Raw genomic sequence first — 57671 nt, forward strand, 5'->3', positions numbered from 1 at the left:
CCCTCAAAGATTGCCCCGGCACAGCTCAAGTACCGTCATCGCCAGCCCAGCGCCCCGCTTGCCCAGCGCCCCGCTGTAGCGGTTGATGACCTCCATCTCGCGCGACAGATGCACCCGCCGCCCGCCGGAGGCGATCCGCGCGCGCTGGATCTCCCCGGACACCGCGATCCGCTCGGCCAGCAGGCCGAGGATGCGCTGGTCCAGCTCGTCGATCCGCTCCCGCGCGCCGCTGATCAGCCCCGCCGCGTCCGTGCTGCCCGCACCGGTGTCCGCCGTGCTCGTGCTCATATCCGTATGCCTCTCGGGTCACTGCCCCGACGGTCCCGGAACGGTACGGAAACGACTGGCGCCCCGGACCGAGACCGGTCCGGGGCGCCAGTTGATGTCTGGTTCGTTCAGACAGCACGACCATGGCAGCCGGACCAGCCGGTGCCATAGGTAAAGACGACGTGCGCGCTGAACATGGCGGCCATTATGCACGAGCCCCCGCCCGCCGCGCGCCCGGACGCCCAACCCACAGCGGGAGGCGTTTCTCGTAGCAACGGTAGAATCGGGAATCGATCCCTTGTAGCAACCGCCGGAAGGCCGCCCGTGGCATCAGCTACCCCAGCTCCCACCGACACCGTCCTGGTCGTCGACTTCGGGGCGCAGTACGCCCAGCTCATCGCCCGACGGGTCCGCGAGGCCCGGGTCTACAGCGAGATCGTGCCGAGCACCATGCCGGTCAGCGAGATGCTCGCCAAGAACCCGAAGGCGATCATCCTCTCCGGTGGGCCGTCGTCGGTGTACGAGGAGGGCGCGCCGTCCATCGACCGGGCCCTGTTCGAGGCGGGCGTCCCGGTCTTCGGCATGTGCTACGGCTTCCAGCTGATGGCCACCACGCTCGGCGGCACGGTCGACAACAACGGCCGCCGCGAGTACGGCCGCACCCCGCTGCACGTCAACCGGCACGGAGCCACCTCCACCCTGTTCGAGGGCACGCCCGCCGAGCAGTCGGTGTGGATGTCGCACGGTGACGCCTGCTCCGCCGCGCCGGAGGGCTTCACCGTCACCGCCTCCACCGACGGCGTTCCGGTCGCCGCCTTCGAGGACGACGAGCGCAGGCTGTACGGCGTCCAGTACCACCCCGAGGTCATGCACTCCACGCACGGCCAGCAGGTGCTGGAGCACTTCCTCTACCGCGGCGCGGGCCTGGAGCCCACCTGGACGACGCACAACGTCGTGGAGGAGCAGATCGTCGCGATCCGCGAGCAGGTCGGCGACAAGCGGGTGATCTGCGGCCTGTCCGGCGGTGTGGACTCCGCGGTCGCCGCCGCCCTGGTGCAGAAGGCCGTGGGCTCCCAGCTGACCTGCGTCTTCGTCGACCACGGCCTGCTGCGCAAGGGCGAGGCCGAGCAGGTCGAGAAGGACTTCGTGGCCGCCACCGGCGTCGAACTCAAGGTCGTCGACGCCCAGGAGCGGTTCCTCGCCGCGCTCGCCGGGAAGACCGACCCGGAGGAGAAGCGGAAGATCATCGGCCGGGAGTTCATCCGGGTCTTCGAGCAGGCCGCCTCCGAGATCGTCGCCGACGCGGGCGCGCACGGCGAGGCCGTGGAGTTCCTGGTCCAGGGCACGCTCTACCCGGACGTGGTGGAGTCCGGTGGCGGCACCGGCACCGCGAATATCAAGTCGCACCACAACGTCGGCGGTCTGCCGGAGGACCTGCAGTTCCGGCTGGTCGAGCCGCTGCGCAAGCTGTTCAAGGACGAGGTCCGCAAGGTCGGCGAGGAGCTCGGCCTGCCCTCCGAGATCGTCTGGCGCCAGCCGTTCCCTGGCCCCGGCCTGGGCATCCGGATCATCGGCGAGGTCACCCGCGACCGTCTGGACCTGCTGCGCGAGGCCGACGCGATCGCCCGTGAGGAGCTGACCGCCGCCGGTCTCGACCGCGAGATCTGGCAGTGCCCGGTCGTCCTGCTGGCCGACGTACGCTCGGTCGGCGTCCAGGGCGACGGCCGCACCTACGGCCACCCGGTGGTCCTGCGCCCGGTGTCGTCGGAGGACGCGATGACCGCCGACTGGTCCCGGCTGCCCTACGACGTGCTGGCGCGGATCTCCACCCGCATCACCAACGAGGTCCGCGACATCAACCGCGTCGTCCTCGATGTGACCAGCAAGCCCCCGGGCACCATCGAGTGGGAGTGACCTCACCCCCACTCGAACAAGTCAACGACCGCGCCGCCGCTCACGCTTTGGAGTGGCGGCGCGGTCGTTCCTGCTCGGTAGGCTGGCGGTAACGACGAGACTCCATCCCATGGGAGCACTGATGACCGTCGATCCGGATTTCGAGTGGCCGCGCCCACCCGAGGGCGGCTATACCTCGGACGATCTCGATCGGCTTCCGAACCTGCCCCCGCACACGGAGCTGATCGACGGGAGTCTCGTTTTCGTGAGTGCGCAGTCCAATTTCCACACACTGATGCTGCGCCTGCTGGAGTTCGAACTGTTGCGTCAGCTGCCCGACGGGTTGGACGTTCGTCGTGAGATGAGCGTCGTGCTGGGGCGGCGGAACCGCCCAGAGCCTGATCTCATTGTCATCCGCGCTGACGCGGCCGGAGGCCTCAACAAGACCGCCTACCTCCCGGACGACGTTGTCGTTGCCGTCGAGGTGGTATCACCGGATTCCGAAGAGCGCGACCGCGAGTCAAAGCCGCGCAAGTATGCGGCAGCGGGAATCCGCCACTTCTGGCGGGTGGAGAACGATGGCGGTCGGCCGATCGTCTACGTCTACGAGCTCGACCCGTCCACCGGCTCCTACATCCCCGCTGGCATCTACCACGACAAACTGCGGTTGCAGAGCCCGTTCGCCCTTGACATCGATCTCACGTCCCTTGGCCGTCGGCCCGGTCTTGGGTGAGCCATCCGGTTTCCGCCGCCCCATCGACATCGACCTCACCGAGATCGATCCCCTGTAGGCCCCTGGCCTTACCCTGTACCTCGCGGTAACTTCCGCCCCATGAGCGAAAAGACGCCGCCGCAGCCCATACCCACCGACCAGCTCCAGTTCGCGCTTCCGCCGACGTTCGACAACGTCGAGGACGAGCGCACGTATCGCAAAGAGCGGCTCGCCGCGGCCCTGCGCCTGTTCGGGCGGTTCGGGTTCGAAGAGGGCGTCGCGGGCCACATCACCGCTCGGGACCCGGAGTTCACCGACCACTTCTGGGTCAACCCGTTCGGGATGTCCTTCAAGCACATCACGGTCAGCGACCTGATCCTGGTCAACCACTCCGGCCAGGTGGTGGAGGGCCGCCACCACGTCAACCAGGCCGCGTTCGCGATCCATTCACAGGTGCACAAGGCGCGCCCGGATGTCATCGCCGCCGCGCACAGCCACTCCACCTACGGGCGGGCGCTGTCCGCGCTCGGTGAGCTGCTGGAGCCGATCACCCAGGACGTCTGCGCGTTCTTCGAGGACCACACCCTGTTCGACGACTACACCGGCGTGGTCGTAGACGAGGAGGAGGGCCGCCGGATCGCGACGGCGCTCGGCCCGCACAAGGCGGTGATCCTGCGCAACCACGGGCTGTTGACCGTGGGCGACTCGGTGGACGCCGCCGCGTGGTGGTTCATCACGATGGAACGTTCCTGCCAGGTGCAGCTCACCGCGAAGGCCGCGGGCAAGCCGGTGCCGATCTCCTACGAGAACGCGGTGCGCACCCGCGAACAACTCGGCAACGACCTGGTGGCGTGGATCAACTACCAGCCGCTGTACCAGCAGATCACCCGCAGCGAACCCGAACTGCTCGGCTGAGGCCGCGGGCCAGGCGTACCAGGCCCCACCGCACGCCCGTTCAGAAGGTCCGCAGAGCAAACCCGCGCAGTATTGAGCGCGAGCCGTCCAGCTCCCGTACTCATGGGGGAAACCGGCGGAGAGGCGGAGACACGATGCCTGGTGCGCATGCGACGGTGCTGGAGTCCGACGGGAGGTGGCGGGCCGGTTGGGCCCGCCACGCGCTGCTGCCGCTGCGCGTCTTCCTGGGCGTGACGTTCGTCTACGCGGGGCTGAACAAGCTCTCCGACCCCGCGTTCTTCTCCGCCAACGCCAGCGCCCCGGGCTCGCTGGTCGCCACGTTGCACGCGGTGCGCGACAACTCGGCGGTGCCGAGGCTGGTGGACCTGGCGCTGAAGAACCCGGACACGATCGGCCATGTCATAGCCTTCGGCGAACTCGCCGTGGGCCTGGGCACGTTGGTCGGCCTGCTGAGCCGACTCGCCGCCCTGGGCGGGGCGTTGATATCGCTGAGCCTGTGGCTGACGGTGAGCTGGGCGAGCACGCCGTACTACTACAGCAACGACCTGCCGTATCTGATGGCGTGGTTGCCGCTGGTGCTGGCCGGGGCGCCGTACCTGTCGCTGGACGCGCTCATCGCCCGGCGCCGGAAGCGCGCGACCGCTGCCTGACCGACCGCGTCACCGCCCGGACCAGCCCGGTCAGCACCAGGCCGACGCCCAGCACCGGCAGCGCCAGCACGGGCCGGGGGTGCCAGGCCCCGGCCGCCGCGAGCCCGAACCCGGCCGCGATCGCCAGGAACAACAGGCCCGCCAACAGCGTCGCCGGTTCGAAGCGCCGCTCACGATCCGCTGCCACGCAGCACCACCACCTCTCCCACGCCGACCTTCAGGTCGAGCGTGATCGTCCCACCGGACCTGGTGCCCGCGGGCGGGTCCAGCGTCACCGAACGGTCCATTCCCGGGTGCATGTCCAGCCGGTGCGAACCGGGCCCGTCGGGCAGCCGTAGGTCGCCGAGTCCGACCTTGGCGTGCACGTTGACCGTCGCGTTCCCGGGCACCCGCACCTCAAGCTGCCCGGCGCCGACGTCCACCGTCGTACCGGCCGTGCCTCCCTTGAGGTTGAGGCCGGTGAGGTCCAACACCTCCTGGCCCGCCCCGAGTTGGTACGCGGGCCGTAGCTGCGCGGTGGTCGTCGGGCGCCAGTCCTCCCGGTGCCAGTCGGTGCCCACGGACTTCGGCAGCGAGGCCGCGGCCACCAGCAGCACGCTGCTCAGCGCCGCCCACACGATCGTGCCGCGCCCCCGGTGCCCCCAGAAGGCGCCGAGCACCAGGCACAGCCCGAACACCCCGAGCGCGCTGACCAGGCCCACCTGCATGACCGTGCCCAGCGGGTGGTGCCGCCAGGACAGCGCCACGCCCGCACTCGCCGCGAGCACGGCCAGGCAGAACGTCCCCAGCCCGAACCCCGAGCGCTCGCGCCGCCGGTGATCGGCGGCATCCCGGGGGTGGCGGGCCTCCCAGAAGTCCCGGAGCGTGGCGGCCGGCGACGACCACTTCTCGTACGGCGGCCCCTCGTACGAGTCGTCCGGACCCCACAGATACCCGGTGGAGGCGGCTGTGTTGGCCCGCTGCTCCCGCCACCACGACGGGGTGTCGGCGGGCGGCGGCTGCGCGGCCGGGGGCGCGTCGGACACCTGGCCCGAGGCGCTCGCACCGCCCTCACCGTCCGCCCCCGCCCGGGCCAGCGCCGCCCGCCGCTGCTGGGACCAGTAGACCGCTCCGACCAGCGCGACCACCAGGCAGATGGAGAACGCCTGGTTGTTGCCGTTGTCCATGGTGGACAGGAACAGCCCCGAGCCGACCAGCGTGAACAGCAGCGCGGTCAGCGCGCTGCCCTCGATCCGGCCGGAGAGCAGCCGGTGCAGCTCGGTCTCGTCCTCGCCGCACATCGGGATCAGCAGCCAGCCGATGCCGTACGCGATCAGACCGACGCCGCCGGTCAGGGCGAGTACGGCGAGCACCACCCGGAAGATCACCGGGTCCATGCGGAAGAACTGGCCGAGGCCGCCGCACACCCCGCCGATCACCTTCTGGCGGCGGCTGCGGGTCAGCCCCTTGCGCAGCTGTTTCCCCAGCGTGACGCGTTCGTCACCCCGCGGGTCGTCGTCTGTCATGCCTCCTATGGTGCGGGTTGCCCGCGGCTCGCCGGAATCCGTGACTCCCCTGGTCCTACCCTGATTCCCGGCTCAGGGACGCCCAGGTCAGGGACGACCTCGGGGGCAACCCTGATGCCGGACACCGCCGTGACATGTGACCATCGGAGGCATGCCAGCCGTGTCCGCGCCCGCCGGGTCCGCCCGTGCCGACTTCGACGACGATCCGCCGCCCAAGCTGTACCGCAGCTCGGAGGGCCGGATCATCGGCGGTGTGGCCCGCGGACTCGCCGGTCACCTGGGGCTGCCGACATCCTGGGTGCGCATCGCCTTCGCCGTGCTGGTGACCATCGGCGGCCTGGGCATTCCGTTGTACGCGGCTTTCTGGTTCGTCGTACCGCTCGGCGTGGGCGGGGTCGACCAAGCGGCGAGGCAGCCGCTGAGCCCGCGCGCCTGGCTGGCCTCCGGCCGCAAGCCCGACCGGGGGCAGGTCCTCGCGATGATCGCGGTGATCGCGGGCTTCGGGGTGCTGGTGAAGAACCTCAACCCGGGCGCCGCCAACCACTACATCTGGCCGGTCGTGCTGATCGGCGCGGGTGTGGCGCTGGTGTGGCGGCAGGCCGACAACGCCCGGCGGGCCCGCTGGGTGGAGATGAGCCGGGGCAAGCGGTTCTGGCCGGTGGCCCGGGGCGCGGCCGGGGTGATCCTGGTCGCCGCGGGAGTCACCGGGTTCCTGGTGGTGCGCAGTTCCGCGCGTGACCTCGGCGCGGCGCTCCAGGCGTCGCTCGCCGTGCTGGTCGGCATCGCGCTGCTCGCCGGGCCGTACGTGGTGCGGATGACCCAGGACCTGTCGGCGGAGCGGATGATGCGCATCCGCGCACAGGAGCGCGCCGAGGTGGCCGCACATGTTCATGACTCCGTACTGCACACCCTGACCCTCATCCAGCGGCACGCCGACGACTCCCGCGAGGTGGCCCGGCTGGCCCGGGCCCAGGAGCGCGAACTGCGCGCCTGGCTGTACCGGCCGGAGGGAACCGGCAAGGAGGACGAACCGACCACGCTGGCCGACGCGGTGCGGCGCACCGCGGCCGAGGTCGAGGACCACCACGGCGTACCGGTCGAGGTGGTGTGCGTCGGTGACTGCCCGTTGGACGGCAACCTCGGCGCCCTGATGCAGGCCGCGCGTGAGGCGATGGTCAACGCGGCCAAGTACGGTGGCGACGAAGCGGTTCAGGTGTACGCGGAGGTCGAGGAGGCCCGGGTCTTCGTCTCCGTGCGGGACCGCGGCCCCGGCTTCGACATCGACCAGGTGCCGGACGACCGGATGGGCGTGCGGGAGTCGATCATCGGCCGTATGAAGCGCAACGGCGGCGAGGCACGGCTGCGTGCCGCACCGGGTGGGGGGACCGAAGTGGAACTGGAGATGGAGAGGTCGGCGGGATGAGCGAACAGACGTCTGCGACGCGTCAGGTACGGGTGGTGCTCGTCGACGACCACAGGATGTTCCGCACCGGGGTGCAGGCCGAGATCGGCGATACCGGGCGCACGGGTGTCGACGTGGTCGGCGAGGCCGCCGACGTCGACCAGGCGGTGACGGTGGTGACCGCCACCCGGCCCGATGTCGTACTGCTGGACGTCCATCTGCCGGGCGGCGGCGGGGTGGAGGTGCTGCGCCGCTGCGCGTCGTTGATGGCCGACGCCGCGCAGCCGGTGCGGTTCCTGGCGCTGTCCGTCTCCGACGCGGCCGAGGACGTCATCGGCGTCATCCGCGGCGGTGCGCGCGGCTATGTGACCAAGACGATCACCGGTCCCGACCTGGTCGACTCCATCTTCCGGGTGGCCGACGGGGATGCCGTCTTCTCCCCGCGGCTCGCCGGTTTCGTGCTGGACGCCTTCGCCTCCTCCGACGCCCCACCGGTCGACGAGGACCTGGACCGCCTCACCCAACGCGAGCGCGAGGTCCTGCGGTTGATCGCCCGTGGCTACGCGTACAAGGAGATCGCCAAGCAACTGTTCATCTCCGTCAAGACGGTTGAGTCCCATGTCTCGGCGGTACTGCGCAAGCTGCAACTGTCCAACCGCCACGAGCTGACGCGTTGGGCCACGGCCCGCAGGCTGGTCTGACCGTGGCCGCCGGGCGCCCTGGCCGGGGTCAGCGGCTTGTGAGGACGACGAGTTGCCGGGTCGCCCGGGTCATCGCCACATAGCGGTCCACCGCCCCTTCGACGCCCTCGCCGAACGCCTGTGGGTCGACGAGCACGACCAGGTCGAACTCAAGCCCCTTCGACAGCTCAGGGGGCAACGACCGGACGCGGGAGGTCGCCTGGAACGAGGGGTCACCGATGACGCAGGCGATACCGTCGGCGTGCGTGGCGAGCCAGGTGCCGAGGACGGAGTCCAGGTCGGAGATGGATCCGTGGACGACGGGGACGCCGCTGCGGCGGATGGAGGTTGGCACGTTGGCGTTCGGGAGCACGGCCCGGATGACCGGCTCGGCCTCCGCCATGACCTCTTCCGGCGTGCGGTAGTTGGTGCTCAGGGAGGCCACGTTGATCTGGTCGAACCCGATCCGCTCAAGCCGCTCCCGCCACGACTCGGTGAACCCGTGCCTGGCCTGGGCGCGGTCCCCGACGATGGTGAAGCTCCGGGACGGGCAGCGCAGCAGCAGCATCTGCCACTGCGCGTCGGTCAGTTCCTGCGCCTCGTCCACGACGATGTGCGCGAACGGCCCGGCGAGCCGGTCCTGATCGGCGCCGGGCAGGGCCGTCTCGTCGATCAGACTGTCCTGCAGGTCCTGTCCGCGCAGCATCGTCACCGCGCCCTCACCGTCGTCATCGGCCTGGAGCAGGTTGTCTATGACGCCTGCCATGCGCTCGCGTTCGGCGGTGACGGCGGCGGCGTGCCGACGCTTGCGTCGTGCCGCCCGCGGGTCGCCGAGCCGCTGCCGTGCCGCGTCCAGCAGCGGCAGATCGGACACCGTCCAGACCTGGGGCTCATCACGCCGCAGCTTGCGAAGCTCGTCGCGGCTGAGCCAGGGAGCGCACATCCGCAAGTAGGCGGGTACCGACCACAGGTCTGAGACCAGGTCCGCCGCTTCGAGCAGCGGCCATGCCCGGTTGAGTGCCGTGACCAGCTCCTCGTCCTGCAGCAGCGACCTCCTGAACAAGTCGGGCGAGACGTCGCCATGGTCGTGCTTGTCCATCAGGATCGCGACCAGCTCATCCCAGATCTGCTCACGCGCCTCGTTGTGCGGAGTACCTGGTTCCGGTGCTTCGAACGCCGCTGCCCAATCGTCGGCGCTCAGCCAGATGTCGGACCAGTGGGTCGATACCGTCATCCCCTCGGAGGGCGGCTCCTCATAGAACCTGACGGCCGTCTCGATCGCCTTCACCATGTCCGCGGACGACTTCAGCCGGGCCACCTCCGGATCGGTCTCGACCGCCGCCGTGGCTCCCTCGGCCACCAGGTCCCGCAGGGTGCAGGTCTGTACCCCCTCCTCTCCGAGGCTGGGCAGGACATCGGCGACGTACGCCAGATACGGCTGGTGCGGACCGACGAACAGCACACCGCCGCGACGGTGACCAAGACGCGGGTCGGAGTAGAGCAGGTACGCGGCGCGGTGCAGAGCCACGACGGTCTTCCCCGTACCCGGGCCGCCGTCAACGACGAGAGCACCACGCGAACCCGCGCGGATGATGGCGTCCTGGTCGGCCTGGATGGTGCCCAGTACGTCCCGCATCCGGGCCGACCGGTTGCCGCCCAGGCTGGCGATGAAAGCCGACTGGTCGTCAAGCGCCGCGTGCCCTTCGAACCCGTCCTCGGTGAACACCTCGTCCCAGTAGTCGCTGATCCGGCCGCGGGTCCAGCGGTACCTGCGGCGGCTGGCCAAACCCATCGGGTTGGCGTGCGTCGCGGCGAAGAACGGCTCGGCCGCGGGGGAGCGCCAGTCGAGCAGCAGCCGACGACCCGCACTGTCGGTGAGGCCAAGTCGCCCGACGTACACGGGCTCGGGACGGTCCGCGCGGACGATGCGTCCGAGGCACAGGTCCAAACCGAAGCGGCGCAGGGCGCGCAGTCGAGCGGTCAGCCGGTGAACCTCCGCGTCCCGGTCCATCGCCGCCCGGCCCAGGCCCCCGGGTGCCCTGAGTTCGGCGTCGAGGCGGTCGGACAACTCGGCGATCGCCTGCTCCAGGCTCTCCGCGATGGCCGCGAAGTGCCGCTCGTCATCGGCGATCAGCGCCGGGTCGGCCTTGGGCGAGAGGTGATCGGGAAGGTCAAACGCGCTGGTGGTCAAGGGGTTCACGAAGCTCCCAATTCCGCAGGTTCCGGCCGAGGCCAGCGATTGTGCGGCATGACCGGGGCCTTGCCGCAAGGCCCCCAGTGCGCTATAGGTTGATAGTGGCGAGGAGTAGGTAATCCCGCTTACAGGTGCTTCAGGTGCTTCACAGGAAGCTCGTTCACAGGAAGCTCGAACCACACCGTCTTGCCGATCCCGTACGGGCGAGGCTGTACGTCCCAGGCCCTGGCCAGCAGGGCCACCAGTGCCAGGCCCCGGCCGCACTCGTCCTCCGCCGTGGCGCGCTTCAGTTTCGGCCACTCACTGCTGGCGTCCGACACCTCCACGCGCAGCGCACCCTGCCGTAGCGCGCACCGCGCGCCGATCTGCCGCCCCGGCGAAACCCGGCCGTGGCGGCAGGCGTTGGTCATCAACTCGCTCAGTAGCAGTACGGCGGTCTCCATGGTCTCGTCCGGAACCCGCCACGAACTGGCCTGCTCCCGCAGCCATGTTCGGGCCCGTCCCACGCTCCGGGGATGGCGCGGAAAACGCCGCTCAATGTCGTTCACGGGTCATACCGTGCTCCGCGGGGAATAGCGTTTGGAGTGACGGTGCGGGTACGGAGCGCTGCTGTACCCGTCGCGTGACAGGGGAGGCGGGACGGTGACCAACGGGACGGCGGCTCAGCCACCGATGGCATGGCGCTACTGCGGCAACCAGGTCAAGCTGTGGCGCATGCGGGCGGGGGTGAGCCGGGAGGTCCTGGGGGACAAGGCGGGGTACGAGTACGAGACGGTCAAGTCGATGGAACAGGGTCGCCGGAGGCCGAGCCTCCGGCTCCTGGAGGTGGCCGACGAACTCTGCGGGGCGCGGGGGTTGTTGCTCGCGGCGCAGGAGTATTTGAAGCCGGAAAAGTACCCATGGTTCTCCATGGATTTCATGCGATACGAGAGCGAGGCGATCGCGCACAGTTCCTATGAGCCGCTGCTGATCCCGGGTTTGCTCCAGAACGAGGAGACAGCCAGGGCGCTCCTTGAATCCCACTGGCCGCCGCTGGACGACGAGACGGTTGAGGAGCGGGTGGCTGCTCGGCTGGAACGCCAGTCCCTGCTGGAGAAGCAGACCAAGGCGTTCACGTTCGTGATCGGCGAGGCGGCTGTGCGCTACCCCGTTGACAGCGGCGAGGCGCACAAGCGTCAGCTACTGCATTTGCTGGCCGCCGCGAAGCGGCGCAACGTGACGATCCAGGTCATGCCATTCGATCGAGGTGCCCACCCTGGACTGAACGGGCCATATGTCCTCTTGGAGACACCGGAGCACGAGCAACTCGCCTACGAGGAAGGCCAGACCAGGGGTGTGCTGTACGCGACCCCTGAACAGGTGAGCCTCGTCTCCCAACGCCATGCCATGATCCTCCAGAAGGCGCTCAGTCCCGAGGAATCGGTGCGCTACATCGGAAAGTTGGCAGAGGAGCTATGAGCGACGAACGGGCGTGGTTCAAGTCCAGCTACAGCGGCACTGAAGGTGGCAACTGCGTCGAAGTCGCCGTCTCCTGGCGCAAATCCAGCTACAGCGATTCGGAGGGCGGCGCCTGCGTCGAGGTCGCCGCCTGCCCCCAAGGCGCCGACACCGTCCACGTCCGGGACTCCAAGGACAAGTTCGGCCCCCAACTGGCCTTCACGGCCGCCGCGTGGGCGGAGTTCATAGCCTTCGCGGCCCGGCAGGGCGACTGACCCCTCAGCCGGGGCGAGTAGCCCCGGCGAACGGCATCTCGGAGATCGGGGAGATCCGGACCGGGGCGCCGGGATGCGGAGCGTGAATCATCTGGCCGCCGCCGATGTAGATGCCGACATGGCTGACGCTGGAGTAGAAGAACACCAAGTCACCCGGCTGGAGTTGGCCCTGTGGCACGTGCGTACCGGCGTTGATCTGGCTGTACGTGGTCCGGGGCAGGGAGACCCCGGCGGCGGACCAGGCGGCCTGGGTCAGGCCCGAGCAGTCGTAGGAGTTGGGGCCGGTCGCGCCCCACACGTACGGCTTGCCCAGTTGCGCGCGCGCGAAGGAAACCGCCTGCGCGGCCCGGGAGTTGGGTGGGGACACCTCGGGCGCGGTGGCGTAGTGCGTGGGGGAGTGGGGCTGGGCCGTGGCGGGTGGAGCCGTCGCGGATTGGCTCGTCGCGGGCTGGCCCGGGGCAAGTTGGCCGAGCAGGTCGCGGGCGTGGTCGAGTTCCGAGGCCACCGTCTGCTTGCTGGCGGCGAGTTGATGCTCGGTCGCCTGGAGCGTGCTGAGTTTGCGGGCCGCCTGGTCGCGCAGTGCCTGCGCCTGCCGCTCCTGGGTGGTCAGGCCGCCGAGGGTGGCCGCCTGGCTACGGCCAATCCGTTGCAGCATGCCCGCCTGCTCCAGGTATTGGTCGGGCCGGGAGGAGAGGAGCAGCCGCATCGCCGGGTCGGGGTCGCCGGAGCGGTACTGGGCGGCGGCGACCGTACCGAGGCGGTCCCGGGTCCGGTTGATCTGCTGGGTGCGGCGGGCCAACTCGTCCTGGAGTGAGCTGAGTTCGCCGCGCTCGGCGTCGGCCAGCGCCTTGGCGGCGTCGTACTTCTGGGTGGCCTGTTCGGCCTGCTGGAAGAGCGCGTCCACCTGTGAACTGACGTGCTCCGGTGCGGGCTTGGGGGCCGCGTGCCCGGTGTCGGTCAGGGCGCTGGCGGCGCCCGCTCCCGCGATCACGAATGTGGCGGCGGTACGGGCGGTGGCTCCGGTGAGGGCGCGCCGCCTGGGTTTTCGGTGCGAGGCCACGGGGGTACTTCTCCGTCTCCGCGAGGTCGCTTCGGTCTGCTGAGGGACGCTAGACCCGGGGGTTACGCGGATGCGGGGCATGGATCGGGACTGACGTCAAACGATCAAGCGGTGATCGAACGTGACCGGCACGTTATGTGGGCGACGTGCTTTCGTCGGTGGCGGCGACCGATGCGGGGGATGCGGCGCACCCGGGTGAGTGCGGGTGCTATGGCCGAGATTAGGCTCACGCCCATGAACGTGCTGATTCACCTCTTCGTCGGCCTGCACATCATCGGCATCGCCGCGCTGCTCGGCGGCTTCCTCACCCAGATGAAGGCGATGCGCAGCGGCGAGGTCCGGATGGTCCCTGCGATGCTGCACGGCGCACTGACAATGCTCGCCACCGGCATCGTGCTGGTGGGCCTCAGCCAGGCCCAGCACGAGCAGATCAACACCATCAAGATCGGCATCAAGCTGGCGCTTCTGGTGGTGATCCTGGGCCTGGTCTACGTCAAGCGCGACGAGGAGCGGGTCGAAAAGGCCGCCCTCGCCACGGTGGGCGCGCTAACGGCCACCAACATCTTCATCGCGGTCCTGTGGACGTAAGGGGATTTTGGGAGGCGCAGCCCCAAGGGGCCCCCGGGGGCGGAGCCCCCGAGGGGTTGCCGTCTCACTACGCGGGGCGCGTCGCCCCGTAGATCGGCATTTCGGTCACCGGCTGGATATCGACCACCGCCCCCGTATGCGGAGCCTGGATCATCTGCCCGTTGCCGATGTACATCGCGACATGGCTGATGTCGCTGTAGTAGAACACCAGGTCCCCCGGCTGGAGGTCCGAAATCGCCACGCGGTGGCCGACGTTGACCTGGTCCCACGTGGTGCGCGGCAGCGTCACCCCCGCGGCGGCCCAGGCGGCCTGGGTGAGCCCGGAGCAGTCGTAGGAGTTGGGGCCGGTCGCCCCCCACACGTACGGCTTGCCCAGCTGCGCCTTGGCGAACGCGATCGCCTTGGCGGCCTTGGCCGCGTACGAAGACGATGACGAGGAACCGGAGTTGGAGCCGCCGGCCCCCTGCGAGGACCCCTGCTGCTCCTTCTGCCGCTGCTCGGCGGCCAGCTTCGCCGCCTCCTGCTGCGCCTGCTCCTCCTTCTGCTTCTGCAACGCCGCCAACCGCGCCTTCTGCTGCGCGGTAAGGCTGTTGAGCAGGTTCTGCGCCTGGGTGAGCTTCTTCTGGACCGTCGCCTTGTCGGCCGCCAGCTGCTGCTGCGCCTCGGTGAGCGACTGGAGGCTCTTGGCCGCGGTACTGCGCTGACTGGCGGCCTTCGCCTGCTGGGTCTCGTATTCCGCCAGCAGTTGCTGCTCCTTGCCGGAGGCCCGGTTCAACAGGTGCGACTGGTCGAAGTACTGCTGCGGATCGGTGGCCAGGAAGAACTGCGCGGTCTTGCCCAGCCCGCCGGTGCGGTACTGCGCGGCGGCGTACTGCCCCAGCGTGCGCCGGGTGGTGTTGAGCTGCTGGGCCCCGCTGGCGAGCTGGTCCATCAGCGCGTCCGCCTTCTTGCGCGCCGCTTCGGTGTTCTGCTGCGCCTGGTCGTACTTCATGGTGGCGACCTCGGCGTCGTGGTTGAGCTGGTCGACCTGCGCCTGGACGTCCGCGATCGACGGCTGCGCTGAGGGCTGCGCGGGTGCGGCCGACGCGGTCTCGCTCAGCAGGGTGACGGTGGCGAGCGCGGCCGAGGTCAGACCTATGACCGAGCGGGTGCCCGGTGCCGCCAGGGCGAGGCTCAGCGGTTTACGGGCTTTGCGATGCGACGCCAACGCGGGCGCTCCTTCCGTGGACCGCTTACCGGGTTAGCTGTCGGGTTCGGGCGGTCGGAAGGTTGCCCTACGGCCCGCGCGGTGGCCGCGCGTGCCGATTCACCCCCAGGTGGTGCGGATGGGTCCCCGGTTCCGGACGGGCCGGATTCAGCGGAGGCGTACGCCTCGGCGCGGTCGCCGAGTTGGGGGAACGGACGCCTGGTCGAGCACGCTAGCGAACTCGTGTGGCTGGTGTGAAGTCCGTGCGTGATTTGTCCGCAACCATTCCGTGATCCTGTGTGCGACCCGTCGCCGAGCGTGTTCCCGGGCGCGTTCACCGGTCCCGGCCCGGGCTGTCGGTGCGGCGGCCTAGACTCGGTGGACGATGAGCAGCCTCTTCGATGACAGTTTCCTGGCCGACATGGCCGCCATGGAGCCGGGCGAGGAACACCCTCCGCCGCCGGACGAGCACCCGGCGGAAGCGCTCCCGGACGACCTGTTCGGGGGCCGGTACGACACGCCGCCGCACGCGTTGGGCACGCTGCGCGACACGTACTACCGGGACGGCGCGCCGCGCCCCGTGGTGGACCCGTCGGCCCTGCTGGAGGGGCTGAACGAGAACCAGCGCGCCGCCGTGGTGCACTCCGGTTCCCCCCTGCTCATCGTCGCCGGCGCGGGCTCCGGCAAGACCCGGGTGCTGACCCACCGGATCGCCCATCTGCTCGCGGCGCGCCATGTGCACCCCGGCCAGATCCTCGCGATCACCTTCACCAACAAGGCCGCGGGCGAGATGAAGGAGCGGGTGGAGCAGCTCGTCGGCCCGCGGTCGGCGGCGATGTGGGTGTCCACCTTCCACAGCGCGTGCGTGCGCATCCTGCGCCGCGAGTCCAAGAAGCTCGGCTTCACCTCCAGCTTCTCGATCTACGACGCCGCCGACTCCAAGCGCCTGATGGCCCTGGTCTGCCGCGATCTGGACCTGGATCCCAAGCAGTTCCCGCCGAAGTCGTTCAGCGCCCAGGTCTCCAACCTCAAGAATGAGCTGATCGACGAGGAGACGTTCGCCGCCCGGGCGGAGAACCCGTTCGAGAAGAAGCTCGCCGAGGCGTACGCGCTCTACCAGGCCCGGCTGCGCGAGGCCAACGCGCTGGATTTCGACGACATCATCATGACCACCGTCCACCTGCTCCAGGCGTTCGAAGACGTCCGCGAGCACTACCGGCGCCGCTTCCGGCACGTGCTGGTGGACGAGTACCAGGACACCAACCACGCCCAGTACACCCTGGTGCGCGAGCTGGTCGGCAGCGGCGACGACGCCGCCGAGCTGTGCGTCGTCGGTGACGCGGACCAGTCGATCTACGCGTTCCGCGGTGCGACGATCCGCAACATCCTCCAGTTCGAGGAGGACTACCCGACGGCGACCACGATCCTGCTGGAGCAGAACTACCGCTCCACGCAGACCATCTTGTCCGCCGCCAACGCGGTCATCGAGCGCAACACCAGCCGCCGTCCGAAGAACCTGTGGACCGAGGCGGGCGCCGGACCGGTGATCACCGGCTATGTCGCCGACACCGAGCACGACGAGGCGCAGTACGTCGCCGAGGAGATCGACCGCCTCAGTGACGCGGGCGAGGCGAAACCCTCCGATGTGGCGGTCTTCTACCGGACCAACGCCCAGTCCCGGGTCTTCGAGGAGATCTTCATCCGGGTCGGGCTGCCGTACAAGGTCGTCGGCGGAGTGCGCTTCTACGAGCGCAAGGAGGTCCGGGACGTCCTGGCCTACCTACGCGTTCTGGCCAATCCGGAGGACAGCGTTCCGCTGCGTCGGATCCTCAATGTCCCCAAGCGCGGCATCGGCGAACGCGCGGAGGCGATGATCGACGCGCTGTCGCTGCGCGAGAAGATCACCTTTCCCCAGGCGCTGCGCCGGGTGGACGAGGCGTACGGCATGGCGGCCCGCTCGGTCAACGCCGTCCGGCGGTTCAACGAGCTGATGGAGGAGCTGCGCACCATCGTCGAGTCCGGCGCGGGACCGGCGACCGTGCTCGAAGCCGTTCTCGAACAGACCGGCTATCTCGCCGAGTTGCAGGCGTCCACCGATCCGCAGGACGAGACCCGGATCGAGAACCTCCAGGAACTCGCCGCCGTGGCCCTGGAGTTCGAGCAGGAGCAGCCGGAAGGCGTGCTGTCGGACTTCCTTGAGCAGGTCGCGCTGGTCGCCGACTCCGACCAGATCCCCGACGAGGAGGAGGGCGGCGGCGTCATAACGCTGATGACGCTGCACACCGCCAAGGGGCTTGAGTTCCCGGTGGTGTTCCTGACCGGCATGGAGGACGGCGTCTTCCCGCACATGCGCGCGCTCGGCCAGGCCAAGGAACTGGAGGAGGAGCGCCGCCTGGCGTACGTCGGCATCACCCGCGCCCGCGAGCGGCTCTACCTGACGCGCTCCGCGATGCGCAGCGCCTGGGGCCAGCCGTCGTACAACCCGCCGTCGCGGTTCCTTGAGGAGATTCCGGACAAGCTCATCGAGTGGAAGCGGACGGGTGGTTCGGCGCCGTCGGTGTCCGCCGCGTCCGCTGCGCTGTCGGCCGGGCGCACCGGCAAGGCGGGGCCGTCCGGGTTCGCCACTCGGCGGGCGAAGGAGCGGCAGGTCGTCTCGCTGGCGGTCGGCGACCGGGTCACCCATGACTCGTTCGGGCTCGGCACGGTGGTCGCGGTCAAGGGCAGCGGGGACAACGCCGAGGCGACGGTGGACTTCGGGGACGACAAGCCGAAGCGGTTGTTGCTGCGGTACGCGCCGGTCGAGAAGCTCTGACGCTCCGCTGGGTTTCGGCAGCGCCCCGAAGGGGCGCGGGGAACTGCGCGACCAGCCACAACGGTGCCGCAGATGACCGACGGCGTATCGTCGCACTCCCAGCGGAGCGCTCAGCGCGGGTCCAGGCCGTGGGAGGTCAACCACGGTAGAGGGTCCACCGGTTCACCGCCGTGCGGGCGGACCTCGAAGTGCAGGTGCGGGCCCGTGGTGTTGCCGGTGTTGCCGGAGTAGGCGATGACCGTGCCCGCACGGACGGTGCCGGTGCGGACCTTGGTACTGCTCAGATGGCAGTACCAGGTCTCGGTGCCGTCGGGAGCGGTGACTATGGCCATGTTGCCGTAGGACGGGTTCCACTTGGTGCGCACCGTGCCGTCGGTGGCCGCCATGACGGGGGTGCCGTCGCTCACCGGGAAGTCGATACCGGTGTGCACCGACATCCAGTTGATGCCCGCCTGGCCGAAGTAGGCGCTCAACCCCCGCTGGGTGACGGGCAGTACGAACTTCGGCCGCATCGCCTCCTTGCGGGCGGCCTCGGCCGCCTTCCGCTTCGCCTCCTGCGCCTGCCGGTTCCTCAGGTCAAGGCGCTGCTGGGCGCGGCTGGCCCGGTTGGCGAAGTCATCGGCGCCGTGGCTGACATCGGACAACTGCTGGTCGAGTTTGCCGGCCGCGGCCTTGGCCGGGGCGGGCTCGGCCTGGGGCGTCGTGCCCTCGTGGTGGCCGGCGGCGACGCTGCTCACCGCGGCGGCGGTCACTCCCATGACCGCCATCGACGGCACGCCGACGGTGAGCATCGCGGACCGCCGGGAGCGTCTGACGGTGCGCCGCCGACGCCCCGGTCCGCTGGACTGCCGTACGGCGGGCTCGGGTTGCGGCGTCAGGGCGGGGGGCTCGGCCGGTGCTGGTTCGGCGGGACCGGTCATCACCGCTGTGTAGTCGGCGATGTGCTGTGGATCGGCGGGGTAACTGCCGGTCTCATACGTCCCGGTGTCGTATGTGTGGAATACCGGGTAGCCGCCGGTGTCGTGGACCTGGTAATCCCCGTGCCCGGTATACGGGTCATATGCGCTGCCCGGGGCATATGCGACGGCCGTGCTGTCGAAGTGCGCATACGTGCCGGTCTCGTACGCCCCGGTGGAATACCCGTCGTAGCCGTACGTGCCGTACTCGTCCACCAAAACTTCGCTTTCGCCTCGGCATCGGAGGAATCAGCGGCGACTGTATCCCGCCCTACCGGATGCCGACAATCTCCACGCGGGTTCGGGCAGGCGCGCGAAGAACATCCGACCGCCCGGGGTCATGCGGCGTCCACTGCTCCGCCGTGCTCCTCGTCCGCGCTCAGCGCCTGCTGAATCGCCGCCACCACCGCGCCGTTGACCGGGAACGTCAGATGTCCGATGGCGGGCGCCCGGACGTTGTGGGCGGTCAGGTCGGGATGGTCGAGCCGAGCTGTTTCGGCGGGCACCATGAATTCGTCGAGTTCGCTCCAGAAGGCGACGAAGCGGGTACGGCAGCCAATCGCCGGATTCCCGAGTTCGAGCAGCAGTTCGGAATTCGGCCGCATTTGCCGAATAAGCGGATGCGGGCTGGCGAACGGTATGACGCGGGTCCCGGAGTGCGGTGTGCCGAGGGTGACGACCGTACGCACCCGGGCGTCGCCGCCCAGCCGCTGCACGTAATAGCGGGCGACCAGGCCGCCCAGACTGTGTCCGACGATGTCGATCCGCTGGTGGCCGGTGAGTTCGCAGAGCCGCTCCACCTGCTCGGCCAATAACGCCGCCGCGTCGCGCACATCGCAGGTCAGCGGTGAGTAGTTGAGCGCCTGCACGGTGGTCCAGCCGTTCCGCCGCAGGCTGCGGGAGAGCAGGGCGAAGACCGACCGGTTGTCCACGAAGCCGTGCAGCAGCAGCACGGGGGGCGGACCGCAGGGTGCCGCCGGAATCCGGCGCTCCGCGAGTGCGTCGCCGCCCGCGGTGCCGCGCTGGTCGGCGGTGCGCTCCTGCAGGACGCCGGTGGGGTAGAGCAGCAGGTGCCCGGCCAGCACCACCAGCTCCACTCCGGTGGCCCGCAGCAGGGCGAGCGAGCGCAGCAGCCTGCGCCAGCCCAGGTCCGTCAAGGACAGATCAACCATGGCCCGACCTCCCCGTTTTCGGTGCCGGGAAGACAGGCCTGGCCCCCCGCGGCCCCTGCGGGTCGCCGAGTGGTGCCCTTCGGCCCCGCCCGCACCGACGGCTCGGCGGGCAAAGCCGTACCGCCGTGCCGTGCGGCTGGCGGCACGGGGGTACGGCGACCTGGCTGCGGCTCCCCAGGTAGACGAGCGGCCCGCCTGCCACCACCCGGTCGCTACGGGTGGCGCGCTACGGACGAGGCGCTACGGACGACGAGGGCGCAGATGCGGGCCGACGCTCGAATGAACGTGTCCCACGTGTGATTTCCCCCTCCCTTGGCGCCGCGAAACTGCCGGGTGCGCGATGCTGTAGATAACGTTCGTTCACGCTGGAGCCGATGGCGCTCCCGGTCGCAGCGATGGCATGGCATGGAGGCAGTGATGGGTGTGTCCGGTCCGATCCGCGTGGTGGTGGCCAAGCCGGGTCTCGACGGTCACGACCGTGGGGCCAAGGTCATCGCCCGGGCGCTGCGCGACGCGGGCATGGAGGTCATCTACACCGGTCTGCACCAGACCCCGGAGCAGATCGTGGACACCGCCATCCAGGAGGACGCCGACGTGATCGGTCTGTCCATCCTCTCCGGCGCGCACATGACGCTGTTCGCCAAGGTGATCGAGCTGCTGAAGGAACGGGACGCGGCGGACATCAAGGTGTTCGGTGGGGGGATCATCCCCGAGGCGGACATTCCGCCGCTCAAGGAGCTGGGGGTCGCGGCGATCTTCACTCCTGGGACGCCGACCAGCGACGCGGTGGCGTGGGTACGGGAGAACGTGAGGCAAGCGGCGTAGCCGCTGCCCGCCGGACGTTTCGGGACTCGCCCACCCGCCCGCGCCCTTGCGCGCAGCGCAACCCGCACCGGCTGTGCGCAACGGCACCGCACAGGCTGAGCGCAAACGGGTGGGCGGATGGCGCTAGCCCGCGAGCTCCTGCAGCATGGCCGCCCGTAGCCGAAGCGTGGTGACCAACCGCTGGAACGCCTCCGACCAGTACGCCCCGGAACCGGGAGACGCGTTCGAACCGTCCTCCGCGGTCGCCGTGAGCGGCTCCAGGCGTTCCGCCAGCCCCGGGTCAAGGCAGCGCTCCGCCAACCCCATCACACCGCTGAAGCTCCACGGGTAGCTGCCCGCCTCCCGCGCGATGTCCAACGCGTCGACCACCGCCCGCCCCAGCGGCTCCGCCCACGGCACCGCGCACGCGCCCAGCAACTGGAACGCCTCCGACAGGCCGTGCCCGGCGATGAACTCGGCCACCCAAACCGCCCGTTCGTCCTCCGGCAGCACGGACAGCAGCTTCGCCGGGTCCCCGACGGCGGCCACCGCACCGGCCGGTACCGGCGGCGGCCCGAGCAGTGCCCGGGCCCACCGCGCGTCCCGCTGCCGCACCGCCGCCCGGCACCAGGCCGCGTGCAGGTCCGGTTGCCAGTCGTCGGCCACCTCCAGCGCCGCTATCTGCTCCGGCGTGCGCCCCCCGAACCGGTCCCGCCATATGGCCAGTGGCGCGCCCTCCACCAACTGGCCCAGCCACCAGGACCGTTCACCGCGCCCCGGCGGCGGGGTGGCGGTCACCCCGTCCCGTTCCATCGCCGCGTCGCAGGCGTGCGGCGCCTCGACCACGATGCGTGGACCGACCCCCGTACGGTCCAACGCGACGCAGGCCAGGGCCCGTTCGGTCATGCGGTGGGAGAGCGCCGAGCCGGGCAGCGCGGACAGCAGCTCGGCGGCGGTGGCGCGGACGTTGCGGCTGCGGTCGGTGAGCGCCTGTTCCAGGAACGGCTCATCGTCCGGGCCGAGACCGGTGCGCAGCGCGTCGAGGAACAGCAGCCGATCCTCGGCCCGCTCCTTCGCCCAGGTGCCGCTCAGCAGCGCGAGCCCGGCGGCCGGATCGCGCTCCCGGATGCGGGTGAGCAGCGCCACGCGCTCCGCGAACAGTCCCTCGTCCCACAACCGTTGGGCCGCCCGCGGGTCTGCTGCGGCGTCCCCGGCGGCGCCCCGGTTGCCCGAGCGCAGGGCGAACTTCCACTCCGGGTTCAGCTCGGCCAGCCACAGGGCGCGCGGACCGGCCAGCGCGAGTGCGTCGGACCGCAGGTCGGTGCGGGCCCGCGCGGCGTCCAGCAGGTCCGGAAGCACCGCGTCCGGGGCGCGGTACCCATACCGTCCGGCTGCCGCCAGCCACTGCGGCAGCAACTCGGCGAGGCTGGGCGCCGCGCCGCGCCGTCCGCCGCCTGAACCACCGTGGTGCGTACGGTCGTTGAGCAGGTCGCGGAGACGGGACCGGGCGGCGGGTGGGGGCAGCGGACGTGGATCGTCCGGTGCCACCGCGGGGCGTGGCGCGCTACGGGCCGGGCGCAGTCCGGCGCGGCGGCGCACGGTGGCGACGGCCGCCGCGTCCAGCAGCGCCCCCGCCGGATCGACGGGCTCGGCACCGACCTCTATGGGTGGTCTGCGCCGGGTGGTGCCCAGCAGCGCGGCGGAGACCAGCTCCTCCCAGGCCGGTGCTGTGTGCTCGGTGATGGTCATGGTTCCCCCTTTGTTCGTGCCTGCCGCCGAAGCGCGGCGAAGCCCGTCACAGCGCTACCGGCCGCGCCGCCGACCAGGTCGTCAGCGGGGTGAAGCCCCGGTGTCCCACGGTGCCGAAGACGGTGACCGGACGACCGCCCGAGACCGCGGCGAGCCGCCACAGGCCGGGCCGCCCCAGCCGCCGCGGGTCCACCGGAAGCGCTGAGTCCCCTTCCGCGTCGGCCAGTTGCCAGCCGCACTGGTCCGGTATCGGCACCACCCCGGCCAGTACCACCGGCCATTCGTCCAGCCAGGGATCGGCGCCCAGCGCCACCCCGTACCCGGTCAGCGCCTCTTGGACCGGCACGCCAGGCGGTGTCTGCCCGGCGGTCGGCGGGCCGTACCGGGTGCCCAGCGCGGCGCGCAGCGGCAGGCCGCCGGGGTGGTAGGCCAGCTCCGCCTCCAGCGACCGGCCCACCGGCAGCGTCACCTCCGGCGCCCGGCCCGCCGCGCCGAACGAGAGCAGCAGCGCCGCACGGCGGCTGCGCGCACCGAGCAGCCAGATGCGGCGGGTGGTCATCGTCCCTTCCACGCTGTCCTGTTGGGCGAGCACCAGCCAGCTGTCCCGGAGCGTCGGCCCGGCCAGCAACTCCGCGCTGGCGGTGGTGAATCCGAGCCGGGAGCGGACCGTGTCGGCCAGGGGACCTGGCAGCGAGTCCAGGTTGAGGCAGCCGCGGGCCAGCAGGTGCAGCATCGCGTACTCCTCCAGCAGCCGCGACGGCCAGTCGCCGCCCGACGCCGGTATCGCCGCCAAGTCCCGTACACGCGCGGCGAGTCCGGGGGCCTGGGCGTCGACCATGCGGGCGGCGACGCCCTCCCAGCCGCGCTGCTCCTCCCGGCCCATGGCCAGGCCGCTGCGCAACTGGTCGGCCAGCCGCGCCTCAAGTTCCGTCGCGCCCGCCGCCACCCGTTGGGCGCGCCGCTCGGCGCGCTTGCGAGCCGCCGCGGGATCAGCCGCCGCGCTCGCGCCGCGCGCGGTCTTCTCGCGCGCCGCCGCCGTGCGCTTGGCGTGCCACTGCGCCACCCACTGCGGTGGCGTCCCCTCATCCGTGGCCGTGGGCACCTCGCCGCGCGCCCACAGCAGTAGCAGCGCCAGGGCGTGCTTGCACGGGAACTTGCGGCTCGGGCAACTGCAGTTGAACGCCGGACCGGCGAGGTCGACGGCCGTGCGGTACGGCTTGCTGCCGCTGCCCGCGCACAGCCCCCACACCACCGCACCGCCGCCGTCCCCCGACGGCCCCGACGTGCCCGTGCCGGTCCACGGTCCCGGCGCGGCGAGCCGGGTACCGGCCTTTTGTGACGCGGCGTCAGGAGCGAGTGCGAGCACTTGCTCCACCGACCACCGCTGCTCGGTGTCCTCCATGCCCACGACGCTACGAGCCGCCACTGACAATCGGCGCTGACCTGCGGATTTCCCGCGCCAACCGGGATTGTCAGTGGCCTCGTGCAACCTGAGACCGCACAAGTTTCCTGTCTGGGACGAACGTTGGGGGAGCCATGTCCGAAGAGGCCCTGCGCCCGCATGCCGAGGACGCCTTCGCCGAGGAGCTGAAGGCGCTGTCGGCCGTCGACGACCGCCCGCGCCCCGCCCGTTGGCGGCTGTCGCCGTGGGCGGTGGCCACCTATCTCATGGGAGGCACGCTGCCCGACGGCACCGTCATCAGCCCCAAGTACGTGGGCCCGAGGCGGATCATCGAGGTCGCCGTCTCCACCCTCGCCACCGATCGCGCCCTGTTGCTGCTCGGCGTGCCCGGCACCGCCAAGACCTGGGTGTCCGAGCACCTCGCGGCGGCCGTCAGCGGAGACTCCACCCTGCTGGTCCAGGGCACGGCGGGCACGCCCGAGGAGGCGATCCGCTACGGCTGGAACTACGCCCAGTTGCTGGCGCACGGCCCCAGCCGGGCCGCGCTGGTGCCGGGGCCGGTGATGCGCGCGATGTCCGGCGGCGGCATCGCCCGGGTCGAGGAGCTGACCCGTATCCCTGCCGACGTGCAGGACACGCTCATCACCATCCTGTCCGAGAAGACCCTGCCGATACCGGAGTTGGGCGAGGAGGTGATGGCGGTGCGCGGCTTCAACCTCATCGCCACCGCGAACGACCGGGACCGCGGCGTCAACGATCTGTCCAGCGCGCTGCGCCGCCGCTTCAACACGGTCGTGTTGCCGCTACCCGCCACGGTGGAGGACGAGGTCGACATCGTCGCGCGGCGGGTGGCCCAGATCGGCCGTGGCATCGAGTTGCCGCCGGTGCCCGAGGGCACCGAGGAGATCCGCCGCGTCGTCACCGTCTTCCGTGAACTGCGCGACGGCATCACGGCCGACGGCCGTACCAAGGTCAAGTCCCCCTCGGGCACGCTGTCCACCGCCGAGGCGATCTCCGTGGTCACCGGCGGCCTGGCGCTGGCCGCGCACTTCGGCGACGGGGTGCTGCGCCCCGGCGACGTCGCGGCCGGGATCCTGGGCGCGGTGGTCCGCGACCCGGCCGCGGACCGGGTCATCTGGCAGGAATACCTGGAGTCCGTGGTGCGTGAGCGCGACGGCTGGAAGGACTTCTACCGCGCCTGCCGCGAGGTGAGCGCATGAACACCGCACTGCGCGCGGCTCCACAGAAGGGCGGCACCGCGCCCCCGGCCGAGCCTGCGCCACCGACCAGGGAAGGACGAGCGCCCCTGCGGTGCGCGGGCGGTCCGGAGACGACGCCCGCACAACCGGAGACGCCGCCCGCACAAGAGGACGGTGCGCGTTCGCCGGTCCCGGGCCCCGACGTGCCGCCCGCTGCCGAGGACGCGGGTGCCGAGGACGCGGGCGCCGACGCGCCGGGGCGGGCCGCCGAGCGGCCACTGCTGCTCGGGGTGCGGCACCACGGGCCGGGCTCCGCGCGAGCGGTGCGCGCCGCGCTGGAGCGGTACCAGCCGCGGGCGCTGCTGGTGGAGGGACCGCCCGAGGCGGACGCGGTGGTGGGCATCGCGCGGGAGGGGCTGCGGCCACCGGTGGCGCTGCTGGCGCACGCGGTGGACGATCCGGCGCGGGCCGCGTTCTGGCCGTTCGCCGAGTTCTCGCCGGAGTGGGTGGCGGTCCGCTGGGCGCTCGCCCGGGGGGTGCCGGTGCGCTTCATCGACCTGCCCGCCGCCCACACCCTCGCCCTGCACGACGACACCCCCGACGAGGAGTGCGCCGACGAGGCCGCGGTACGGGTCGATCCGCTGGCGGTGCTCGCCCAGGCCGCCGGACACGACGACCCGGAGCGCTGGTGGGAGGACGTGGTGGAGCACCGCGCCGAGGGCGGCCCGGACGGCGACCCGCTGGCCCCGTTCACCGTGCTCGCCGAGGCCATGGCCGCGCTGCGGGAACGGCACGCGGACGGTGGCCACCCCCGTGACGCGGTGCGCGAGGCCCATATGCGGCTGCGGATCCGTGAGGCCACCCGCGAGCACGACCGCGTCGCCGTGGTCTGCGGTGCCTGGCACGTACCCGCGCTGGCCGCCCCGGCCACCGTGACCGCCGACCGGCGCACGCTGCGTGGCCTGCCCAAGGTGAAGACGGAGGTCACCTGGGTGCCGTGGACCCACCGCAGGCTGCGTCGCCGCAGCGGCTACGGCGCCGGAATCGACTCACCCGGCTGGTACCGGCACCTGTTCACCGCCCCGGACCGCCCCCTGGTGCGATGGATGACCAGGGTCGCCGGGCTGCTGAGGGCCGAGGACCGCCAGGTGTCGTCCGCCCATGTGATCGAGGCGGTCCGGCTCGCCGAGACGCTGGCCGCGATGCGCGGCCGACCGCTGGCCGGTCTCGCCGAGACCATGGACGCGGTGCGGGCGGTGATGTGCGAGGGATCCGAGGTGCCGCTGGCGCTGATCCACGACCGCCTGGTGGTGGGCGAGGAACTCGGCGAGGTCCCCGACACCTCTCCCGCCGTACCGCTCGCCCGCGACCTGGCCCGCCAGCAGCGCGCGCTGCGGCTCAAACCGGAGGCCGCCGAGCGGGAGTTGGACCTGGACCTGCGCCAGGACAACGACGCCGCCCGCAGCCGGCTGCTGCACCGGCTGGCCCTGCTAGGCGTCCCCTGGGGTGAACCGGTCCGCTCCCGCACCGCCAACGCCGGTACGTTCCGGGAGAGTTGGCGGCTGTGCTGGGAGCCGGAACTGGCGGTGCGGGTAGCCGAGGCCGGGGTATGGGGCACCACGGTCGAGTCGGCGGCCACGGCGAAGGCCGAGGACACCGCCGTGGCCGCCGCCAGGCTCGCCGAGGTCACCGCGCTGGCCGAACGGTGCCTGCTGGCCGCGCTGCCCGACGCCCTGCCGACCGTGCTGCGGGTGCTGGCCGACAAGGCCGCGCTCGACGCCGACGTCGGCCATCTCGCCCAAGCGCTGCCCGCGTTGGTGCGCTCCGCGCGCTACGGCGACGTACGCGGCACCGACGCGGCCGCGCTGCGCGAGGTCGCCGAGGGCCTCGCGCTGCGGATCTGTGTGGGCCTACCGCCCGCCTGCGCGGCGCTGGACGAGGCGGGCGCCGCCGAGATGCGCGGCCATCTGGACGCGGTGCACTCGGCGATCGGCCTGCTGGCGGCCGAACGGCTGGGCGAGCGCTGGACGGCGGTGCTGACCTCGCTGGCCACCCGGGACGGCACGGTGCCGGGGGCGATACGCGGCCGGGCGGCCCGGCTGCTGCTGGACGAAGGACGGTTCGACGCGGCACGGGCCGCCCGGCTGATGGGGCTGGCCCTGTCGCCCGGTAGCGCGCCGCGGGACGCCGCCGGTTGGCTGGACGGCTTCCTGTCCGGCGGCGGGATGCTGCTGGTGCACGACGAGCAGCTGCTGGCCCTGGTCGACGGCTGGCTGGGCGCGGTGCCAAACGAGGCGTTCAGCGATGTACTTCCGCTTGTGCGGCGGACGTTCGCCGAGTTCGAGCCCGGTGTTCGGCGCACGGTGGGGGAGTTGGCGCGCCGCGGACCAGCAAGGGGCGGGCGGCGGATGGTCGAGGGCGGTGGCAACGGCTTCGGTGCGGGGCTCGACGAGGCCCGCGCTGAGGCCGTACTGCCCACGCTGCGACTGCTGTTGGGGGCGGGCGCCGTTGGCGATCACACGGAGGGGAGCAGCGCATGACGACCAACGAGGAACGGCTGCGCCGCTGGCGCCTGGTGCTGGGTGGCGACGCGGACGGCACCGGATGCCCGCTGAGCGGCCGGGACCTGCGGATGGACGCCGCCCTCGCCGCGCTCTACGGCGGTGCTGGCAGCGGCGGCCAGTCCGACGCGGGCCGCTCGGCGGGACTGGGCGGCTCTGCACCGAGAGTGGCCCGCTGGCTGGGCGACATCCGTACGTACTTCCCCACCTCCGTGGTGCAGGTGATGCAGCGCGACGCCATCGACCGGCTGGGTCTTTCCGCCCTGTTGCTGGAGCCCGAGATGCTGGAGGCCGTGGAGGCCGACGTTCATCTGGTCGGCACGCTGCTCTCGCTGCACCAGGCGATGCCCGAGACCACGAAGGAGACGGCACGGACCGTGGTGCGCAAGGTGGTGGCCGATCTGGAGGCGCGGCTGGCCACCCGCACCCGGGCGACGCTGACCGGCGCCCTGGACCGCTCGGCACGCGTTCGGCGGCCGAGGCACCACGACATCGACTGGGACCGCACGATACGCGCCAACCTGAAGAACTACCTTCCGGAACACCGCACGGTGGTGCCCGAGCGGCTGGTTGGTTATGGGCGGGCGGCGCAGGGGGTGAAGAAGGACGTGGTGCTCTGCGTCGACCAGTCGGGATCGATGGCGGCCTCGGTCGTCTACTCATCCGTGTTCGGCGCCGTACTGGCCTCGATGCGGTCGATCGCCACCAAACTCGTGGTGTTCGACACCTCCATCGTGGACCTCACCGACCAACTGGACGATCCGGTCGAGGTGTTGTTCGGCACCCAGCTCGGCGGGGGCACCGACATCAACCGGGCGCTCGCCTACTGCCAGTCGCTGATCACCCGGCCGAGCGAGACCGTGGTGGTGCTCATCAGCGACCTGTACGAGGGCGGCATACGCGACGAGATGCTCAAGCGGGTGGCGGCGATGAAGGCGTCCGGTGTGCAGTTCGTGGCGCTGCTCGCGCTGTCCGACGAGGGCGCGCCGTCGTACGACCGGGAGCACGCGGCGGCGCTCGCCGCGCTCGGCGCACCCGCCTTCGCCTGCACCCCGGACCTGTTCCCCGAGGTGATGGCGGCCGCCATCGAGAAGCGCCCGTTGCCGATACCGGACATGACGCCCAATCAGTAACGCCGTTGCCGCAGGGCGGTGCCGAGCGGGGCGTGGTGGAGCCGCCGGAATGCCGTCTTCAGGGAATCTCCACACCATGTGCATGGCTGGATCATCTTCCTTTCGAGGCCCATCGATATGCCGGTTGTGCCCCATGTGATTGATGTGTGTATGTCCCACTGTGTTCCCCGCGCGGATGCGGCCCGCGTATTTGTTACTCGATCTCGTGGAGAAGTCGTCATAATCCGGTGAGTAAAGCTGCGCACCGGCTCGTGTGAGGGACCGTCAGGCTCATAAGAGAACGTCAACGGGGTTGGCCGGGTGACCCGTACGCGTGCTTTCATCTTGCGCACTGCGGCAGTTCTGGCGGATGGGGCCGAGTTCTCGGGCGCCAGGCCGCCACGGGAGCGCTGGTCGGCTATGTCGTGACCCGCTCCGCGTCGTTAGGAATATTCCGACAAGTGAAGGGAAATACGCGTAATGCGTAACGACCTTGAGACCCGTGAGATCGCCGACGCCGAGCTGGACGCCGTGTCCGGTGGCCTGGCCAACGGCGCCGTCACCATCTCCGGCGGCCTCGCCGGTGCGGCGACCACCGACCTGAACTCCTTCGAGACCGTCGAGGCCGCCAAGGGCCTGGTCAACGTGGCCCCCGCCCTGGTGGGTGGCATCACCGGCGTTCAGGTCAACACCGCCGCTGTGACCGGCCAGCTCGGTCTCTGAGCGCCACATCCGCTACTGGGCTTCATCGCCTGGGCAGTTGCACGATCTGACGGGTGCGGCGGCCCCGTGAGGTTGCCCGTGAACCCCGGAGCCTCCCCTGTTCCGGGGTTTCACGGCTGCCCGCCTCCGAACAGGACCGCCGGGCGGCAATTCCCCGCTTCGGCACCCGTGTTGAGATCAGTCGCTTCCATGACTGATCGAGACGAATAATGCAGTTGAAGGAAGAGTCCGTGCAGTTCCGCCAAAAGGCGCTTTCCAAGCTGCAGTCACCCGAAGAACTCGATCTGCCGGTGCGCTTCGCCCGTCCGCAGGGGCGGCTCGTGCTGGCGGTCACGGTCATCGTCATGGCCGTCGCGACCTTCTGGGCCCTCACCGGCTCCGTCTCCGCCAAGCTGACCGCACCCGGGATCCTCACCCATCCCGAGGGCAGTTACCTCCTGCAGAGCCCGTTCTCCGGGCAAATCACCGCGGTGCTCGCCCAGGAGGGCCAGCTGCTGGCCCCCGGCGCCCCCCTGGCCACCGTCCGTACCGAACAGGGCGACCGGACCGTACGAGCGGTGGCCGGAGGCCGGGTGACCGCCCTGGTCGCCAAGATAGGCGCGGTCGTCACCACCGGGGCGAACGTGGCGATCGTGGAGCGCGTGCGGGATCCGAACGAACCGCTGGTGGCCATGGTGTACGTGCCCGGCGGGAGCGGCTCGACGATTCCGGTGGGCGCCCCGGTCGACCTGACGGTGCAGTCCGTCCCCCAGCAGCGTTTCGGAGTGCTGCGCGGCCGCGTCGAGGCCGTCGGCCGCGAGCCCCAGACACAGGCGCAGCTCACCGGCTTCCTCGGCGACAGCCAGCTCGCCGCGCAGTTCTCCCGGCAGGGCAACCCCACAGCCGTACTGGTGCAGTTGGCGCCCTCGTCCACCACCAGGTCCGGCTACCAGTGGTCCTCCACGGACGGCCCCCCGTACTCCCTGGACTCCACGACACCGGTCACCGGCGCCATCCACCTCACCGCACAGCGCCCCATCGATTGGCTGCTCCCGTGACGACGCCGCGCACCCGCTCAGAGTCCCGGCGTCAGGCCCGGCACCTGCCGCCCGCCGGGCGCCGCCACCGTCCCGAGCCCCGGGGCGGCACCCGCCGCCGCGGATCCGTCCCCAGGTCCCGGCAGAAGACCGTACGAACCCCTACCATCCTGCAGATGGAGGCGGTGGAGTGCGGTGCCGCCGCGCTGGCCATGGTGCTCGCCCACTACCGCCGCTTCGTTCCCCTGGAGGAGCTGCGCATCGCCTGCGGTGTCTCCCGCGACGGCTCGCGCGCCAGCAACCTCCTCAAGGCCGCCCGCAGTTACGGTCTGACGGCCAAGGGCATGCAGATGGACCTGGCCGCGCTCGCCGAGGTGCGTGCCCCGGCCATCCTGTTCTGGGAGTTCAACCACTACGTCGTCTACGACGGCATGGGGCGCCGCTTCGGCCGCCGGGGCGCGTACATCAACGACCCGGCCAAGGGCCGCCGTTTCGTGCCCATGGACGAGTTCGACACCAGCTTCACCGGTGTGGTGCTCACCTTCGAGGTCGGCGAGGGCTTCCGCCGCATCGGCCGCAAGCCGGGCATCATGAGCGCCATGCCGGCCCGGCTGCGCGGCACCTCGGGCACCATGCTCGCCGCCGTGCTCGCCAGCCTGCTGCTGGTGGTGGTCGGCGCGTGGGTGCCCGCGCTCAGCCGCACGTACATCGACATGTTCCTGATCGGCAACCAGACCTCGCTGCTGGGCGTGGTCTTCGCCTCCATGGCGGCGGCGCTGGTGCTCACCGCGGTGCTCACCGGGCTCCAGCAGGCCAACCTGCTGCGCGGACGCATCATCACCTCCACCCTGGGCAGCGCCCGCTTCCTGCGGCACCTGCTCCGGCTGCCGGTGACCTTCTACTCCCAGCGCAACCCGGCCGACCTGGTGCAGCGCCTGCAGTCCAACGACGCGGTCGCCGAGACCCTCGCCCGCGACCTGGCCGCCGCGGGCGTGGACGCGGTGGTGGTCGTGGTCTACGCGGTGCTGCTGTGGACGTACGACCCGCAGCTCACCGTGCTGGGCGTGCTGATCGCGCTGCTGAACGTGGTGGCCATGCGGATCGTCATCCGGGTGCGGGCCACCGGGACCCAGAAACTGCGCGCCGAGAGCGCCCGGCTGACCAACACCTCGTACAGCGGTCTGCAGCTGATCGAGACGATGAAGGCCACCGGAGGGGAGAACGGGTTCTTCCGCCGCTGGGCAGGACAGCACGCGGTCACCCTCGACGTACAGCAGCGGCTCGGCGTCCCCAGCGCCTGGCTGGCGATCGTCGCGCCCACGCTGGCCGCCGTCAACAGCGCGTTGATCCTGCTGATCGGCGGCCTGCGGGCGGTCGAGGGCCACCTGTCGGTCGGTCTGCTGGTCGCCTTCCAGTCCCTGATCACCAGTTTCACCACACCGATCACCCGCCTCAACGGCGTGGCCGGACGGGTCCAGGACTTCGCCGCCGACGTCGCCCGCCTCAAGGACGTCGAGAACTTCCCCGTCGACCCGGTCTACACCCGGCGCGAGCCCGCCAGCAGCACCCGCCGCCTCAAGGGCCACGTGGAGCTGGACCACATCACCTTCGGCTACAGCCCGCTGGACGCACCGCTGTTGAAGGACTTCTCGCTGTCGGTCGGCCCCGGCCAGCAGATCGCCCTGGTCGGCGGCTCCGGCAGCGGCAAGTCCACCGTCTCCCGGCTGATCTCGGGGCTCTACGCCCCCTGGGAGGGCACCATCCGCATCGACGGGATGCGCCTGGAGGACATCCCGCGCGGTGCGCTGGCCGCCTCCGTCTCCTTCGTCGACCAGGACGTGTTCCTCTTCGAGGGCACCGTCCGGGACAACGTGGCGCTGTGGGACCCCTCCATCCCCGACGAGGCCGTGATCGCCGCCCTTCAGGACGCCGCCGTGCACGACGTGGTGGCCCGCCGCCCCGGCGGTATCCACAGCCGGGTCGAGCAGGACGGCCGCAACTTCTCCGGCGGCCAGCGGCAGCGGCTGGAGATCGCCAGGGCGCTGGTGCGCCGCCCCAGCATCCTGGTCCTGGACGAGGTGACCAGCGCGCTGGACGCGATGACCGAGCAGCTGATCATCGACAACCTGCGGCGCCGTGGCTGCGCCTGTGTGGTGATCGCCCACCGGCTGAGCACGGTGCGCGACAGCGACGAGATCGTCGTGCTCGACCGGGGCACGGTGGTGGAGCGCGGGCGGCACGAGTACCTGGTGGCCGCGCAGGGCGCCTACGCCGAACTGGTCAAGGAGCACTGAGGTGACGTTCCCGCCCCAAGCACCTCAGCACGCCCCTGCCCCCGATCCGGTCGTCACCGCCCTCGGCGCCCTGGGCACGGCGGTGGACGGCGCGGGGCTGCGCAGCCTGTCGCTGGAAGGGCCGCACGTGCTGTGGCTCGTGGTGGACGGCGCCATGGACCTGTTCGCCGTGGACGCCGCCCTTGAGGGGCACTGGCACTTCCTCGGCCGGTTGCAGGCGGGCACGCTGCTGCTGGGGCCGGTCGAGGGGCCGCAACACACCCTGGTCGGCCGCCCGTTGCAGGGGTGCTGGCTGCGCCGCATCGAACTGCGTGAGCTGTACCGGCCCGAACCCGGTTGGGACACCGGGCAGTGGGACACCGGGCAGTTCTACGCCGGACAGTGGAACCACGGCGACCATGCTCAAGTCGGTTATCCGGAAGCCCGGTTGAGCCCGCTGGAGGACGCCTTCGCGCGCGGTGTCGGCCGTGGCCTGAGAGTGCTGTACCAGGCACCGCTGGGCGGCCGGGTGGCCGTCGAGCAGGGCGGCGTCGACGACGACATCCTGTGGATGCAGATCACCCCCGGCAGCGTCAGTTACGGTGCCGCGTACGAGGCCGACGCCGCTGGCACCCTGCTGGTCGACGCGGCGATGTGGCAGGGCATGGTGGACCAGCAGTACCGGCTGCTGGACGCCCTGGACCGCTGGATCGAGCAGCTCGAACGGGCCCACGAGGACCGTACGGCGGCCGGTATCGAGGCCGGGGAGGCCGCCCGTACCCAGGCCGACCAGGCACTGCTGGCCTCCATCGACCGCTCCGGCCGCGCGCGCACCGCCCACCGCCGCGCCAGCGACGACGCCACCTTCGCCGCCTGCCGCCTGGTCGCCGACGAGGCCCGCATCACCCTGACCGAACCGGGCGCGGCGGGCGCCACCGGGCAGCTCGACCCCGTCGAGCGCATCGCGTTGGCGTCGCGGATCCGTACCCGCGCGGTCAAGCTCAGCGGACGCTGGTGGCAGGAGGACAGCGGCCCGCTGGTGGGGTGGCGCGAGGAGGACGCGGCGCCGGTCGCGCTGCTGTGGCGACGCGGCGGATACCACGCCGTGGACCCCGTCACCGGAGCCCGGGAGCGCGTCGACCGGGGCAACGAGGCCGACTACGTACCGCGCGCCGTGATGCTCTACCGACCGCTGCCCGACCGCCCGTTGGGGCTGCTGCCGCTGCTGCGCTTCAGCGTCCGCGGCACCCGCGCCGAACTGCGCGACCTGCTGCTGGGCGGACTGGTCGCGGTGGGCCTGGGCGCGCTGGTGCCGGTGCTGACCGGCACGGTGCTCGGCGAGTTCGTCCCCAACGCCGAGAACGGGCTGATCACGCAGGCCGCGTTGGCGCTCATCGCGACCAGTGTGGTCGCCGCGGCCTTCATGCTGCTGCAGAACGTCGCCATCCTGCGCATGGAGGGCCGGATCGAGGCCACCTTGCAACCCGCCGTGTGGGACCGGCTGTTGCGGCTGCCGACGAGGTTCTTCGCGGGCCGCTCCACCGGCGAACTGGCCAGCGCCGCCATGGGCATCAGCGCCATCCGCCGGGTGCTGTCCGGCATCGCCTCGGTGTGCCTGCAGGCGAGCACGGTCGGCACGATGAACCTGGTGCTCCTGCTGGTCTACAGCGTGCCGTTGGCGCTCGCGGCGATCGCCATGCTGATGCTCATCGCCGCGGTCTTCCTGGGACTCGGGCTGTGGCAGCTGCGCTACCAGCGGCAGTTGGTCAAGCTCGGCAACAAGCTCAACAACCAGGCGTTCCAGACCCTGCGCGGGCTGCCCAAGCTGCGCGTCGCGGCGGCCGAGAGCTTCGCCTACGCGGCCTGGGCACGGGAGTTCGCCCGCACCCGCGAGCTGCAGCAGCGGGTCGGCCGGATCAAGAACGCCGTCACCGTGCTCAACGCCGTCTACCTGCCGCTGTGCACGCTGGTGATGTTCATGCTGCTCGCCGGACCGGCCCGCGGCACCATGTCCGCCAGTGACTTCCTGACCTTCAGCACCGCCGTGACCATGCTGCTGTCCTCGGTCACCCAGCTGACCGGCGCGCTGTTGTCGGCCGCCGCCGTGCAGCCGATGTTCGAGCAGGTCAAACCGGTGCTCCAGGAGACCCCGGAGGTGTCCGGGAACAGTACGCAGCCGGGTGTGCTCAGCGGTGCCATCGACGTCAGGAACCTGTCGTACCGGTACACCGAGGACGGGCCGCTGGTCCTCGACGACGTCAGTTTCCGGGTGCGGCCGGGCGAGTTCGTGGCGATCGTCGGGGCCAGCGGCTGCGGCAAGTCCACGCTGCTGCGACTGCTCATCGGCTTCGACCGGCCGACCGAGGGCAGCGTGCTCTACGACGGCCAGGACCTGGCCGCGCTCGACCAGGCGGCGGTGCGCCGTCAGTGCGGGGTGGTGCTGCAGAACGCCCAGCCGTTCTCCGGCTCGATCCTGGAGTGCATCTGCGGGGCCGAGGCGCACTCGCTGGAGGAGGCCTGGCAGGCCGCCGCGATGGCGGGCCTGGCCGAGGACATCAAGGCGATGCCCATGGGCATGCACACCATGCTCTCCGACGGCGGCGGTACCGTCTCGGGCGGTCAGCGCCAGCGGCTGATGATCGCCCAGGCCCTCATCCGCAAACCGCGCATCCTGTTCTTCGACGAGGCCACCAGCGCACTGGACAACGAGGCACAGCGGGTGGTCATCGAGTCCACCCGGGCGCTGCGTGCCACCCGGATCGTGATCGCGCACCGGCTGTCGACGGTCATGGACGCCGACCGGGTGATCGTGATGGCGGACGGGCGCGTCGCCCAGCAGGGCACGCCCGCCGAGTTGCTCGCCGACACCGGTGGCCTCTTCCACGAGCTGGTCCGGCGCCAAGTCCGGTGACGCTCCCGCTGTGGGTTCGGCGGTTTGTTTCTGGGGGCTTCGCCCCCAGGCCCCGTGGGGCTCTCTGGGAATTCGTCCGCGCGCCCCCCGGGCCGCCGGGCCTGTGACCGTTCTCACCGCTTTGGAGTGAGCTGGAATTTAGCCCGGTGCCACAGGCAGGGATAACCTGCGAGGCGGACATGCCGCGTACCTGGTCGACGTGAGCGCCCTCTCAATAGATCGCGTAGTCACGCTGCCCGCCACGTCACGGCACGCCCACGCAGACAACTAACCCGCGATCACCAGACTGCGATTTAGAGAAGCAAAGGGACGGACGCGCGTGGACCTGTTCGAGTACCAAGCGAGGGATCTCTTCGCGAAGCACGGAGTACCCGTGCTCGGCGGCGAAGTCATCGACACCCCTGAGGCAGCGCGCGAGGTGGCCGAGCGTCTCGGTGGCCGCGTGGTCGTCAAGGCCCAGGTCAAGACCGGCGGCCGCGGCAAGGCCGGTGGTGTGAAGCTGGCCGACGACCCGGCGGACGCCGTGGAGAAGGCCACCGCGATCCTGGGCATGGACATCAAGGGCCACACGGTCCACAAGGTGATGCTGGCCCAGACCGCGGACATCGCCGAGGAGTACTACGTCTCCTTCCTGCTGGACCGCGCCAACCGCACCTTCCTCGCCATGGCGTCCGTCGAGGGCGGCATGGAGATCGAGGAGGTCGCGGCCACCAAGCCGGAGGCCCTCGCCAAGGTCCCGGTCGACGCCAACGAGGGCGTCACCGACGCCAAGGCCCGCGAGATCATCGAGGCCGCCAAGTTCCCGGCCGAGCTGCACGACCAGTTGGTCGAGGTCCTCAAGAGCCTGTGGACCGTCTTCATCAAGGAAGACGCCCTGCTCGTCGAGGTCAACCCGCTGGCCAAGACCCCCGAGGGCAAGGTCCTCGCCATCGACGGCAAGGTCTCGCTGGACGAGAACGCCCGCTTCCGGCAGCCGGAGCACGAGGCGCTGGAGGACAAGGCCGCGGCCAACCCGCTGGAGGCCGCCGCCAAGGCCAAGGGCCTCAACTACGTCAAGCTGGACGGCGAGGTCGGCATCATCGGCAACGGCGCGGGTCTCGTGATGAGCACCCTCGACGTGGTCGCCTACGCCGGTGAGAAGCACGGCAACGTCAAGCCCGCCAACTTCCTCGACATCGGCGGCGGCGCGTCCGCCGAGGTGATGGCGAACGGCCTGGAGATCATCCTGGGCGACCCGGACGTGAAGTCCGTGTTCGTCAACGTCTTCGGCGGCATCACCGCGTGCGACGCGGTCGCCAACGGCATCGTGCAGGCCCTGGAGCTGCTGAAGTCCAAGGGCGAGGACGTCAACAAGCCGCTGGTCGTCCGTCTCGACGGCAACAACGCCGAGCTGGGTCGCACGATCCTCACCGACGCTAACCACCCGCTGGTGCAGCAGGTGGACACCATGGACGGCGCCGCGGAGCGGGCCGCCGAGCTGGCTGCGAAGTAAGGGACGAGGTCACCAACACCATGGCTATCTTCCTCACCAAGGAATCCAAGGTCATCGTCCAGGGCATGACCGGCTCCGAGGGCCAGAAGCACACCCGTCGGATGCTCGCCTCTGGCACCAACATCGTCGGCGGCGTGAACCCGCGCAAGGCAGGCCAGAAGGTCGACTTCGACGGCCAGGAGATCCCGGTCTTCGGTACCGTCAAGGAGGCCATCGAGGCCACCGGCGCCGACGTGACCGTCATCTTCGTGCCGGAGAAGTTCACCAAGGACGCGGTCATCGAGGCGATCGACGCCGAGATCCCGCTGGCCGTCGTGATCACCGAGGGCATCGCGGTGCACGACACCGCCTCGTTCTGGGCGCACGCCCAGGCCAAGGGCAACAAGACCCGGATCATCGGCCCAAACTGCCCCGGCCTGATCACCCCCGGCCAGTCCAACGCGGGCATCATCCCGTCGGACATCACCAAGCCGGGCCGCATCGGTCTGGTGTCGAAGTCCGGCACGCTGACCTACCAGATGATGTACGAGCTGCGGGACATCGGCTTCTCGTCCTGCGTCGGCATCGGTGGCGACCCGATCATCGGCACCACCCACATCGACTGCCTCAAGGCGTTCCAGGACGACCCCGACACCGACCTGATCGTGATGATCGGTGAGATCGGTGGCGACGCGGAGGAGCGCGCGGCGGCCTACATCAAGGAGCACGTGACCAAGCCGGTCGTCGGCTACGTCGCGGGCTTCACCGCCCCCGAGGGCAAGACGATGGGCCACGCCGGCGCGATCGTCTCCGGTTCGTCCGGCACCGCCCAGGCGAAGAAGGAGGCCCTCGAGGCCGCAGGCGTCAAGGTCGGCAAGACCCCGTCCGAGACGGCCCGCCTCGCCCGCGCCGCCCTCAACGGCTGACGACCAGTCGAGAAGGGCCCGTCCCCGCTCGGGGACGGGCCCTTCCGCTTCCCGGGGCAGCCGCCGAATGGGGGCGGCCCCGGGGGCGTAGCCCCCGTGGGGGTCTCCGGGGGCGAAGCCCCCGGAACACAACCCCCTTTCGGGGGGCGGTCCGGTTCCTTTCCGTGCCATTCCGCGCCCAGTAGCGACCAATATGCAGCAATTGGGTGTGACCCAATTGCTGCACCGCATCAGGTTGTTGTCCCGTCATGACCATGCCCTCCGCTTCTCGCCGAAGGCCCTCACCGCGCTGTTCGGTGGTGTGATCGCCGCCGGTGCCGGGCTCGCAGCGCTGGCGCTGCTGGTGCTGCTGCTGTGGACCGTCTCGCCGTACTCCGTCGGCGGCCCCGGCTCCGCGATGCACGTCGCCGCCGCGCTGTGGCTGCTCGCGCACGGCGCCGAACTCTCCCGTAGCGACGGGTTGACCGGCGGCACGGTACCGATCGGGGTCACCCCGCTGCTGCTGACCGCGCTGCCCGCGTGGCTACTGCACCGCATCGCCGCGCAGGCGCTGGCCCCCGACGAGCTGGCGCGAAGTGAAACCCCGGACAACACAGCGGAGTTGGGGCCGGTCGCCCTGACCGGATGGCTGATCGCCGGGTACCTGCTCGTCGCGCTGGCCGCCGCGCTGTACACCGCCGACGGGCCGCTGCGCGGCGAGCCGCTGTCGGCGCTGCTGTGCGTACCGCTGGTGGCCGCGCCGGTGGCGGCCGTCGGCGCCTGGACGGCGTACGGGCGGCCGACGTCCGCGCTGGCCAACTGGGCGCCGCATCCGCTGGCCCGGCTGCTGCCGCGCGGCGGCGCGAGCGTGGGGCTGCGGGCCGCCGGGGTGGCGGTGGGCGCGCTGGCCGTCGGCGGCGCACTGCTCAGCGGCGGCGCGCTGGCGTGGCACGCGGGTGCGGTGGGCGATGACTTCAGCCAGTTGACCGGTTCGTCCTCCGGGCGGTTCGCGGTGCTGCTGTTGATCGTCGCGCTGGTGCCCAACGTCGCGCTGTGGGGCGCGGCCTACGCGCTCGGACCGGGGTTCGCGCTGGGGGTCGGCGGCGCGGTGTCGCCCGCCGGGGCGTACGGGTATCCGCGGGTGCTGCCGCACTTCCCGCTGCTGGCGGCGCTGCCCGCGCCGACCGGGCGGGACGGGGGATCGCCGTTCCTGTGGCTGGTGGTGGTGATCCCGGTGGCCGCCGCGGCGGCGCTGAGCTGGTACGTGGCACAGGCGGCGGTACAGCACGGCTGGTCGGTGCCCGGCACGGCGGCGGCGGTGACGCTGGCCTCACTGTGTGGCGGGGTGGCCCTCGCCTGGGCCGCGTTCCTGGTGGCGGGCCCCATGGGCACCGGCACGCTCTCCCGCTTCGGCCCGACGGCCTGGTCCACGGGCACCGCGGCCTGCGCCTGGCTGCTGGCCGTCGGCCTCCCCGGAGCCCTCGGCGCCCGCTGGTGGCTGCGGACCCGGGCCTCGGCGGCTGACCTCCGGTCGGGTTGACGGGGTCTGCTCGCCGCGGCGGGATTCTTCTGGGGCGAGCCCCAAGCCCCCGGGGATTAGGGGTGCGCTTTGACACCGCCGGTCAGGGTGGTGGGGGTTGCTCGCCGTCGCGGCGGAATGCTTTTTGGGGTGAGCCCCAAAGCCCCGATGGCCGGGGCTCGTTGATGCCGCCGCACATTCACCAAGGCGACCGGCGGTCAAGCGCACCCCCGCCCAACCGGCAACCGCCGCGAGGGCGTTAGCCCTGAGGGGTCCCCAGGACGGGCTGCAACTGCTTGGGCAGCAGCTCGCTGCACGCCTGCCGTGCGGGCTGCGTCAGCGCGTCCTGCACGCACGAGTAGTAGTCCCGGTACGCCAGTTGGAACGTGAAGCTCGCGGCCACGATCGCCAACGCCACCACACCCGTGAGGATCCCGCTCAACGCCGCGGTGAACTGCGGCCGTTGCTCCGCCTTCGGCTTGGCGCGCAGTGAGCTGATCCCCCAGTACAGCGCCAGCGTCCCCAGCAACAGTGCCACCGGCGCCATGCTGAACAGCCCGAAGAACAGCCCCCACATGCCCGCCAGCAGCGCGTACCGCGCGCGCCGCTGCGCCGGGTCGGTCACATCGAAGCGCGGCCCCTGCGGGCGCACCGGCGGACGTGGGCCGGAGCCGAACGGCCCGTTGGACGGATCGTGCCGCTCCGGCTGGTTGCTGCTCCACCGGTCGCCATGACCGCCACGCGGCTGCCACGGCCGGTCGGGCGCACCCTTGGGCGGCGGCGCGAACGGATCATGCTCCTGCTCGTCGGACGCACGCAGCGCGGGGTACGCGAACGGGACGGAGCCCGGATCGCGATGGGTGGTGATGCGGACGCTGCTCATGGTTGGTTGCGTCATCCCCTTGCCGTCGACCTGCTCGTGCGTCGTCGCACGTCATCAGACGCTACCCGGCTCCGCTGCCCCCGTCCCCGTGGGGGCCGGACGCCGTGCCGGTATCGTTGCAGGCGGTCGGCGCCTTCGTAGGGTTCCCTGGATCTCACGGACCCTTCGTTTTGTACGACCGCACAAACGAAACGGTCCCACGAGAAAGAACCCGCCGTGGCCTCCGCAGCTTTCCCCCCGCCTACCCGCCCGGCAACCTCTCCCTGCCGCCTGGTCGTCCTGGTCTCCGGCTCGGGCACCAACCTGCAGGCGCTGCTCGACGCCATCGCGGCCGACCCCGACTACGGAGCGCGGATCGTGGCCGTGGGCGCCGACCGGGACGGCATCGCCGGTCTGGATCGGGCCGAGCGGGCCGGGCTGCCCACCTTCGTGTGCCGGGTCAAGGACCACGAGGACCGCGCCGCCTGGGACCTCGCGCTGACCGAGGCGGTCGCCGGGTACCAGCCGGACCTGGTGGTCTCCGCGGGGTTCATGAAGATCCTGGGCAAGGAGTTCCTGGCCCGGTTCGGCGGCCGGGTGATCAACACCCACCCGGCGCTGCTGCCCAGTTTCCCCGGCACCCACGGGGTCCGAGACGCTCTCGCGTACGGCGCCAAGGTCACCGGCTGCACCGTCCACTTCGTCGACGCAGGCGTCGACACCGGCCCGATCATCGCGCAGCGCGCGGTGGAGGTCCGGGACGAGGACGACGAGGACACGCTGCACGAGCGCATCAAGGAAGTCGAGCGACGGCTGCTCGTCGAGGTCGTCGGGCGGATCGCCCGCGACGGCTACCGCATTGAGGGAAGAAAGGTCATCGTCCCGTGAGTACGAAGCGCCCCATCCGGCGGGCCCTGGTCAGCGTCTACGACAAGACCGGCCTGGAGGAGCTGGCCCGAGGGCTGCACGCGGCCGGGGTCGAGCTGGTCTCCACCGGATCGACCGCGAAGAAGATCGCCGACGCCGGTGTGCCGGTCACCCCGGTCCAGGAGCTGACCGGCTTCCCCGAGTGCCTGGACGGCCGGGTCAAGACCCTGCACCCGAGGATCCACGCGGGCATCCTGGCCGATCTGCGGCTGGACTCGCACCGCGAGCAGCTCACCGAACTGGGCGTCGCCCCGTTCGAGCTGGTGGTGGTCAACCTCTACCCGTTCCGGGAGACCGTCGCCTCCGGCGCCTCGCAGGACGAGTGCGTGGAGCAGATCGACATCGGCGGCCCCTCCATGGTCCGCGCCGCCGCCAAGAACCACCCGTCGGTCGCGGTGGTCGTCAACCCGGCCCGCTACGAAGAGGTGTTGGAGGCCGCGGCGGACGGCGGCTTCGAGCTGGCCGCCCGCAAGAAGCTGGCCGCCGAGGCGTTCGCGCACACCGCCGCCTACGACGCGGCGGTGGCCAACTGGTTCGCCACCGACTACGCGGCCGACGAGAACAGCGTGTTCCCCGAGTTCCTGGGCGCCGCGTTCGAGCGCAAGAACGTGCTGCGCTACGGCGAGAACCCGCACCAGGGCGCCGCCCTCTACACCGACGGCACGCCCGGTCTGGCCCAGGCGGAGCAGTTGCACGGCAAGGAGATGTCGTACAACAACTACGTCGACACCGAGGCCGCCCGCCGTGCCGCCTACGACCACGACGAGCCGTGCGTGGCGATCATCAAGCACGCCAACCCCTGTGGCATCGCGATCGGTTCGGACGTCGCCGACGCGCACCGCAAGGCACACGCCTGCGACCCGCTCTCCGCGTTCGGCGGTGTCATCGCGGTCAACCAGCCCGTGACCGTGGCGCTGGCCGAGCAGGTCGCGGAGATCTTCACCGAGGTCATCATCGCGCCCGGGTACGAGGACGGCGCGGTCGACGTGCTGGCCCGCAAGAAGAACATCCGGGTGCTGCGCTGCGCCCACCAGCCGTGTGAGCGGCGGGAGTTCCGGCGGATCGAGGGCGGTCTGCTGATGCAGGCCAAGGATCTGCTGCAGGCGGACGGCGACGACCCGGCCAACTGGACGCTCGCCACCGGCGAAGCGCTGGACGAGGCGGGCCTTCGCGAACTGGCCTTCGCCTGGCGGGCGTGCCGCGCGGTGAAGTCCAACGCGATCCTGCTCGCCAAGGACGGTGCGACGGTGGGCGTCGGCATGGGCCAGGTCAACCGGGTGGACTCGGCCCGGCTGGCGGTCCAGCGGGCGGGCGCCGAGCGCGCGGCGGGCTCGTACGCGGCCTCCGACGCGTTCTTCCCGTTCCCCGACGGCCTTGAGGTACTGGCCGAGGCGGGCGTCAAGGCCGTTGCGCAGCCGGGCGGTTCGGTGCGCGACGAGGCGGTGGTCGAGGCGGCGCGCAAGGCGGGCGTGACGATGTACTTCACCGGGACCCGGCACTTCTTCCACTGACGCGGACCAGGAAGAAGCCGCCAACGCGTAAAGGGCGGCCCGCAGTCGCGGGCCGCCCTTTCGGTACGTACGCGTTACTTCTTGACGACCACGGTCCCGGCCGCGCGGTCGTGCCAGCCCTGCAGCTTGCCGGAGTTGTCGAAGAACGGCGACAGGTACACCAGCAACGCGCCGATGTAGCACAGGAAGACGCCGACGATCGGGATGATGTAGCGGATGAAGCCGCCGCCCAGGCCCGGGGCCTGGCCGTTGGACTCCTTGACCACCTTCAGGCCCATCGCCATCTTGCCCAGCGTGGCACCGAAGAACGAGATCATCAGCCACTCGTAGAGCAGCGCGAACAGCGCGAACGTGCCCATGAAGCCGAGCATGACCACGCCGATGCTGGTGCTCGCGTGGGCCTGGTCGTTGAGGCACTGCGTGTACTCGGCCGAGCCGTAGTCGTAGCCGGTGCAGTCCTTGACGTTGTTGCTGATGCCGATCACGCTCGCCATGCCCGCGGCCATGGCGATGCCCATCACGATGCTGGCGACCACGCCGTCGATCAGCCGGGCCAGGAGGCGCTGGCCCATCGTGGCGACCTGGACCGTGCCCAGGTAGGCGATGTTGATGTACCCGTTGTTGGCCTGGATGGTGCCCGGCGCCTGCTGCTGGTAGCCGTACGGCGCGGAGTTCGGGTCGTATCCCGGCTGCTGCGGGTAGCCGTACGGCGGCTGTCCTTGCGGCGGCTGCTGCGGGTAGCCGTACTGCGGCTGACCCGGCTGCTGCTGTGGGTAGCCGTGCGGCTGCTGCTGGCCGTACGGGTCCTGGGGTCCGGGCGGGTAACTCACGGCATGTCCTTACAACGAGAAGCGGGGACGAGCCGGACCATGAAAGAGTCCGGGCATCGTTGAGCACCCTGTTCCCCCGTGGTCCAGCGACCCCATGGTTCTAGCACCCCACGCGCCGTGTCCAGACAGCGCCCATCGGCCCAGCCGGTATGTGGGGAATTACGGCGAATGACCGCACGGATCTCGTGCGGATTGGTTCATGGCGGGCCACATCCGCGAGGATGGGAGCATGACCGCCCAGATTCTCGATGGCAAGGCCACCGCCGCCGCGATCAAGTCCGAGCTCACCGAGCGCGTCACGGCGCTCAAGGCCCAGGGCGTCACGCCCGGCCTGGGAACCATCCTGGTCGGCGACGACCCGGGCAGCCGCTGGTACGTCAACGGAAAGCACCGCGACTGCGCGGAGGTGGGCATCGCCTCCATCCAGCGCGAGCTGCCCGCCACCGCCACCCAGGAGGAGATCGAGGCGGTCGTACGGGAGCTCAACGACGACCCGGCGTGCACCGGTTACATCGTCCAACTGCCGCTGCCCAAGGGCATCGACACCAACCGCGTGCTGGAACTGATGGACCCGGCCAAGGACGCGGACGGTCTGCACCCGATGAGCCTGGGCCGCCTGGTACTCAACCAGACCGGGCCGCTGCCGTGCACCCCCAACGGCATCGTGGAACTGCTGCGCAGGCACGGCGTGGAGATCAACGGCGCCCACGTGGTCGTCGTCGGCCGGGGCATCACCGTCGGCCGTTCCATCGGCCTGCTGCTGACCCGGCGCTCTGAGAACGCCACCGTGACCCTCTGCCACACCGGCACCCGGGACCTGCCGGCCCAGCTGCGCCAGGCGGACATCATCGTCGCCGCGGCGGGCGTGCCGCACCTGGTCAAGCCGGAGGACGTCAAGCCGGGCGCCGCCGTGCTGGACGTCGGCGTCAGCCGGGACGAGAACGGCAAGATCGTCGGCGATGTGCACCCGGGTGTGCGCGAGGTGGCCGGTTGGCTGTCGCCGAACCCGGGCGGTGTGGGTCCGATGACCCGCGCCCTGCTGGTCCAGAACGTCGTGGAAGCGGCCGAGCGGGCGGCGGCCGCCGCGCGCTGAGAGAAGGGGTCCCTGGTGGCCGGAACGAACTCCACGCCCAACGGCTCCGCCGCGAGCGCCAACGGCTCCGCAGCGAAGGCCAACGGCACTGCCGCGAAGGCGAAGGACACGGGCGCGAAGGCGAAGGCCAACGGCTCCGCCGCGAGCGCCAACGGCTCCGCAGCGAAGGCCAACGCCACCGCCGCGAAGGCGAAGGACACCGCCGCGAAGGCGAAGCAGACGGCTGCCTCCCAGCCGAGCGGCACCGTGCCCGAGCCGAAGCCGCCGTCCCGCCGCTTCCCCGAGGTCACCCAGGACACCGCGCGCCCCGAGGGGGGTGGCCGGGCCGCCGGTGGGGCGGCTCCGGCCCCCGCCCGGCAGTGGCCGCTGCTGACCGTGCTGGCCGGGGTCGCCCTCGGCCTGGCCATCACCGCCGCCGGTGGCTTCCGCGTCGGGCTGATCGTCGTGGGCGGCTGCCTGCTGCTCGGCGCGGTGCTGCGCTGGCTGCTGCCCGAGGTCGGCATGCTCGCCGTCCGCAGCCGCTTCACCGACCTGATCACCTACGGCGCGCTGGGCACCGCCATCGTGCTGCTGGCACTGATGATCCAGCCGAAACCGATCCTGCACCTGCCCTTCCTGGATGACATCGTGCACTTCGCGGTCCGCTGACGTTCCCCGCAGGTGCCCTGGCCGGGGACCTGCGAGGACGAGCCCGCGGACGCGACCGCCGCTTGCCCGAACTGGCCGGAATGCTATGGCTGTCGCGACGCATCGCGACCAACTGCTGCCTGACAGGCATGGCTTGGGGTAATCACCGTGTGGGGTGATTCCCACCGGGGGACGCGTTGCGGATGGGCGGGGGACAGACATGGCACGTTGGCAGCCGATACCGGACGGTCTTGAGGCCCAGTTACGCGAACTGGTGCTGCGCACCCGTGGCGCCGGGGACCGCCCGCCACGGCAGATGGTCGCCTCACGGGGCGCGTTGGCGGGCGGTGACACCTTGCGGTTGGTCGAGCTGTGGGAGACCGCGGCCCGCGGGACCGGCGTCGAACTGGTCAAGGGCCGCACGGGGATCTGTGAGCCCTTCGTCGGCTACGAGGACTTCACCGCACCGCTGGTCTCCGAGCGCCGGTCCCGCCAGCGCCGCGCGCTGCTCGCCGCGGCCGTGGCGATAGTGGTCCTCGGCGGCGGCATGGCCAGCGGTTACGCGCTGATGCCCGGGGCGCAGCGGGACGGCGTCGGACCGCAGGCGGGCGAGCTGCCCGGCTTCCCGTGCCACGACAAGGTGCAGGACGGCCGCCACTACGCGGGCTATGCGCAGACCAGCACCGATGTGGTGGGCGAGGGCGCCGACGGCCCCCAAGTCACCGAGATCCAGTGCCTGTTGCAGCGCCAGCGGGTGGACACCGGTACGGTCAACGGCCACTTCGGGCGGCGAACGGCGGATGCCGTCAAGGAGTACCAGCGGGCCCACCGGCTCCCCGTCGACGGGGTGGTGGGCAAGGACACCTGGGCGCGGTTGCGCGGGTGAGCCGCCTGAGCGACAACCCGGCCACCCATGCGGCGCGTCCCTCGTGTGAGGGAGCGGAATTCGGTCAGCCCGCACGGGGGGACCCGGATTCGCCCTGGCCCGAACGCACCAGCGGCAGGCTGGAGATGGCCGTCTGGACGGCCGTGACCGCAGTCGTGCTGGCCCTCGCCGTGGGGGCCGTGCTGCTGTTGATCGGCGCGGTGCCCAACTCCACCGCCAACGAGGTGGCGCCACCGTTCTGCCAGGGCCGCAGCTGCGCCGGGCTCGACCCGGATGTCACGCTGTGCGCCGACGACGGGGTGACCACGGCGTCCGCGTGGCTCGCCGGGCGGGAGGTCGACCTGCGGGTCAGCGCCCGCTGCCGGGCGGCCTGGGCGCTGACCCGCGATCCCCGGGCGGGCGACGCGATCGAGGTGCGCGGCGCGCACGGCGACGTACGGTGGCAGAACGCGCAGGAAACCGGGGTACGGGCGTTCACCCCGATGATCCCGGACGCGCGCGGCGAGGCGGTGCAGGTCTGCCTCGCGGCCCGCGACGGCAGAGTGTGCGCCACCCGGACGAAGAACACCCACAAGCGGTGACCCGAGCCACACCCTCCCAAGGGTTCGGTGCGCCCGGTGTCCGATAGCCTGACGGCGGATCTCTCGGCGTCGAGACATCGGCAGTCACCGGCGCCGGACCATCCCGAAACAACAGGGGCCGGGACGCCCAAAAAAACACAGCGCAGGAGATCGCAATGACCCGCACTCCCGTCAACGTCACTGTCACCGGTGCGGCTGGCCAGATCGGCTACGCACTGCTTTTCCGCATCGCGTCCGGGCAGCTCCTCGGCGCCGACGTTCCGGTCAAGCTGCGCCTGCTGGAGATCACGCCCGCCCTGAAGGCCGCCGAAGGCACCGCCATGGAGCTGGACGACTGCGCCTTCCCGCTGCTCAAGGGCATCGACATCACCGATGACCCGAACGTGGCCTTCGACGGCACCAACGTCGCCCTGCTGGTCGGCGCCCGCCCCCGCACCAAGGGCATGGAGCGCGGCGACCTGCTGGAGGCCAACGGCGGCATCTTCAAGCCGCAGGGCAAGGCGATCAACGACCACGCCGCCGACGACATCAAGGTCCTGGTGGTCGGCAACCCGGCCAACACCAACGCCCTGATCGCCCAGGCCGCCGCCCCTGACGTACCGGCCGACCGCTTCACCGCGATGACCCGCCTGGACCACAACCGCGCGGTCACCCAGCTGGCGAAGAAGACCGGCGTCGCCGTCTCGGAGATCCGCAAGCTGACGATCTGGGGCAACCACTCCGCCACCCAGTACCCGGACATCTTCCACGCCGAGGTCGCGGGCAAGAACGCCGCCGAGGTCGTGAACGACGAGAAGTGGCTGGCTGAGGAGTTCATCCCGACCGTCGCCAAGCGCGGCGCCGCGATCATCGAGGCCCGTGGCGCGTCCTCGGCCGCCTCCGCCGCCAACGCCGCCATCGACCACGTGTACACCTGGGTCAACGGCACCAAGGAGGGCGACTGGACCTCCATGGGCATCGTCTCCGACGGCTCCTACGGCGTCCCGGAGGGCCTGATCTCCTCCTTCCCGGTCACCACCAAGGACGGCAAGTTCGAGATCGTCCAGGGCCTGGAGATCAACGAGTTCTCGCAGTCGCGGATCGACGTCTCCGTCAACGAGCTCAAGGAAGAGCGCGAGGCGGTCCGCGCCCTCGGCCTCATCTGAGCCCGCACCCTCCAACTGAGCCCCGCCACCGGCATGTTGCGCTGGTGGCGGGGCTCAGTGTTTCGCTCAGTCGCGGGGGAACTCGTTGGTGGTGAGGGTCAGCCCGACGACGGTGTCGGTGAGGTCGATGGGCACGCCGAAGGCGGCGGTGAGCCTTCTGCGGTAGGCGCCGTCCTCGGGCCGGGTGAACACGTGGCACTCGCCGTTGCGCGGGTCGGCGATCAGGTAGACCGGGACACCGGCCGTCGCGTACGCATGCTTCTTCGGCCCGAAGACACGGTACTCGGTGGCCTTGCAGACCACCTCGGCGACGAACTCGACGTCCTGGTACCGCCATCGACCCTTGGACCGCCGCGCACCCTTGCGCAGCACCGCCACATCAGGTGCGAACCCGTTCATGGAGCCGGGGAAGTCGATGCGCATGTGGCGTGGACGCCGCCGCATGGAGTGCTTGACCTGCAACTGCTTCCGAAGCCCCACGGTGATCGCCCGTTGCCCGGACCGCCATCGGGACATGCAGATGCACCCCTCCACGATGTCGGCCTTGTAGCCCTTTGGCACCGCCCGGCCCAACCACTCGAACAGGTTGTCCAGCAATGCCAAGTCGGTGTCGGTCACCGCGCATCCCTCCCCACTGCCGTGGGGCTCAACGACGTGCGGCGTGACCAGGACACGACCCGCCGCTGTCAGTGGGCTGACAGCGGCGGGAACGCCTTGTCAGCGGCTTGTCAGGCGGGATGGCCAGGATCGAAGTCAACGCCGGGCCGTACGCCTCGCGTCGAATCCGATAGGTCCCACCTGATGTCGAGGAGCACAGATGGAGAACGTCAATGTCCTTATCTCCGGAGCCAGCGTCGGCGGCCCCGCCCTGGCGTACTTCCTGAACCGCTACGGCTTCAACGTCACCGTCGTCGAACGCGCCCCCCACCTACGCCCCGGCGGCCAGGCGATCGACGTGCGCGCCGCGGCGCTCGACGTGGTCGAGCAGATGGGCGTCCTGGACGAGATGCGCCGCCTCAGGACCGATATTCGCGGCATGTCCATCGTGGACGCCTCCGGCAAGGAGCTGTACCGCACCACGGAACACACCTTCACCGGCGGTGTGATCGCCAACTCCGATGTCGAGATACTCCGCGACGACCTGTGCAGCCTGATCTACGAGGCGGGCGGTGACGGCATCGAGTACCTCTTCGACGACTCGATCACCAGCATCACCCAGGACGAGCACACCACCCGTGTCACCTTCGAGAACCGCGCCCCGCGCGACTTCGACATCGTCGTCGGCGCCGACGGGCTGCACTCCAACGTCCGCAGGCTGGTCTTCGGCCCCGAGTCGCAGTTCATCCACCACCTCGGCGGCTCCTACATGGGCGTGTTCACCGCTCCCAACTTCCTCGACCTGGACCACTGGCAGGTCTACCACCAGAACGAGGGCGCCGGGGGCATCATCATGAGCGTCCGCGACGACACCGAGCTGCGGGTGTACGCGGGCTTCTTCGCCGAGGAACCGCTGGACTACGACTACCGCGACCTGGCCGCGCAGAAGCGCATCATCGCCGACCGACTGGCCAACGCGGGCTGGGAGTTCCCCAACGCGCTCAAGTACATGTGGGACGCGCCCGACTTCCACTTCGACTCCGCGAGCCAGATCCGCATGGACAGTTGGTCCAGGGGGAGCGTGGTGCTGCTAGGCGACGCGGGGTACTGCGGCTCGCCCCTGTCCGGCCAGGGTACGAGCATGGCGCTCATCGGTGCCTACGTCCTCGCGGGCGAACTCAAGGCGGCGGGCGGCGATCACGTCGCGGCGTTCGCCGCGTACGAGAAGGAACTGCGCGGCTTCATCGAGCGGAACCAGGACATCGCCCTGGCCAACGTCGAGGAGCGGTCGGCTCGGGCGGAGGCCCTCGCCGACAGGTCCGAGGCGGAGATCGCCCAGGAGATGGGCGAGCAGGGCGACCACGAGCGGTTCCGGGACGTGGTGACGTCCTACTCCCTCAAGTCGTACTGACGCGACAGCGGCCGCCCCCGGCGATGGGGGCGGCCGCTTCGCGGTGTCAGACGACGCCGGGGTACGCGGCGGCGAACTCCACGAAGGCGGACCACTGTTCGGGGGTGAAGTCCAGGACGGGGCCGGTCTTGTCCTTGGAGTCGCGGACGTGGACGGTGGTGGGGTGGGTGGCGATCTCGATGCAGTCTTGGCCGCCTGCACCGCTGTGGCTGGACTTCTGCCAGTCGTAGGCGACTTCGACGCACTGCCCGCCTCCGCCGCCGCTGTAACTGGACTTGAACCAAACGAGCTCGTTCATGTCGCTCCCGTTGCCAACTGCTTGATAAAGCTGACCGATTCATCGGGTGTAAGAGCCTGGCCTCGCAGGATCGCATACCGCTGGGCGATCTTGCTGACGGTTGGACGGTCCGTGATCAGACGGCCGATGTTCTGGACCTCTAGGTACGCGCACAGCTCTTTCTCAGGCGGTTCGACGACGGTTAGTGGACCTTCGAGCCCGGCATGGCCTGGGCGCTCGGTCGGCATCACCTGGATTTCGACGTGCCGCATCTGTGCCACGTCCAACAGGCGTTCCAGCTGCTCACGCATGACCTCTCGGCCACCGATGGAGCGGCGTAGCAGGACCTCTTCGAAAATGAAGCTGAGGGATGCGGCTGGTACCCGTGTGAGCAGCTTCTGCCGGGTCAGCCGAGCGTCGACTCGGAGTTCGATCTCCTGGTCGTCCAGGGCTGGGCGGTGTTCTTCGTGTACGGCTCGTGCGTATGCCTCGGTTTGCAGCAGGCCGTTGACGAGTTGGTTGTCGTACGCGGACAGCGCGACTGCCTCCGCCTCCAGCTCGGCGAACGGCTGGAACCAGGACGGATGCGGCTCCTTCAGCAGCTCGTCCGCAACGGACGTGAAGACCCCCTGCACCTGGAACATCTCCTCGAACACCAGCAGAAGCTCCGGCTTCGGGGTCCGCCGTCCCGACTCGATGCTGCGGATCTGGGACTCCGAGTAGCCGACCTTCTTGCCGAGTTGGGCCTGTGTGAGCCCGGCTCGTTGGCGTAGGGCCTTGACCTGGGTGCCGATGATCCGCAAGCTCACAGGTGTGTTGCCGTCGCTCATCGCGATTCTCCCCTCATCGGTGAGCACGAAGCGCGCGCCGCGCAAGACAGCGCAACCACCGCACAGAACCAGCGCGCAGCGCGTCACCGCACCCGTACCCTGCGTGGATCTCGAAACGGTAGCCCTGAGCAGGGCAACCTCGCCGTATGAACGCAGAAAGCCCACCCGATCGAATGCCGGTTCCCGTCCTGGGAGTTGGCGGAGAACGGGCGATCGCCGAGACGGTGGAAGCGGTGCTCGGAGAGCGCCGCGCCGCGTACCCCCGTCACGAGGAGACCGAGGAACTCGTCCTGACCCTGCGCGGCCACCTCATGCGGCTGATCCCAGAAGTGGAAGCGCTGGCCTGCGCACAGCCGAAGGACGACCTGTGCCGCATCCTGGCGCTGGCCGCAATCGCCGAAGCCCGCAGGAAGTTGCGCGGTGACACCGGCACCGGCCTGGCCTCGGCCGTCCGGCACGCAGAGCAACTCGCCCGCGCCTGCCGGGCATTGCTCCTGCACCACAAACGCCTGACGGCGTAACGCCGAAAAAATCATGGGCGCGGGTGTCATACGAGGGCGCCCCCTCACTCGTGTAGCTGGTGAAGGTCACAGCAACGCACCGAGACCAAGGGGGAGAACGATGGCATCTGTGCTCATCCGGAAGACGGCCGCACTGGCCGCTGGGGTGGCCGCCGTGGCGAGCCTCGGCTTCATGGCCCCGGCCGCCCACGCCGCCGCGCAGCACCACGCGGTGCCGACCCACCACACCGTGGCGGCGCGCCACGCCGACGACGCGCCTCCCGGCTGGATCGACCGCGGCAAGTACTGGACGTTCGACGGCTGCAACAGCGCCGGTCAGCAGGGCGTCGACCGCCACGCGTGGGACCAGTACCAGTGCGCCAACGGTGCCGTCTTCTGGAACCTGTGGACCAACCGCTGAACCACCCCTCCAGCGGGGCGGCCGGAGAGCATGTCAACGGGGGCTCCGGCCGCCCCGCCCCTATGTCCAAAAGGTGACTAGCGTCACTCTTTTTTAGAAAACACGCATACCTATACGCCTTCCGGTTAGGGGTCCTTGTCGCTGGTGAACCAGCACGGGCAAAACGGACATTGGAAGGCAGAACGAGCGTGTCGGCAGTCGAGACCATTCATGTGAACGGGGCGTGGCGCGGCGCCGCGTCCGGCGCGCAGCGGGAGGTCCTCGACCCCGCCGACGCCAAGACGCTGGCCGTGGTGGCCGAGGGTGGCGTCGCCGACACGGACGCGGCGGTGGCCGCGGCCCGTGAGGCGTTCGACGAGGGGCGCTGGCCGCACACGCCGGTCGCCGAGCGGGCCGCGCTGCTGCGCCGGGTCGCCGACCTGCTCCAGCGGGACCGCGAGGCGATCGCGCTGACCGAGAGCCGGGACACCGGTAAGACCCTGGAAGAGGGCCGCGTCGACGTGGACGACGTGACCAACGCGTTCCGCTACTTCGCCGACCTGGTGGTGAACGAGAGCGGCGGCCGGGTGGTGGACGCGGGCTCGCCCGAGATACACAGCGTGGTCGTCTACGAGCCGGTCGGCGTGTGCGCGATGATCACCCCCTGGAACTACCCGCTGCTCCAGGCCAGTTGGAAGATCGCCCCGGCGCTCGCGGCGGGCAACACCTTCGTGATCAAGCCCAGTGAGATCACCCCGCTGTCCACCGTGCACCTGATGAAGCTGCTGGTGGAGGCCGGTCTCCCGGCCGGGGTCGGCAACCTGGTCACCGGCACCGGGGACCCGGTGGGCGCCCGGCTCGCCGAGCACCCGGACGTGGACCTGGTGTCGTTCACCGGCGGCCTGGCCAGCGGCACCAGGGTGATGGAGGCCGCGGCGGCCACCGTGAAGAAGGTCGCGCTGGAGCTCGGCGGCAAGAACCCGAACGTGGTCTTCGCCGACGCCTGCGCCACCGAGGAGGGCTTCGACACCGCCGTCGACCAGGCGCTGAACGCGGCCTTCATCCACAGCGGCCAGGTCTGCTCGGCCGGTGCCCGGCTGATCATCGAGGACTCGGTGCGCGACCGCTTCGTCGCCGAACTCGCCCGCCGCGCCGAACGGATCAAGCTCGGCCGGGGCACCGAACCGGGCGTGGAGTGCGGCCCGCTGGTCTCCGCGGCCCAACTCGCCAAGACCGAACGCTACGTTGCGGCGGCGCTCGCCGATGGCGCCAGCCTGCGGTGCGGTGGATCCCGCCCGGAGCCGAGCCAGATCCGCCCGGCCACCGGGTACTTCTACTCCCCGACCGTCCTCGACCACTGCCACGGCGAGATGAGCGTGGTCCGCGAGGAGACCTTCGGTCCGATCCTCACCGTGGAGACCTTCCACACCGAGGACGAGGCGGTGGCGCTGGCCAACGACACCGAGTACGGCCTGGCGGGCGCGGTGTGGACCGCCGACGCGGGCCGCGCTCGGCGGGTCGCCGGACGGATGCGGCACGGCACGGTGTGGATCAACGACTACCACCCGTACCTGCCGCAGGCCGAGTGGGGCGGCTTCGGCAAGTCCGGTGTCGGCCGCGAACTCGGCCCCTCCGGGCTGAACGAGTACCGCGAGCCCAAGCACGTCTATCAGAACCTCGCACCGCGTCCGGTGCGCTGGTTCAAGGGTTGACCTCTTCCGGGCGGTAAGCCCCCCGGCGCCCCGGTCTTCTCCGGGGAGTACCCCCGTCTCCCCAGCGGGTACCCCGGATCCCCCCGCAACGAAGGAGCAGTACCCCCATGCCCGTAAATGAGAACGTTTACGACTATGTCGTGATCGGCGGCGGCACCGCAGGATCCGTGATCGCCTCCCGGCTCACCGAGGACCCCTCGGTCCAGGTCGCGGTGATCGAGGGCGGACCGTCCGACGTCGACCGCGAGGACGTGCTCACCCTGCGCCGCTGGCTGGGACTGCTCGGCGGCGAGCTGGACTACGACTACCCGACGACCGAGCAGCCGCGCGGCAACTCGCACATCCGGCACAGCCGCGCCCGGGTGCTCGGCGGCTGCTCCTCGCACAACACGCTGATCAGCTTCAAGCCGCTGCCGTCCGACTGGGACGAGTGGGCCGAGGCCGGAGCCGCGGGCTGGGACGCGGCGGCCATGGACCCGTACTTCGACCGGCTGCTCAACAACATCGTGCCGGTGGACGAGAAGGACCGGAACGCCATCGCCCGCGACTTCGTCGACGCCGCCCAGAACGCGATCGGCGTACCGCGTGTCGAGGGCTTCAACCGCAAGCCGTTCCACGAGGGCGTGGGCTTCTTCGACCTGGCGTACCACCCGGAGAACAACAAGCGCTCCTCCGCCTCGGTCGCCTACCTGCACCCGTTCCTGGACCGCGCCAACCTGCACCTGATGCTGGAGACCTGGGCGTACAAGCTGGAACTGGACGCGGACAAGCGGGCCACCGGGGTGTGGGTGCGCACCAAGGAGGGCGAGGAGGTCTTCGTCCGGGCCGCCCACGAGGTGCTGGTGTGCGCGGGCGCGGTGGACACCCCGCGGCTCCTGCTGCACTCCGGCATCGGCCCGAAGAAGGACCTTGAGGCGCTGGGCATACCCGTGGTGCACGACCTGCCGGGCGTCGGCGAGAACCTGCTGGACCACCCCGAGTCGGTGATCGTCTGGGAGACCGACGGGCCGATCCCGGACAACTCCGCGATGGACTCCGACGCGGGCCTGTTCGTCCGCCGGGACCCCGAATCCAAGGGCCCCGACCTGATGTTCCACTTCTACCAGATCCCGTTCACCGACAACCCCGAGCGCCTCGGCTACCAAAAGCCCGCGCACGGTGTGTCGATGACCCCCAACATCCCCAAGCCGCGCAGCCGTGGCCAGCTCTACCTGACCAGCTCGGACCCGTCCGTCAAGCCCGCACTGGACTTCAGGTACTTCACCGACCCCGAGGACTACGACGGCCGCACCCTGGTCGACGGCATCCGCATCGCCCGGCAGATCGCCAGGACCGAGCCGCTGGCTAGCTGGCTCAAGCGCGAGGTGTGCCCCGGGCCTGAGATCACCTCGGACGAGGAGATCTCCGAGTACGCCCGCAAGGTCGCGCACACCGTCTACCACCCGGCGGGCACCTGCAAGATGGGCGCCGAAGACGACGAACTCGCCGTGGTCGACCCGCAGTTGAGGATCCGCGGCCTGAACGGCGTTCGCATCGCCGACGCCTCCGTCTTCCCGACGATGCCCGCGGTGAACCCGATGATCGGCGTGCTGATGGTGGGGGAGAAGGCCGCGGAACTGCTCGGTGCGGCTCCGGCCGAGGGGGGTGACGCGTGATGAGCGCGGTTACTTCTCCCGTTTTCGCGGTCCGCGACCTGTGGAAGGTCTTCGGCCCCAAGGCCGACCGGATCCCCGGCTCGCCCGAAGCCGACCTGAGCGCCGAGGAGTTGCGGCAGCGCACCGGCTGCACGGTCGCGGTGCGGGATGTCTCCTTCGACGTCCGCAAGGGTGAGGTCTTCGTCGTCATGGGGCTGTCCGGCTCCGGCAAGTCCACCCTGGTGCGCTGTCTGACCCGGCTGATCGAGCCGACCTCCGGTGAGATCGCCATCGACGGCGAGGACGTGCGCGGCATGGACGCCGGGCGGCTGCGCGAACTGCGCCGCCACCGCGCGGCCATGGTCTTCCAGCACTTCGGTCTGCTGCCGCACCGCACGGTGCTGGACAACGTCGCCTACGGCCTGGAGATCCAGGGCACCGGCAAGGCGCAGCGGCGGGCCAAGGCGGCCGAGATGGTGGAGAAGGTGGGCCTCGCCGGACTTGAGGGGCGCCGTCCCGGCCAGCTCTCCGGTGGCCAGCAGCAGCGGGTGGGGCTCGCCCGGGCGCTCGCCGTGGATCCCGAGGTGCTGCTGTTCGACGAGCCGTTCAGTGCGCTGGATCCGCTCATTCGGCGGGACATGCAGGAGGAGGTCGTGCGCCTGCACCGGGAGGAGGGCCGCACGATGGTCTTCATCACCCACGACCTGTCCGAGGCGCTGCGGCTCGGCGACCGGATCGCGCTGATGCGCGGCGGCCGTATCGTCCAGTGCGGCACGCCGGAGGAGATCGTCGGCGCTCCGGCCGACGAGTACGTGCGGGACTTCGTGCGGGACGTGCCGCGCGAGCAGGTGCTGACGGTGCGGCGTGCGATGCGGCCCGCCGTGGGCGGCGAGGCCGAGACGGGCCCGGCGCTTTCGCCGGGGACGCTGTGCAGTGACGCGATCGAGGCGGTGGCCAGGACCGGCGGGCCGGTGCGGGTCGTCGAGGGTGGGCGCTGCCTCGGGGTGGTGGACCACCAGGCGTTGCTGTCGGTGGTGGCGGGGGTTTCGGTTGCTTCGGGTCCCGCTGCTGAGAAGGCTGTCGCGTGAGTTCTGTTAGTACGGCCGTCAGGCCCTTTGGCGGTTCTCTGCGTGAGTTGGTGGCTCGGCGGCGGGGGCTCGCCAAGCTGGTGCTGCTCGCCGTGGTGGCGGCGGTCGTGGTGCCGCTGGTCAACTCCCGGTGGGGCAGCGGCAGTTGGCCTGCCGCGCTGACCGTCGACCCGTCGGGTTCGTTGGGCAAGGCCAGCAACTGGATCATTGACAACCGGGACAGCAGCCCGGTCTTCCTCTACTTCTTCGGCTACGTCAGCTACGGCGTCGGCTACGCCGTGCGCGGCGTCTACCTCGTGCTGCTGGCCCTCGGCTGGACCGGGGTGACGGCGGCGGCGACCCTGCTCGCCTGGCGGTTCGCCCGGCTGCGGGTGGCGCTCACCGCGCTGGTTTCCCTGGCGGCCTGCGGGGCGCTCGGCATGTGGGTGCCGACCGTGCAGACGCTGGCGCTGATGGTGGTGGCGGTGGTCGCCTCCGTCGCGGTCGGTGCGGTGCTCGGCCTCGCGGCCGGGCTTTCGGAGCGGATGTTCCGGGTGCTGCGGCCAGTGCTGGACACCATGCAGGTGCTGCCCGCGTTCGCCTATCTGCTGCCGTTCGTGTGGATCTTCGGCATTGGCGTGCCGCCCGCGGTGCTGGCCACCGTGGTCTACGCGGCCCCGCCGATGGCGCGGCTCACCGCGCTCGGGTTGCGCGGCGCGGACTCCGGTGTGCTGGAGGCGGTCACCTCGCTGGGGGCGACCGCGCGGCAGCGGCTGTTCACGGCACGGTTGCCGCTGGCGCGGGGGCAACTGCTGCTGGGCGTCAACCAGACGATCATGATGGCGCTCTCGATGGCCGTGATCGCTTCCGTGATCGGGGCCGGTGGCCTCGGTGACCGGGTCTACCAGGCGCTGTCCACGGTTGATGTCGGCAATGCGCTGGCGGCGGGGGTTCCCATCGTTTTGCTCGCTGTCGTACTGGATCGTACGACGGCCGCTGCGGGGGAGCGGGTTGGGGCTGGTGGGGGTGCGGGAGTTGGCTCCGGTGGGGGTGCCTCTGCGGGTGGCTCTGGCGGTGCTTCTGGGAGTGGCTCTGGTGAGGGTGCTTCTGGGGGTGCTTCTGGGAGTGGCTCTGGTGGGGGTGCTTCTGGGCGTGCTTCTGGGCGTGCTTCTGGGGGTGGCGGCTCGGCTGGCGGCCTTCGCGTGTGGCGGGTGTTTGGGCGCGGCTGGGTTGTGTGGGGTGCGCTTGCGGGGCTTGTTGCCGGGTGTGCGGTTCTTGGGCGGGCTTTCGACTCGGCCTCCTGGCCCGGGAGTTGGACGGTCAGCATCGCGGCGCCGGTCAACAGCGTGGTGAACTGGATCACCGGGCACCTCAACTCCGGCGTCCCCGTCATTGGTGGGACCGCCGACTGGGCCGCCGGGTTCACCACCTG

At 70.6% G+C, this 57671-nt stretch carries 51 protein-coding genes and 1 riboswitch (1 of these 52 running past the window's edge); of the genes, 35 read left to right on the plus strand and 16 right to left on the minus strand.

The genetic code is table 11. The features are described 5' to 3' along the window. Positions 1-3: 3 nt before the first annotated feature. On the minus strand, positions 4-288 hold the full coding sequence (locus NON19_RS26765; RefSeq protein ID WP_255931669.1) for a chorismate mutase: 285 nt from the start codon (positions 286-288) through the stop codon (positions 4-6). 303 nt (positions 289-591) lie between these two features. On the opposite strand from NON19_RS26765, the gene guaA reads away from it, so the two are divergent. From guaA to NON19_RS26785, 4 genes are all read left to right on the plus strand, one after another. Then, positions 592-2181, plus strand: coding sequence for a glutamine-hydrolyzing GMP synthase (guaA, locus tag NON19_RS26770; RefSeq protein WP_255931670.1), 1590 nt, complete (start codon positions 592-594; stop codon positions 2179-2181). Between the two features lie 109 nt (positions 2182-2290). Then, positions 2291-2893 carry a Uma2 family endonuclease gene (locus NON19_RS26775; RefSeq protein ID WP_255931671.1) on the plus strand — a complete coding sequence of 201 codons (603 nt, stop codon included), beginning with the start codon at positions 2291-2293 and terminating at the stop codon, positions 2891-2893. Positions 2894-2992: 99 nt separating this feature from the next. Next, positions 2993-3787 (plus strand): class II aldolase/adducin family protein, encoded by a 795-nt coding sequence (locus tag NON19_RS26780; protein WP_255931672.1) that lies wholly within the window; start codon positions 2993-2995, stop codon positions 3785-3787. A 134-nt stretch (positions 3788-3921) separates the two neighbouring features. After that, a complete protein-coding gene (locus tag NON19_RS26785) occupies positions 3922-4437 on the plus strand; it encodes a DoxX family protein (RefSeq protein WP_255931673.1) in 516 nt (171 codons plus the stop codon). On the opposite strand, the gene NON19_RS26790 is transcribed toward NON19_RS26785, so the two are convergent. Then, entirely contained in the window at positions 4400-4624 is a 225-nt protein-coding gene (locus NON19_RS26790) for a hypothetical protein (RefSeq protein WP_255931674.1), read from the minus strand. The genes NON19_RS26785 and NON19_RS26790 overlap by 38 nt on opposite strands. Continuing rightward, positions 4608-5942 carry a PspC domain-containing protein gene (locus tag NON19_RS26795; RefSeq protein ID WP_255931675.1) on the minus strand — a complete coding sequence of 445 codons (1335 nt, stop codon included), beginning with the start codon at positions 5940-5942 and terminating at the stop codon, positions 4608-4610. The genes NON19_RS26790 and NON19_RS26795 overlap by 17 nt, the downstream gene beginning before the upstream one ends. Positions 5943-6093: 151 nt before the next feature. On the opposite strand from NON19_RS26795, the gene NON19_RS26800 reads away from it, so the two are divergent. Next, positions 6094-7365, plus strand: a complete 1272-nt coding sequence (locus NON19_RS26800; protein WP_255931676.1) for a PspC domain-containing protein — start codon at positions 6094-6096, stop codon at positions 7363-7365. Further along, the gene (locus NON19_RS26805; protein ID WP_255931677.1) at positions 7362-8045 is read left to right on the plus strand and encodes a LuxR C-terminal-related transcriptional regulator; all 684 of its coding nucleotides are present in this window, start codon (positions 7362-7364) and stop codon (positions 8043-8045) included. Before NON19_RS26800 ends, NON19_RS26805 begins: the two co-directional genes overlap by 4 nt. A gap of 28 nt (positions 8046-8073) precedes the next feature. Here NON19_RS26805 and helR read toward each other — a convergent pair whose 3' ends face one another. After that, on the minus strand, positions 8074-10224 hold the full coding sequence (helR, locus tag NON19_RS26810; protein ID WP_255931678.1) for an RNA polymerase recycling motor ATPase HelR: 2151 nt from the start codon (positions 10222-10224) through the stop codon (positions 8074-8076). Between the two features lie 119 nt (positions 10225-10343). Continuing rightward, a complete protein-coding gene (locus NON19_RS26815) occupies positions 10344-10766 on the minus strand; it encodes an ATP-binding protein (protein ID WP_308213738.1) in 423 nt (140 codons plus the stop codon). 124 nt (positions 10767-10890) lie between these two features. Here NON19_RS26815 and NON19_RS26820 point away from each other — a divergent pair, with 124 nt between their 5' ends. Together NON19_RS26820 and NON19_RS26825 are read left to right on the plus strand one after the other, a co-directional pair. Further along, on the plus strand, positions 10891-11676 hold the full coding sequence (locus NON19_RS26820) for a helix-turn-helix domain-containing protein (RefSeq protein ID WP_255931716.1): 786 nt from the start codon (positions 10891-10893) through the stop codon (positions 11674-11676). Further along, positions 11673-11930 carry a DUF397 domain-containing protein gene (locus tag NON19_RS26825; protein ID WP_255931679.1) on the plus strand — a complete coding sequence of 86 codons (258 nt, stop codon included), beginning with the start codon at positions 11673-11675 and terminating at the stop codon, positions 11928-11930. The genes NON19_RS26820 and NON19_RS26825 overlap by 4 nt, the downstream gene beginning before the upstream one ends. A gap of 4 nt (positions 11931-11934) precedes the next feature. On the opposite strand, the gene NON19_RS26830 is transcribed toward NON19_RS26825, so the two are convergent. Further along, positions 11935-12990: a C40 family peptidase gene (locus tag NON19_RS26830; RefSeq protein WP_255931680.1), complete on the minus strand. Its 1056-nt coding sequence runs from the start codon at positions 12988-12990 to the stop codon at positions 11935-11937. 234 nt (positions 12991-13224) lie between these two features. Here NON19_RS26830 and NON19_RS26835 point away from each other — a divergent pair, with 234 nt between their 5' ends. After that, positions 13225-13578 carry a hypothetical protein gene (locus tag NON19_RS26835; RefSeq protein WP_255931681.1) on the plus strand — a complete coding sequence of 118 codons (354 nt, stop codon included), beginning with the start codon at positions 13225-13227 and terminating at the stop codon, positions 13576-13578. A gap of 67 nt (positions 13579-13645) precedes the next feature. Here the strand turns inward: NON19_RS26835 and NON19_RS26840 are convergent, their stop codons facing one another. Further along, positions 13646-14785, minus strand: coding sequence for a C40 family peptidase (locus NON19_RS26840; RefSeq protein ID WP_255931682.1), 1140 nt, complete (start codon positions 14783-14785; stop codon positions 13646-13648). Positions 14786-14792: 7 nt separating this feature from the next. After that, a riboswitch (cyclic di-AMP (ydaO/yuaA leader) is annotated at positions 14793-14948 on the minus strand. 201 nt (positions 14949-15149) lie between these two features. On the opposite strand from NON19_RS26840, the gene pcrA reads away from it, so the two are divergent. Beyond that, complete coding sequence (pcrA, locus tag NON19_RS26845; RefSeq protein ID WP_255931683.1) at positions 15150-17576, plus strand: DNA helicase PcrA; 2427 nt, start codon at positions 15150-15152, stop codon at positions 17574-17576. A gap of 110 nt (positions 17577-17686) precedes the next feature. Here pcrA and NON19_RS26850 read toward each other — a convergent pair whose 3' ends face one another. After that, the gene (locus tag NON19_RS26850) at positions 17687-18748 is read right to left on the minus strand and encodes a M23 family metallopeptidase (protein ID WP_308213739.1); all 1062 of its coding nucleotides are present in this window, start codon (positions 18746-18748) and stop codon (positions 17687-17689) included. A gap of 122 nt (positions 18749-18870) precedes the next feature. Further along, positions 18871-19704 carry an esterase/lipase family protein gene (locus NON19_RS26855; RefSeq protein ID WP_255931684.1) on the minus strand — a complete coding sequence of 278 codons (834 nt, stop codon included), beginning with the start codon at positions 19702-19704 and terminating at the stop codon, positions 18871-18873. 417 nt (positions 19705-20121) lie between these two features. Between NON19_RS26855 and icmB the strand changes: the two genes are divergently transcribed. Continuing rightward, positions 20122-20529: a coenzyme B12-dependent isobutyryl CoA mutase small subunit gene (icmB, locus tag NON19_RS26860; RefSeq protein WP_255931685.1), complete on the plus strand. Its 408-nt coding sequence runs from the start codon at positions 20122-20124 to the stop codon at positions 20527-20529. Positions 20530-20652: 123 nt separating this feature from the next. On the opposite strand, the gene NON19_RS26865 is transcribed toward icmB, so the two are convergent. Beyond that, positions 20653-22257, minus strand: coding sequence for a DUF5691 domain-containing protein (locus tag NON19_RS26865; RefSeq protein ID WP_255931686.1), 1605 nt, complete (start codon positions 22255-22257; stop codon positions 20653-20655). A 46-nt stretch (positions 22258-22303) separates the two neighbouring features. After that, positions 22304-23659 carry an SWIM zinc finger family protein gene (locus NON19_RS26870; protein WP_255931687.1) on the minus strand — a complete coding sequence of 452 codons (1356 nt, stop codon included), beginning with the start codon at positions 23657-23659 and terminating at the stop codon, positions 22304-22306. A gap of 134 nt (positions 23660-23793) precedes the next feature. On the opposite strand from NON19_RS26870, the gene NON19_RS26875 reads away from it, so the two are divergent. The 10 genes from NON19_RS26875 to NON19_RS26920 all read left to right on the plus strand — a co-directional run bounded on the left by NON19_RS26875 (position 23794) and on the right by NON19_RS26920 (position 39370). Beyond that, a complete protein-coding gene (locus tag NON19_RS26875) occupies positions 23794-24879 on the plus strand; it encodes an ATP-binding protein (protein WP_255931688.1) in 1086 nt (361 codons plus the stop codon). After that, positions 24876-27398: a DUF5682 family protein gene (locus tag NON19_RS26880; RefSeq protein WP_255931689.1), complete on the plus strand. Its 2523-nt coding sequence runs from the start codon at positions 24876-24878 to the stop codon at positions 27396-27398. The genes NON19_RS26875 and NON19_RS26880 overlap by 4 nt, the downstream gene beginning before the upstream one ends. Next, positions 27395-28552 (plus strand): VWA domain-containing protein, encoded by a 1158-nt coding sequence (locus tag NON19_RS26885; protein WP_255931690.1) that lies wholly within the window; start codon positions 27395-27397, stop codon positions 28550-28552. Before NON19_RS26880 ends, NON19_RS26885 begins: the two co-directional genes overlap by 4 nt. Before the next feature lie 459 nt (positions 28553-29011). After that, complete coding sequence (locus tag NON19_RS26890; RefSeq protein ID WP_255931691.1) at positions 29012-29254, plus strand: hypothetical protein; 243 nt, start codon at positions 29012-29014, stop codon at positions 29252-29254. A 230-nt stretch (positions 29255-29484) separates the two neighbouring features. After that, positions 29485-30291: an HlyD family efflux transporter periplasmic adaptor subunit gene (locus NON19_RS26895; RefSeq protein ID WP_255931692.1), complete on the plus strand. Its 807-nt coding sequence runs from the start codon at positions 29485-29487 to the stop codon at positions 30289-30291. Continuing rightward, the gene (locus NON19_RS26900) at positions 30276-32564 is read left to right on the plus strand and encodes an NHLP family bacteriocin export ABC transporter peptidase/permease/ATPase subunit (protein WP_372514301.1); all 2289 of its coding nucleotides are present in this window, start codon (positions 30276-30278) and stop codon (positions 32562-32564) included. The genes NON19_RS26895 and NON19_RS26900 overlap by 16 nt, the downstream gene beginning before the upstream one ends. 1 nt (position 32565) lies before the next feature. Further along, complete coding sequence (locus NON19_RS26905; RefSeq protein ID WP_255931693.1) at positions 32566-35454, plus strand: NHLP bacteriocin export ABC transporter permease/ATPase subunit; 2889 nt, start codon at positions 32566-32568, stop codon at positions 35452-35454. Between the two features lie 319 nt (positions 35455-35773). After that, positions 35774-36946 carry an ADP-forming succinate--CoA ligase subunit beta gene (gene sucC / locus NON19_RS26910; RefSeq protein ID WP_255931694.1) on the plus strand — a complete coding sequence of 391 codons (1173 nt, stop codon included), beginning with the start codon at positions 35774-35776 and terminating at the stop codon, positions 36944-36946. A gap of 20 nt (positions 36947-36966) precedes the next feature. Further along, positions 36967-37851 carry a succinate--CoA ligase subunit alpha gene (gene sucD, locus NON19_RS26915; RefSeq protein WP_255931695.1) on the plus strand — a complete coding sequence of 295 codons (885 nt, stop codon included), beginning with the start codon at positions 36967-36969 and terminating at the stop codon, positions 37849-37851. A 208-nt stretch (positions 37852-38059) separates the two neighbouring features. Further along, on the plus strand, positions 38060-39370 hold the full coding sequence (locus tag NON19_RS26920) for a cell division protein PerM (RefSeq protein WP_255931696.1): 1311 nt from the start codon (positions 38060-38062) through the stop codon (positions 39368-39370). A 238-nt stretch (positions 39371-39608) separates the two neighbouring features. Here NON19_RS26920 and NON19_RS26925 read toward each other — a convergent pair whose 3' ends face one another. After that, on the minus strand, positions 39609-40232 hold the full coding sequence (locus tag NON19_RS26925; protein WP_255931697.1) for a hypothetical protein: 624 nt from the start codon (positions 40230-40232) through the stop codon (positions 39609-39611). Between the two features lie 216 nt (positions 40233-40448). On the opposite strand from NON19_RS26925, the gene purN reads away from it, so the two are divergent. Together purN and purH are read left to right on the plus strand one after the other, a co-directional pair. Beyond that, entirely contained in the window at positions 40449-41099 is a 651-nt protein-coding gene (purN, locus tag NON19_RS26930) for a phosphoribosylglycinamide formyltransferase (RefSeq protein ID WP_255931698.1), read from the plus strand. After that, complete coding sequence (purH, locus tag NON19_RS26935; protein ID WP_255931699.1) at positions 41096-42649, plus strand: bifunctional phosphoribosylaminoimidazolecarboxamide formyltransferase/IMP cyclohydrolase; 1554 nt, start codon at positions 41096-41098, stop codon at positions 42647-42649. The genes purN and purH overlap by 4 nt, the downstream gene beginning before the upstream one ends. Before the next feature lie 74 nt (positions 42650-42723). On the opposite strand, the gene NON19_RS26940 is transcribed toward purH, so the two are convergent. After that, positions 42724-43479: an RDD family protein gene (locus NON19_RS26940; RefSeq protein ID WP_255931700.1), complete on the minus strand. Its 756-nt coding sequence runs from the start codon at positions 43477-43479 to the stop codon at positions 42724-42726. A gap of 229 nt (positions 43480-43708) precedes the next feature. Here NON19_RS26940 and NON19_RS26945 point away from each other — a divergent pair, with 229 nt between their 5' ends. From NON19_RS26945 to NON19_RS26965, 5 genes are all read left to right on the plus strand, one after another. Further along, entirely contained in the window at positions 43709-44572 is an 864-nt protein-coding gene (locus tag NON19_RS26945; protein ID WP_255931701.1) for a bifunctional methylenetetrahydrofolate dehydrogenase/methenyltetrahydrofolate cyclohydrolase, read from the plus strand. Positions 44573-44587: 15 nt separating this feature from the next. Further along, entirely contained in the window at positions 44588-45220 is a 633-nt protein-coding gene (locus tag NON19_RS26950) for a DUF3017 domain-containing protein (RefSeq protein ID WP_308213740.1), read from the plus strand. Positions 45221-45419: 199 nt separating this feature from the next. Then, positions 45420-46085 (plus strand): peptidoglycan-binding domain-containing protein, encoded by a 666-nt coding sequence (locus NON19_RS26955; RefSeq protein WP_255931702.1) that lies wholly within the window; start codon positions 45420-45422, stop codon positions 46083-46085. Further along, on the plus strand, positions 46082-46666 hold the full coding sequence (locus NON19_RS26960; RefSeq protein WP_255931703.1) for a DUF2690 domain-containing protein: 585 nt from the start codon (positions 46082-46084) through the stop codon (positions 46664-46666). Before NON19_RS26955 ends, NON19_RS26960 begins: the two co-directional genes overlap by 4 nt. Before the next feature lie 155 nt (positions 46667-46821). Next, positions 46822-47811 carry a malate dehydrogenase gene (locus tag NON19_RS26965; RefSeq protein ID WP_255931704.1) on the plus strand — a complete coding sequence of 330 codons (990 nt, stop codon included), beginning with the start codon at positions 46822-46824 and terminating at the stop codon, positions 47809-47811. 66 nt (positions 47812-47877) lie between these two features. On the opposite strand, the gene NON19_RS26970 is transcribed toward NON19_RS26965, so the two are convergent. After that, positions 47878-48429, minus strand: a complete 552-nt coding sequence (locus NON19_RS26970; RefSeq protein ID WP_255931705.1) for a Uma2 family endonuclease — start codon at positions 48427-48429, stop codon at positions 47878-47880. A 199-nt stretch (positions 48430-48628) separates the two neighbouring features. Here NON19_RS26970 and NON19_RS26975 point away from each other — a divergent pair, with 199 nt between their 5' ends. Continuing rightward, complete coding sequence (locus NON19_RS26975; RefSeq protein ID WP_255931706.1) at positions 48629-49819, plus strand: FAD-dependent monooxygenase; 1191 nt, start codon at positions 48629-48631, stop codon at positions 49817-49819. A 46-nt stretch (positions 49820-49865) separates the two neighbouring features. Here the strand turns inward: NON19_RS26975 and NON19_RS26980 are convergent, their stop codons facing one another. Beyond that, a complete protein-coding gene (locus tag NON19_RS26980; protein WP_255931707.1) occupies positions 49866-50117 on the minus strand; it encodes a DUF397 domain-containing protein in 252 nt (83 codons plus the stop codon). Continuing rightward, positions 50114-51013, minus strand: a complete 900-nt coding sequence (locus NON19_RS26985) for a helix-turn-helix domain-containing protein (protein WP_255931708.1) — start codon at positions 51011-51013, stop codon at positions 50114-50116. Before NON19_RS26985 ends, NON19_RS26980 begins: the two co-directional genes overlap by 4 nt. A 59-nt stretch (positions 51014-51072) precedes the next feature. Between NON19_RS26985 and NON19_RS26990 the strand changes: the two genes are divergently transcribed. The 6 genes from NON19_RS26990 to NON19_RS27015 form a co-directional block, all read left to right on the plus strand. Next, positions 51073-51447 carry a DUF6415 family natural product biosynthesis protein gene (locus tag NON19_RS26990; RefSeq protein ID WP_255931709.1) on the plus strand — a complete coding sequence of 125 codons (375 nt, stop codon included), beginning with the start codon at positions 51073-51075 and terminating at the stop codon, positions 51445-51447. 100 nt (positions 51448-51547) lie between these two features. Then, positions 51548-51847 (plus strand): hypothetical protein, encoded by a 300-nt coding sequence (locus NON19_RS26995; protein ID WP_255931710.1) that lies wholly within the window; start codon positions 51548-51550, stop codon positions 51845-51847. A 188-nt stretch (positions 51848-52035) separates the two neighbouring features. Beyond that, a complete protein-coding gene (locus NON19_RS27000; RefSeq protein ID WP_255931711.1) occupies positions 52036-53538 on the plus strand; it encodes an aldehyde dehydrogenase family protein in 1503 nt (500 codons plus the stop codon). Positions 53539-53645: 107 nt separating this feature from the next. Continuing rightward, on the plus strand, positions 53646-55193 hold the full coding sequence (locus NON19_RS27005; RefSeq protein ID WP_255931712.1) for a GMC family oxidoreductase: 1548 nt from the start codon (positions 53646-53648) through the stop codon (positions 55191-55193). Then, positions 55193-56260 carry a quaternary amine ABC transporter ATP-binding protein gene (locus NON19_RS27010; RefSeq protein WP_255931713.1) on the plus strand — a complete coding sequence of 356 codons (1068 nt, stop codon included), beginning with the start codon at positions 55193-55195 and terminating at the stop codon, positions 56258-56260. Before NON19_RS27005 ends, NON19_RS27010 begins: the two co-directional genes overlap by 1 nt. 50 nt (positions 56261-56310) lie before the next feature. After that, positions 56311-57671, plus strand: the 5' portion of a protein-coding gene (locus NON19_RS27015; RefSeq protein ID WP_255931719.1) for an ABC transporter permease. 721 nt of this gene lie beyond the right edge of the window; the window shows 1361 of its 2082 coding nt (coding positions 1-1361); its start codon is at positions 56311-56313; its stop codon lies beyond the right edge, outside the window.

This window comes from Streptantibioticus rubrisoli, assembly GCF_024436055.1.
Classification (GTDB): domain Bacteria; phylum Actinomycetota; class Actinomycetes; order Streptomycetales; family Streptomycetaceae; genus Streptantibioticus_A; species Streptantibioticus_A rubrisoli.

What these genes read in the sequence shown, in the direction of transcription:
- NON19_RS26765 (WP_255931669.1), bottom strand. Translation starts at nt 288, where the DNA reads ATGAGCACGAGCACGGCGGACACCGGTGCGGGCAGCACGGACGCGGCG.
- NON19_RS26775 (WP_255931671.1), top strand. Translation starts at nt 2,291, where the DNA reads ATGGGAGCACTGATGACCGTCGATCCGGATTTCGAGTGGCCGCGCCCA.
- NON19_RS26780 (WP_255931672.1), top strand. Translation starts at nt 2,993, where the DNA reads ATGAGCGAAAAGACGCCGCCGCAGCCCATACCCACCGACCAGCTCCAG.
- NON19_RS26785 (WP_255931673.1), top strand. Translation starts at nt 3,922, where the DNA reads ATGCCTGGTGCGCATGCGACGGTGCTGGAGTCCGACGGGAGGTGGCGG.
- NON19_RS26795 (WP_255931675.1), bottom strand. Translation starts at nt 5,942, where the DNA reads ATGACAGACGACGACCCGCGGGGTGACGAACGCGTCACGCTGGGGAAA.
- NON19_RS26800 (WP_255931676.1), top strand. Translation starts at nt 6,094, where the DNA reads ATGCCAGCCGTGTCCGCGCCCGCCGGGTCCGCCCGTGCCGACTTCGAC.
- NON19_RS26805 (WP_255931677.1), top strand. Translation starts at nt 7,362, where the DNA reads ATGAGCGAACAGACGTCTGCGACGCGTCAGGTACGGGTGGTGCTCGTC.
- NON19_RS26820 (WP_255931716.1), top strand. Translation starts at nt 10,891, where the DNA reads ATGGCATGGCGCTACTGCGGCAACCAGGTCAAGCTGTGGCGCATGCGG.
- NON19_RS26825 (WP_255931679.1), top strand. Translation starts at nt 11,673, where the DNA reads ATGAGCGACGAACGGGCGTGGTTCAAGTCCAGCTACAGCGGCACTGAA.
- NON19_RS26835 (WP_255931681.1), top strand. Translation starts at nt 13,225, where the DNA reads ATGAACGTGCTGATTCACCTCTTCGTCGGCCTGCACATCATCGGCATC.
- pcrA (WP_255931683.1), top strand. Translation starts at nt 15,150, where the DNA reads ATGAGCAGCCTCTTCGATGACAGTTTCCTGGCCGACATGGCCGCCATG.
- NON19_RS26855 (WP_255931684.1), bottom strand. Translation starts at nt 19,704, where the DNA reads ATGGTTGATCTGTCCTTGACGGACCTGGGCTGGCGCAGGCTGCTGCGC.
- icmB (WP_255931685.1), top strand. Translation starts at nt 20,122, where the DNA reads ATGGGTGTGTCCGGTCCGATCCGCGTGGTGGTGGCCAAGCCGGGTCTC.
- NON19_RS26865 (WP_255931686.1), bottom strand. Translation starts at nt 22,257, where the DNA reads ATGACCATCACCGAGCACACAGCACCGGCCTGGGAGGAGCTGGTCTCC.
- NON19_RS26870 (WP_255931687.1), bottom strand. Translation starts at nt 23,659, where the DNA reads ATGGAGGACACCGAGCAGCGGTGGTCGGTGGAGCAAGTGCTCGCACTC.
- NON19_RS26875 (WP_255931688.1), top strand. Translation starts at nt 23,794, where the DNA reads ATGTCCGAAGAGGCCCTGCGCCCGCATGCCGAGGACGCCTTCGCCGAG.
- NON19_RS26880 (WP_255931689.1), top strand. Translation starts at nt 24,876, where the DNA reads ATGAACACCGCACTGCGCGCGGCTCCACAGAAGGGCGGCACCGCGCCC.
- NON19_RS26885 (WP_255931690.1), top strand. Translation starts at nt 27,395, where the DNA reads ATGACGACCAACGAGGAACGGCTGCGCCGCTGGCGCCTGGTGCTGGGT.
- NON19_RS26890 (WP_255931691.1), top strand. Translation starts at nt 29,012, where the DNA reads ATGCGTAACGACCTTGAGACCCGTGAGATCGCCGACGCCGAGCTGGAC.
- sucD (WP_255931695.1), top strand. Translation starts at nt 36,967, where the DNA reads ATGGCTATCTTCCTCACCAAGGAATCCAAGGTCATCGTCCAGGGCATG.
- NON19_RS26925 (WP_255931697.1), bottom strand. Translation starts at nt 40,232, where the DNA reads ATGAGCAGCGTCCGCATCACCACCCATCGCGATCCGGGCTCCGTCCCG.
- NON19_RS26945 (WP_255931701.1), top strand. Translation starts at nt 43,709, where the DNA reads ATGACCGCCCAGATTCTCGATGGCAAGGCCACCGCCGCCGCGATCAAG.
- NON19_RS26955 (WP_255931702.1), top strand. Translation starts at nt 45,420, where the DNA reads ATGGCACGTTGGCAGCCGATACCGGACGGTCTTGAGGCCCAGTTACGC.
- NON19_RS26965 (WP_255931704.1), top strand. Translation starts at nt 46,822, where the DNA reads ATGACCCGCACTCCCGTCAACGTCACTGTCACCGGTGCGGCTGGCCAG.
- NON19_RS26975 (WP_255931706.1), top strand. Translation starts at nt 48,629, where the DNA reads ATGGAGAACGTCAATGTCCTTATCTCCGGAGCCAGCGTCGGCGGCCCC.
- NON19_RS26980 (WP_255931707.1), bottom strand. Translation starts at nt 50,117, where the DNA reads ATGAACGAGCTCGTTTGGTTCAAGTCCAGTTACAGCGGCGGCGGAGGC.
- NON19_RS26990 (WP_255931709.1), top strand. Translation starts at nt 51,073, where the DNA reads ATGAACGCAGAAAGCCCACCCGATCGAATGCCGGTTCCCGTCCTGGGA.
- NON19_RS26995 (WP_255931710.1), top strand. Translation starts at nt 51,548, where the DNA reads ATGGCATCTGTGCTCATCCGGAAGACGGCCGCACTGGCCGCTGGGGTG.
- NON19_RS27005 (WP_255931712.1), top strand. Translation starts at nt 53,646, where the DNA reads ATGCCCGTAAATGAGAACGTTTACGACTATGTCGTGATCGGCGGCGGC.
- NON19_RS27010 (WP_255931713.1), top strand. Translation starts at nt 55,193, where the DNA reads ATGAGCGCGGTTACTTCTCCCGTTTTCGCGGTCCGCGACCTGTGGAAG.